The 57,671-nt window shown below is 46.1% G+C and carries 53 protein-coding genes, 2 tRNA genes and 1 pseudogene (1 of these 56 running past the window's edge); 22 read left to right on the top strand and 34 right to left on the bottom strand.

Features of this window, described 5'->3' with window-relative positions:
• From cobJ to QUB70_RS08705, 4 genes are all read left to right on the top strand, one after another.
• Positions 1 to 333, top strand: partial view of a precorrin-3B C(17)-methyltransferase gene (gene cobJ, locus QUB70_RS08720; RefSeq protein WP_332979667.1) — the 3' end only. Its footprint begins 1,464 nt before the window's first position; 333 of the gene's 1,797 nt are visible here — the last part of the coding sequence; the start codon falls outside the window, past its left edge; the stop codon is at positions 331 to 333.
• A gap of 420 nt (positions 334 to 753) precedes the next feature.
• Entirely contained in the window at positions 754 to 960 is a 207-nt protein-coding gene (locus QUB70_RS08715) for a hypothetical protein (protein WP_332979666.1), read from the top strand.
• Positions 961 to 1,172: 212 nt separating this feature from the next.
• Complete coding sequence (locus tag QUB70_RS08710; RefSeq protein WP_332979665.1) at positions 1,173 to 1,958, top strand: hypothetical protein; 786 nt, start codon at positions 1,173 to 1,175, stop codon at positions 1,956 to 1,958.
• Between the two features lie 462 nt (positions 1,959 to 2,420).
• Positions 2,421 to 3,206 (top strand): hypothetical protein, encoded by a 786-nt coding sequence (locus tag QUB70_RS08705; RefSeq protein ID WP_332979664.1) that lies wholly within the window; start codon positions 2,421 to 2,423, stop codon positions 3,204 to 3,206.
• 385 nt (positions 3,207 to 3,591) lie between these two features.
• On the opposite strand, the gene QUB70_RS08700 is transcribed toward QUB70_RS08705, so the two are convergent.
• A complete protein-coding gene (locus QUB70_RS08700; RefSeq protein ID WP_332979663.1) occupies positions 3,592 to 4,353 on the bottom strand; it encodes a nucleotidyltransferase domain-containing protein in 762 nt (253 codons plus the stop codon).
• 118 nt (positions 4,354 to 4,471) lie between these two features.
• Positions 4,472 to 5,413 carry a nucleotidyltransferase domain-containing protein gene (locus QUB70_RS08695; protein ID WP_332979661.1) on the bottom strand — a complete coding sequence of 314 codons (942 nt, stop codon included), beginning with the start codon at positions 5,411 to 5,413 and terminating at the stop codon, positions 4,472 to 4,474.
• A gap of 237 nt (positions 5,414 to 5,650) precedes the next feature.
• Here QUB70_RS08695 and QUB70_RS08690 point away from each other — a divergent pair, with 237 nt between their 5' ends.
• Genes QUB70_RS08690 through QUB70_RS08675 form a run of 4 tightly spaced genes read left to right on the top strand, consistent with a single transcriptional unit; the run spans position 5,651 to position 11,388 of the window.
• Positions 5,651 to 7,108: a class I SAM-dependent DNA methyltransferase gene (locus tag QUB70_RS08690; protein ID WP_332979659.1), complete on the top strand. Its 1,458-nt coding sequence runs from the start codon at positions 5,651 to 5,653 to the stop codon at positions 7,106 to 7,108.
• Positions 7,105 to 8,679 carry a restriction endonuclease subunit S gene (locus QUB70_RS08685; protein ID WP_332979658.1) on the top strand — a complete coding sequence of 525 codons (1,575 nt, stop codon included), beginning with the start codon at positions 7,105 to 7,107 and terminating at the stop codon, positions 8,677 to 8,679. The genes QUB70_RS08690 and QUB70_RS08685 overlap by 4 nt, the downstream gene beginning before the upstream one ends.
• On the top strand, positions 8,676 to 10,304 hold the full coding sequence (locus tag QUB70_RS08680; RefSeq protein WP_332979656.1) for a restriction system-associated AAA family ATPase: 1,629 nt from the start codon (positions 8,676 to 8,678) through the stop codon (positions 10,302 to 10,304). The genes QUB70_RS08685 and QUB70_RS08680 overlap by 4 nt, the downstream gene beginning before the upstream one ends.
• A 1-nt stretch (position 10,305) precedes the next feature.
• On the top strand, positions 10,306 to 11,388 hold the full coding sequence (locus QUB70_RS08675) for a hypothetical protein (RefSeq protein WP_332979655.1): 1,083 nt from the start codon (positions 10,306 to 10,308) through the stop codon (positions 11,386 to 11,388).
• A 124-nt stretch (positions 11,389 to 11,512) separates the two neighbouring features.
• Here the strand turns inward: QUB70_RS08675 and QUB70_RS08670 are convergent.
• The 9 genes from QUB70_RS08670 to QUB70_RS08630 all read right to left on the bottom strand — a co-directional run bounded on the left by QUB70_RS08670 (position 11,513) and on the right by QUB70_RS08630 (position 19,456).
• Positions 11,513 to 11,584, bottom strand: a tRNA-Val gene (locus QUB70_RS08670).
• A gap of 125 nt (positions 11,585 to 11,709) precedes the next feature.
• Complete coding sequence (locus tag QUB70_RS08665; RefSeq protein ID WP_332979654.1) at positions 11,710 to 11,922, bottom strand: DUF2839 domain-containing protein; 213 nt, start codon at positions 11,920 to 11,922, stop codon at positions 11,710 to 11,712.
• A gap of 65 nt (positions 11,923 to 11,987) precedes the next feature.
• Positions 11,988 to 13,529: a helicase C-terminal domain-containing protein gene (locus tag QUB70_RS08660; RefSeq protein WP_442927740.1), complete on the bottom strand. Its 1,542-nt coding sequence runs from the start codon at positions 13,527 to 13,529 to the stop codon at positions 11,988 to 11,990.
• Entirely contained in the window at positions 13,519 to 15,048 is a 1,530-nt protein-coding gene (locus QUB70_RS08655) for a pentapeptide repeat-containing protein (protein WP_332979653.1), read from the bottom strand. Before QUB70_RS08655 ends, QUB70_RS08660 begins: the two co-directional genes overlap by 11 nt.
• A 76-nt stretch (positions 15,049 to 15,124) precedes the next feature.
• On the bottom strand, positions 15,125 to 16,687 hold the full coding sequence (locus QUB70_RS08650) for a pentapeptide repeat-containing protein (RefSeq protein ID WP_332979652.1): 1,563 nt from the start codon (positions 16,685 to 16,687) through the stop codon (positions 15,125 to 15,127).
• Positions 16,688 to 16,833: 146 nt separating this feature from the next.
• Entirely contained in the window at positions 16,834 to 17,160 is a 327-nt protein-coding gene (locus QUB70_RS08645) for a zinc ribbon domain-containing protein (RefSeq protein WP_332979651.1), read from the bottom strand.
• A complete protein-coding gene (locus tag QUB70_RS08640; RefSeq protein WP_332979650.1) occupies positions 17,161 to 17,322 on the bottom strand; it encodes a hypothetical protein in 162 nt (53 codons plus the stop codon).
• On the bottom strand, positions 17,319 to 17,711 hold the full coding sequence (locus tag QUB70_RS08635; RefSeq protein WP_332979647.1) for a helix-turn-helix domain-containing protein: 393 nt from the start codon (positions 17,709 to 17,711) through the stop codon (positions 17,319 to 17,321). The genes QUB70_RS08640 and QUB70_RS08635 overlap by 4 nt, the downstream gene beginning before the upstream one ends.
• A 182-nt stretch (positions 17,712 to 17,893) precedes the next feature.
• Positions 17,894 to 19,456 (bottom strand): pentapeptide repeat-containing protein, encoded by a 1,563-nt coding sequence (locus QUB70_RS08630; protein WP_332979646.1) that lies wholly within the window; start codon positions 19,454 to 19,456, stop codon positions 17,894 to 17,896.
• A gap of 38 nt (positions 19,457 to 19,494) precedes the next feature.
• Between QUB70_RS08630 and QUB70_RS08625 the strand changes: the two genes are divergently transcribed.
• From QUB70_RS08625 to ccmS, 5 genes are all read left to right on the top strand, one after another.
• Positions 19,495 to 20,334, top strand: coding sequence for a prephenate/arogenate dehydrogenase (locus QUB70_RS08625; RefSeq protein ID WP_332979645.1), 840 nt, complete (start codon positions 19,495 to 19,497; stop codon positions 20,332 to 20,334).
• A gap of 67 nt (positions 20,335 to 20,401) precedes the next feature.
• Complete coding sequence (locus tag QUB70_RS08620) at positions 20,402 to 22,237, top strand: APC family permease (protein ID WP_332979644.1); 1,836 nt, start codon at positions 20,402 to 20,404, stop codon at positions 22,235 to 22,237.
• Between the two features lie 353 nt (positions 22,238 to 22,590).
• Positions 22,591 to 24,054: an RtcB family protein gene (locus tag QUB70_RS08615; protein WP_332979642.1), complete on the top strand. Its 1,464-nt coding sequence runs from the start codon at positions 22,591 to 22,593 to the stop codon at positions 24,052 to 24,054.
• Positions 24,055 to 24,085: 31 nt separating this feature from the next.
• Positions 24,086 to 26,170, top strand: coding sequence for an ABC transporter ATP-binding protein (locus QUB70_RS08610; RefSeq protein WP_332979641.1), 2,085 nt, complete (start codon positions 24,086 to 24,088; stop codon positions 26,168 to 26,170).
• 155 nt (positions 26,171 to 26,325) lie between these two features.
• Positions 26,326 to 26,760 (top strand): beta-carboxysome assembly chaperone CcmS, encoded by a 435-nt coding sequence (gene ccmS / locus QUB70_RS08605; protein WP_332979639.1) that lies wholly within the window; start codon positions 26,326 to 26,328, stop codon positions 26,758 to 26,760.
• Between the two features lie 138 nt (positions 26,761 to 26,898).
• Here ccmS and QUB70_RS08600 read toward each other — a convergent pair whose 3' ends face one another.
• The 4 genes from QUB70_RS08600 to QUB70_RS08585 form a co-directional block, all read right to left on the bottom strand.
• Positions 26,899 to 28,068 (bottom strand): class I SAM-dependent methyltransferase, encoded by a 1,170-nt coding sequence (locus tag QUB70_RS08600; RefSeq protein WP_332979637.1) that lies wholly within the window; start codon positions 28,066 to 28,068, stop codon positions 26,899 to 26,901.
• Between the two features lie 282 nt (positions 28,069 to 28,350).
• Positions 28,351 to 28,737: a hypothetical protein gene (locus QUB70_RS08595; protein WP_332979636.1), complete on the bottom strand. Its 387-nt coding sequence runs from the start codon at positions 28,735 to 28,737 to the stop codon at positions 28,351 to 28,353.
• Between the two features lie 65 nt (positions 28,738 to 28,802).
• A complete protein-coding gene (locus tag QUB70_RS08590; RefSeq protein WP_332979635.1) occupies positions 28,803 to 30,383 on the bottom strand; it encodes a serine hydrolase in 1,581 nt (526 codons plus the stop codon).
• A 420-nt stretch (positions 30,384 to 30,803) separates the two neighbouring features.
• The gene (locus tag QUB70_RS08585; protein WP_332979681.1) at positions 30,804 to 31,592 is read right to left on the bottom strand and encodes an RNA methyltransferase; all 789 of its coding nucleotides are present in this window, start codon (positions 31,590 to 31,592) and stop codon (positions 30,804 to 30,806) included.
• A 187-nt stretch (positions 31,593 to 31,779) separates the two neighbouring features.
• Between QUB70_RS08585 and QUB70_RS32655 the strand changes: the two genes are divergently transcribed.
• Entirely contained in the window at positions 31,780 to 32,055 is a 276-nt protein-coding gene (locus QUB70_RS32655) for a hypothetical protein (protein WP_442927739.1), read from the top strand.
• A 58-nt stretch (positions 32,056 to 32,113) separates the two neighbouring features.
• Positions 32,114 to 33,049: an isoaspartyl peptidase/L-asparaginase gene (locus tag QUB70_RS08575; RefSeq protein ID WP_332979632.1), complete on the top strand. Its 936-nt coding sequence runs from the start codon at positions 32,114 to 32,116 to the stop codon at positions 33,047 to 33,049.
• A gap of 174 nt (positions 33,050 to 33,223) precedes the next feature.
• On the opposite strand, the gene QUB70_RS08570 is transcribed toward QUB70_RS08575, so the two are convergent.
• From QUB70_RS08570 to QUB70_RS08540, 7 genes are all read right to left on the bottom strand, one after another.
• A complete protein-coding gene (locus tag QUB70_RS08570) occupies positions 33,224 to 33,397 on the bottom strand; it encodes a hypothetical protein (protein WP_332979631.1) in 174 nt (57 codons plus the stop codon).
• Positions 33,398 to 33,554: 157 nt separating this feature from the next.
• Entirely contained in the window at positions 33,555 to 34,124 is a 570-nt protein-coding gene (locus QUB70_RS08565; RefSeq protein ID WP_332979630.1) for a transposase, read from the bottom strand.
• 27 nt (positions 34,125 to 34,151) lie between these two features.
• On the bottom strand, positions 34,152 to 34,490 hold the full coding sequence (locus QUB70_RS08560) for a helix-turn-helix domain-containing protein (protein WP_332979680.1): 339 nt from the start codon (positions 34,488 to 34,490) through the stop codon (positions 34,152 to 34,154).
• Positions 34,491 to 34,616: 126 nt separating this feature from the next.
• Positions 34,617 to 34,811 carry a helix-turn-helix domain-containing protein gene (locus tag QUB70_RS32650; RefSeq protein WP_442927738.1) on the bottom strand — a complete coding sequence of 65 codons (195 nt, stop codon included), beginning with the start codon at positions 34,809 to 34,811 and terminating at the stop codon, positions 34,617 to 34,619.
• 208 nt (positions 34,812 to 35,019) lie between these two features.
• On the bottom strand, positions 35,020 to 35,664 hold the full coding sequence (locus QUB70_RS08550) for a hypothetical protein (protein ID WP_332979629.1): 645 nt from the start codon (positions 35,662 to 35,664) through the stop codon (positions 35,020 to 35,022).
• A 23-nt stretch (positions 35,665 to 35,687) separates the two neighbouring features.
• Entirely contained in the window at positions 35,688 to 36,635 is a 948-nt protein-coding gene (locus tag QUB70_RS08545) for a PIN domain-containing protein (RefSeq protein ID WP_332979627.1), read from the bottom strand.
• A gap of 237 nt (positions 36,636 to 36,872) precedes the next feature.
• The gene (locus QUB70_RS08540) at positions 36,873 to 38,501 is read right to left on the bottom strand and encodes a site-2 protease family protein (RefSeq protein WP_332979626.1); all 1,629 of its coding nucleotides are present in this window, start codon (positions 38,499 to 38,501) and stop codon (positions 36,873 to 36,875) included.
• A gap of 127 nt (positions 38,502 to 38,628) precedes the next feature.
• On the opposite strand from QUB70_RS08540, the gene QUB70_RS08535 reads away from it, so the two are divergent.
• Positions 38,629 to 38,823, top strand: a complete 195-nt coding sequence (locus QUB70_RS08535) for a hypothetical protein (RefSeq protein WP_332979625.1) — start codon at positions 38,629 to 38,631, stop codon at positions 38,821 to 38,823.
• Between the two features lie 68 nt (positions 38,824 to 38,891).
• On the opposite strand, the gene QUB70_RS08530 is transcribed toward QUB70_RS08535, so the two are convergent.
• Positions 38,892 to 38,965: transfer RNA gene (locus tag QUB70_RS08530), tRNA-Arg, on the bottom strand.
• A 1,344-nt stretch (positions 38,966 to 40,309) separates the two neighbouring features.
• On the opposite strand from QUB70_RS08530, the gene QUB70_RS08525 reads away from it, so the two are divergent.
• The 3 genes from QUB70_RS08525 to QUB70_RS08515 all read left to right on the top strand — a co-directional run bounded on the left by QUB70_RS08525 (position 40,310) and on the right by QUB70_RS08515 (position 43,750).
• Positions 40,310 to 40,984 (top strand): Npun_F0813 family protein, encoded by a 675-nt coding sequence (locus tag QUB70_RS08525; protein WP_332979624.1) that lies wholly within the window; start codon positions 40,310 to 40,312, stop codon positions 40,982 to 40,984.
• A 559-nt stretch (positions 40,985 to 41,543) separates the two neighbouring features.
• Positions 41,544 to 42,608, top strand: coding sequence for a hypothetical protein (locus QUB70_RS08520; RefSeq protein ID WP_332979623.1), 1,065 nt, complete (start codon positions 41,544 to 41,546; stop codon positions 42,606 to 42,608).
• 155 nt (positions 42,609 to 42,763) lie between these two features.
• Positions 42,764 to 43,750: a hypothetical protein gene (locus tag QUB70_RS08515; RefSeq protein WP_332979622.1), complete on the top strand. Its 987-nt coding sequence runs from the start codon at positions 42,764 to 42,766 to the stop codon at positions 43,748 to 43,750.
• A 16-nt stretch (positions 43,751 to 43,766) separates the two neighbouring features.
• On the opposite strand, the gene QUB70_RS08510 is transcribed toward QUB70_RS08515, so the two are convergent.
• Complete coding sequence (locus tag QUB70_RS08510) at positions 43,767 to 44,039, bottom strand: LapA family protein (RefSeq protein ID WP_332979620.1); 273 nt, start codon at positions 44,037 to 44,039, stop codon at positions 43,767 to 43,769.
• Positions 44,040 to 44,371: 332 nt separating this feature from the next.
• Here QUB70_RS08510 and QUB70_RS32645 point away from each other — a divergent pair.
• Positions 44,372 to 44,515, top strand: a pseudogene (locus tag QUB70_RS32645) (IS1/IS1595 family N-terminal zinc-binding domain-containing protein); the annotation flags it as partial.
• A 247-nt stretch (positions 44,516 to 44,762) separates the two neighbouring features.
• On the opposite strand, the gene QUB70_RS08505 reads toward QUB70_RS32645, so the two are convergent.
• From QUB70_RS08505 to glpX, 3 genes are all read right to left on the bottom strand, one after another.
• Entirely contained in the window at positions 44,763 to 47,765 is a 3,003-nt protein-coding gene (locus QUB70_RS08505; RefSeq protein ID WP_332979619.1) for a UPF0182 family protein, read from the bottom strand.
• A gap of 255 nt (positions 47,766 to 48,020) precedes the next feature.
• Positions 48,021 to 49,313: a glutamyl-tRNA reductase gene (locus QUB70_RS08500; protein ID WP_332979618.1), complete on the bottom strand. Its 1,293-nt coding sequence runs from the start codon at positions 49,311 to 49,313 to the stop codon at positions 48,021 to 48,023.
• A gap of 159 nt (positions 49,314 to 49,472) precedes the next feature.
• A complete protein-coding gene (gene glpX / locus QUB70_RS08495; protein WP_332979616.1) occupies positions 49,473 to 50,510 on the bottom strand; it encodes a class II fructose-bisphosphatase in 1,038 nt (345 codons plus the stop codon).
• A 162-nt stretch (positions 50,511 to 50,672) separates the two neighbouring features.
• Here glpX and QUB70_RS08490 point away from each other — a divergent pair, with 162 nt between their 5' ends.
• Both QUB70_RS08490 and QUB70_RS08485 read left to right on the top strand, forming a co-directional pair.
• Positions 50,673 to 50,996: a hypothetical protein gene (locus QUB70_RS08490; RefSeq protein WP_332979614.1), complete on the top strand. Its 324-nt coding sequence runs from the start codon at positions 50,673 to 50,675 to the stop codon at positions 50,994 to 50,996.
• 106 nt (positions 50,997 to 51,102) lie between these two features.
• Complete coding sequence (locus QUB70_RS08485; protein ID WP_332979613.1) at positions 51,103 to 51,720, top strand: CP12 domain-containing protein; 618 nt, start codon at positions 51,103 to 51,105, stop codon at positions 51,718 to 51,720.
• Between the two features lie 234 nt (positions 51,721 to 51,954).
• On the opposite strand, the gene QUB70_RS08480 is transcribed toward QUB70_RS08485, so the two are convergent.
• From QUB70_RS08480 to QUB70_RS08450, 7 genes are all read right to left on the bottom strand, one after another.
• Positions 51,955 to 52,359 carry an MAPEG family protein gene (locus QUB70_RS08480; RefSeq protein ID WP_332979612.1) on the bottom strand — a complete coding sequence of 135 codons (405 nt, stop codon included), beginning with the start codon at positions 52,357 to 52,359 and terminating at the stop codon, positions 51,955 to 51,957.
• 83 nt (positions 52,360 to 52,442) lie between these two features.
• Positions 52,443 to 53,360: an AraC family transcriptional regulator gene (locus QUB70_RS08475; protein ID WP_332979611.1), complete on the bottom strand. Its 918-nt coding sequence runs from the start codon at positions 53,358 to 53,360 to the stop codon at positions 52,443 to 52,445.
• Positions 53,361 to 53,675: 315 nt separating this feature from the next.
• Positions 53,676 to 54,062: a VOC family protein gene (locus tag QUB70_RS08470; protein ID WP_332979609.1), complete on the bottom strand. Its 387-nt coding sequence runs from the start codon at positions 54,060 to 54,062 to the stop codon at positions 53,676 to 53,678.
• A 222-nt stretch (positions 54,063 to 54,284) separates the two neighbouring features.
• Positions 54,285 to 55,148: a class D beta-lactamase gene (blaOXA, locus tag QUB70_RS08465; RefSeq protein WP_332979607.1), complete on the bottom strand. Its 864-nt coding sequence runs from the start codon at positions 55,146 to 55,148 to the stop codon at positions 54,285 to 54,287.
• A 123-nt stretch (positions 55,149 to 55,271) separates the two neighbouring features.
• Positions 55,272 to 56,231: an SOS response-associated peptidase gene (locus tag QUB70_RS08460; RefSeq protein ID WP_332979606.1), complete on the bottom strand. Its 960-nt coding sequence runs from the start codon at positions 56,229 to 56,231 to the stop codon at positions 55,272 to 55,274.
• Positions 56,232 to 56,299: 68 nt separating this feature from the next.
• Positions 56,300 to 57,244 carry a UV DNA damage repair endonuclease UvsE gene (gene uvsE / locus QUB70_RS08455; RefSeq protein WP_332979605.1) on the bottom strand — a complete coding sequence of 315 codons (945 nt, stop codon included), beginning with the start codon at positions 57,242 to 57,244 and terminating at the stop codon, positions 56,300 to 56,302.
• Between the two features lie 144 nt (positions 57,245 to 57,388).
• A partial coding sequence (locus QUB70_RS08450; RefSeq protein ID WP_332979603.1) for a hypothetical protein occupies positions 57,389 to 57,671 on the bottom strand: 283 nt, incomplete at its 5' end.

Here is a 57,671-nt window from a genome sequence, read left to right as displayed (position 1 = left end):
AAGCCTTGGGAGGTCATAGAACAGCGGATTTCTGCGGCTGCGATCGCAGATTTCGCGATCGCATTTTACAATCCAGTATCCACACAGCGGAAGTGGCAATTGGGAAGGGCGATCGAGATTTTGTTGCAAAGTCGCGATGCTAAAACCCCTGTCATATTGGGGCGAAACCTCGGCCGGCCCGGTCAATCTGTGCGGGTTTGCACCCTCGGTGAATTCCAGCCGCAAGACGCCGACATGAGAACTTTAGCGATCGTCGGTTCGAGTCAAACTCGGATTATTCCCCGCAAATATGGTGATGTTTGGGTTTACACGCCGCGCAGGTATGAAAAATAAGTAAAGCAGCAAAAAACTTAGGAAATAAGCAATTGACTGACAGCTAATTGACTTAGACAAGGAGATATTTTGTTCTCTGATTCATTTACGCTGAACACATCTCAACACTGCTGAGCAATGATGAATGTGTAACGATAGCTTTGCCGCAAGCGGTAAAGGAGGAATCCCTCAAAGTTATAGGCAATAGCCTATAACGCTTTAAACACCTATTTTCACGTCTTGGTTTTGACGCTGGTTTGTCTTAATTGAGTGGTCGATATATCACCACTCAAACGAACCAGACACGGTGCAATACCGATCTCTTTGATTTTACCAAAACGTGATAACCAAGCGCGATTATTTCTATTGTGCGGATAATCACCGTAAAATTCAGCAAATCAATCGACAGGACTAAACTCTGGGGGGAGTCTAGGTTAACAAATGGCGGCAAATCACTCGATCGCGATCGATCTGTTATTTCATCTCATAGTTTTCACTCTCCATCGGCGATCGCCTTTCATTGCAGAAATCCTCGCTACTGAGGGATCTCGGCTTCCTGAAGCCGAGTTTTTCTTGCAGATATCGATCGAATTTAGAGATCGACTCAACCGTACTAAGGATTTCAGCTTCATTTTTGGAGATATCTAATTTACATCTCAGAAAACAAACTAATTTTATATAGCAAGAGTAAAGTCAAGGGCGATCGATGTCGGCTAAATTCCTTAATCTTTCAGTAATCCTACGGTTAAAAAAAGAGCGCCTTCACCAGGATGAGTCTTCTCTATCTATAGATATACCGAAAAAAGATTTTTTTTGATAGCATACCTTTAAATCAAGGTTAAGAGAAGGGTTAAGAGAAGATGAAATTCCAAATTCCTCTAACTCCAGGAGCTGTAACCCAGTTTCTGCTTCGAGTGGTGACCTGTCTAGCTGTACTCTCTTTTTTAAGTCAGATGAGTCTGTACTTCTTGCCGGAATACCCGTCTAGAGACTACTTTGTAAAGGCATTCAACGTTGATGCCGAGCGGAACATTCCAACCTTATACTCATTTTTGGCATTGCTGTTTAGTTCTCTCTTGCTCGGTGCGATCGCTTATGCGAAAAATTTGGATAGTTGTCGCTACAAGCAGCACTGGAAAATTTTATCATTCATATTTTTATATCTATCTATAGACGAAGCTGGTCAATTGCACGAAAAATTGATTGACCCGACGCGAAGCCTGCTAAATGCCACAGGATTTCTTTACTTTACTTGGATTGTGCCGTTCGGTTTTCTAGTAGCGATATTTCTATTATCCTACACTAAGTTTCTGTTGCACCTTCCTGTTTCTACAAGAAAATTGTTTGTTGCAGCAAGCGCTCTTTATATTGGAGGAGCAATCGGGATGGAAATTCCAGGGGGATACCTCGCTTCTACAACGGGGAAGGAGAGTGTACCCTACTTGATAGTAGCGACCATTGAAGAGTCATTAGAAATGCTGGGCATCGTTGTATTTATCCATGCCTTGATCTCATATATCAAGACATATTTAGGCGGGGTAAGTTTGAATATTTACATACCAGGAAAAAACACACAAGTTACCGACAGTCAAAATACCGACCTACCTGCCCTTAGCGAACCAGCCAACACAAATCTATTAAGGTAAATCAGTTAAAACCGGGTTTGATGGACGATAAAAATACTGCACTTAGGTCTTTAATCGCAATAAACAACCCGGTTTAAGCTGTCCATTTAAATTGTATATTCAGGGCGGGCGGGACGCCCAACCCCTACTCCCCACAAGAGTTTGAGGGATCTCGGCTTCCTGAAGCCGAGTTTTTCTTGCAGATATCGATCGAATTTAGAGATCGATTCAACCGTACTAAGGGTTTCAGCTTCATTTTTGGAGATATCTAATTTACATCTCAGAAAACAAACTAATTTTATATAGCCAGAGTAAAATTAAGGCGATCGATGTCGGCTAAATTCCTTAATCTTTCAGTAATCCTACGGTTAAAAAAAGAGCGCCTTCACCAGGATGAGTCTTCTCTATCTGTAGATATACCGATAAAAGATTTTTTTTGATAACATACCTTTAAATCAAGGTTAAGAGAAGGGTCAAGAAAACATGAAATTCCAAATTCCTCTAACTCCAGGATCTGTAACCCAGTTGCTGCTGCGAGTAGTGGCCTGTCTGGTTGTACTATCTTTCTTAAGTCAGATGACTATGTACTTCTTGCCGGATTACCCGTCTAGAGACTACTTAGCAAAGGCATTCAACATTGATTACGAGCGGAACATTCCAACCTTCTACTCATTTTTGGCATTGCTGTTTAGTTCTCTCTTGCTCGGTGTCATCGCCTATGCGAAAAATTTGGATAGCGGTCGCTACAAACATCGCTGGAAAATTTTATCATTCATTTTTTTATATCTATCTTTAGACGAAATTGGTCAATTGCACGAAAAATTGATTGACCCGATGCGAAACCTGCTAAATGCCACAGGATTTCTTTACTTCACTTGGATTGTGCCGATGGGTTTTCTAGTAGCGATATTTCTTGTGTCCTACAGTAAGTTTCTGTTGCACCTTCCTGTTTCAACGAGAAACTTGTTTGTTGCAGCCACCGCTCTTTATATTGGAGGAGCAATCGGACTGGAAATGCTAGGGGGATACATAGTTTATACAATAGGCCCGGGGAATCTATCCTACGTGATAATAACGACGATTGAAGAGTCATTAGAAATGCTGGGCATCGTTGTATTTATCCATGCCTTGATCTCATATATCAAGACATATTTAGGCGGGGTAAGTTGGAATATTTACATACCAGGAAAAAACACACAAGTTACCGAGCATCAAAATACCGGCCTACCTGCCCTTAGCGAACCAGCCAACACAAATCTATTAAGGTAAATCAGTTAAAACCGGGTTTGATGGACGAAAATACTGCATTCGGGCTTTTGATTGCGATAAAAAACCCGGTTTATTTGGTTCTGCGCTCTTCGGCGCACCAAATAACTAATAGACCTCTTGCAAAAATAATTAGGACGGGCAAGATGCCCATCCCACAAGAGTTATTTTTTCTTGTGGGATGGGCATCTTGCCCGTCCCATCAATTGATGAAAAGGATTTTTGCAAGAGGTCTAATATAGCAATCCTCGCATCATTTGTGAATTTCTTACTCCCTCCCCGCGGCTTCGGGGAGGGTTGGGGTGGGGTAAAAAATTTACGACTCCTGCAAGGATTGCTATATGTAGGCTGCTTGCTGCACCAAACGACTAATTAGGCGTGGAACAGCTTAGTTCACAGATGACATTCTCACCTTTACCAGAAAATCGCTAAGAGTAACCTTTGCATTAGGATTTGACGGCAAATGACTTGTAAAACTTGCATCTTCTAATATATTAATTAGCCGATCGCGCTCTTGCTGATAAAATTCAATATCTGTATCTTCCAGCACAGATTTTTCCTCCCCGCCCAGCTTGCGATCTATCAAATCAGGAATATACGCCAACTGGAACTTCTCGTTAAGTTTGACCAAATTCGCCTCGACTTCCCCCGTTTGCATCAAGTGAATTCCAGCCAGCAACACCCGGTAAACATACAGCAGCGGTTTAACGCGACGCGGGCGTTCTTTCTCAAACAATTTCCATTGAGTTTGAGCAAAACCGAGATAGTGGTGGCTGTGGTGCTTGGTGATGCAGTTCGAGGCGATCGCCTTTAATTCCTCATGTTCCTTTGTAGTGTAAACTATGAGCGGCGAATACAGTTGTTCTAGCACGTAGCCGTTGCGCTTCAACAGCAACTCCAGAAACTTTTTAATATCGTGAGTGACTAAATCCAGTTCCAATTCCTCCCGAACTTCCGAAACTTCGATTGTTTCGTCTCCCGAAATCAGTCCAATTACTTTCGGTAGCGGTAAGATATGTACTCCCCGCAAGTCAAAGTCAGAATTTGCGGAAGGAAACCCGTATAAGTGCGAACCGCTGACAGTCGCAAACAGCAGCGGATAAGGTTGAACGGAGATAATTTGGGCGAGATTGGAGATGTATTCTGTCATTTTTTCAACATTTTATCAATGCTAATTTCAATTCCGGTTAAACAATCGCAAATACCTGTAGGGGCGGGTTTTACCAACCATATATGTCACAAATTAACAATCTCGTAAACCCGCCCTTTTAGCCGATCGCACCTCTACGCGCTTCAATCAAAAACAGGTTCGCTTTCTCGTAATTAGGACGTTCGGGTAAGGAAGTTGCAGCAAAAGCGCGATCGAACTCACCGTGCAAGCTCAACCGCCAGCGATTCACCTCATCCCAGGATATTTCTTGGTTGCGGATAGATAAAAGTTGCGATCGATAATCCTGCACCCGAACCGGCACAAACCCCTCCTTGAGGACAGTAATTCCTGACAGCAGCAAGCGAATTAAGTGCATCGCGTGCTTCCAACGAATTTCCCCGGTATTGCGGAGGTCTTGCTCCATCTTTTTAAATTGAGACAAAACGTAGCTATTGTAAGTTTGATAAACCAATTGAGAAAGAAAGATTTCCCGAATTTCGAGCAATTCTTGTGCTACAGGAGAAAGTGTTTCTACTAAAGGCGTGTACAAACATTCTAGCACATTTGGATTAGCTTTTAGTGCCAAAACTAAAAACTTTTGCAGTTCCCAATAGCATTCCTGATTTTCCTTGTTTTCCAATTGTTCTGGAATGCCGTAAAGCGACCAATGAAGTATTGCCGGCGGCTGGTAAATCCCGCGTCTGTCTGTATCAGATTGCTCGTTATCGAGACCGTAAGCTCTCGAACCAACAATGCAGCGGTAAATTACAGAATCATAGAGGTTGTATTCTGCCAGAAAATCTCCTCCTGACTGCAATCCTTCGCTCTGAAACTGCTTGCGGATGCTGAGTTCGTGCCGCCGCAGACTAACTTCTGTTGCGTCTGGGAGTTTGACTAAATATGCGTGGGAATTGTCCGTAGGCGATTGAATGATGACGCCTACTAATCCCGGTTTCCAAGATTGGTCGCAGGCGGGGTTTTTGACCTCGATTTTGGTGACAATTTGGGTTCCTGCGGGGATGATTAAGTTGAAATTTTGGGAAATATTGGCATTTGCCATGAGGGAACCTCCTGCGGGGGCACACGCTACGATGTTATTGTAGCATATGTGTAGTATAAAGTGGACTAAGTAACTAAAATTGAGAAGCACCAGAGTTTTCGCGCCTTTGCTTTTGTAAGTAATGGGGATATGACGTTATTTCTGGGATGTCGGAAACGAATGGACGAGTTTTAATTTCCCTAAACTGGGGCAAAAACCTGTTGCCTGAGCAGAGCAAGAGGTACAATAACTTTGCTTATGAATAACATCACCCACGACATCGTTGCCAAACTCTGGAATCTCTGTAACGTCCTCAAGGACGACGGAGTGACCTATCACCAGTACGTAATCGAACTCACGTACCTGCTGTTCCTCAAGATGGCCAAGGAGACCAGCACGGAGAACCAACTTCCAGATGGTTATCGCTGGGATGACCTAGAAGGTAAAGCCGCTCTTGAGCGCCTGGAGTTCTACAAGCTGCTGTTGATCCACCTTGGTAGTCGCGGTTCTACACTCGTTAAAGAAATTTTTGCTAATGCTACTTCCTCCATCAAAAAGCCCACCACATTTTCTACGCTGGTCACTGAGATCAATAAGCTTGACTGGTACAGCGCGAAGCAGGAAGGTCTGGGCGATGTGTATGAAGGGCTGCTAGAGAAGAATGCTAATGAAAAAAAGTCCGGTGCTGGTCAATACTTCACACCCCGTCCGCTGATCGACAGCATTGTCCATATCATGCGCCCTACGCTAGAAGACATTATTCAAGACCCGGCAGCAGGTACGGGTGGCTTTTTGATCGCGGCTAATCGCTACATACATGAAAACAGCGACCCAGATAGCTGGACAGAAAAACAGCAACGCAAATACCGCCGCAATACTTTCTACGGCATGGAACACGTACAAGACACGCACCATTTAGCGTTAATGAACTTGATGTTGCATGGAATTGAATTTGACCCACAAGGGGCTGGTATCCACTATGGCGATACGCTCTCGTTCGAGGGAGAAGCCTTGCCAAAAGCAACGCTAATTCTCTCGAATCCACCCTTTGGTTCCAAGAAAGGGGGTGGCTTACCTACTCGCAAGGATTTTACTTTTCCTACCAGCAATAAACAGTTCTGCTTCCTGCAACACATATACCAAGGTCTCAAGCCGGGTGGTCGCGCTGCGGTGGTGTTGCCTGATAATGTACTGTTTGAGGGCAACATAGGCAAACAGATTCGATCGGACCTGATGGACAAGTGCAACCTACATACTATTCTGCGTCTACCGACTGGAATATTTTACGCACAGGGAGTTAAGACTAACATCTTGTTTTTTACTCGTGGCAAGAAGGCAAAAGGTAACACCCAAGAAGTCTGGGTATACGACCTGCGTACCAATATGTCGCAGTTTGGTAAGCGCACCCAACTCACGCGCCAGCATTTTGCCGAGTTTGAAGTTGCCTTTGGCGATGACCCTCTCGGCAGCCCTGTGAGTCTTGCCAAGCGTGTAGATACTGGTGAGCAAGGGCGTTTCAGAAAATTTACCCGCGACTCGATAGCAGAACTTGGTGACAGTCTGGACATTTCTTGGCTCAATGATGAAAGCGAAGGCGGAACTGATGAACTGCCTGAACCAGCAGCACTCGCACAAGAAGCGATGGGTGAACTGGAAGCGGTGATGGAACAACTGCGCGGAATTCTGGAGGAGTTGGGTGAGGAGGTAGAAGTGTGAGCAAACAACCTCCAGGATGGGTAACAGCAACGCTCGCCGATGTCACCGAATACATATCTCGTGGCAAGTCGCCGAAATATACCCATCACAGCATTCTTCCGGTGGTAAATCAAAGAGCGATCCGATGGTTCGGTATTCAACAGGAACATCTTAAATACGTTGATCCCGCTCAGTTCGATCTTTGGACACCGGAGCGGTTCATCCGCATTGGGGATGTACTTTGGAACAGCACGGGTACAGGAACAATTGGACGAGCATGTTTAGTCACGCAACACGACGTAGAACCACCAAAGGTCGTAGACAGCCACGTTACTATTGTCAGACCCAACCAGGCAGTAATAGAGCCTCGTTTCTTGTTTTCCTGGATTCAAAGCCCTGAAATCCAAGAAAACATTTCGAGTCTTGCTACTGGTACAACGAATCAAATAGAACTTAGTCGGCTAGCCATCGCTTCTATACAGATTCCGATCGCTCCCCTAAACGAACAAAAACGCATTGCTGATAAGCTCAATGCTCTGCTTGCGCGGGTAGATGCTTGTCGAGAGAGGCTCGATCGCATTCCCAGCATCCTCAAACGCTTCCGCCAAGCCGTACTTGCAGCAGCAACATCAGGACAACTCACCGAGGATTGGCGGGACATACACAGCACTAACAAGATGGCACGTTGGGTTTCTCTTGAAGATGTTGCATCAGAATTTAGCTATGGATCGTCCGCTAAGTCATCACCATCAGGTTCTGTTCCCGTATTGCGTATGGGAAACCTTCAAGAGGGCAAGCTAGATTGGCAGGATCTGGTCTTCACGTCTGATACAAAGGAAATTGAGAAATATCGATTACTTACTGGAGACGTACTATTTAATCGAACCAATAGTCCTGAATTAGTGGGCAAGACAGCAGTCTATAAAGGCGAACGACCCGCTATCTATGCAGGCTACCTTATTCGCGTTCGCTGTCGTGCCGATCTACTTTCTGACTATCTTAACTACTGCCTCAACAGTCCAGCAGGGCGTGATTACTGCTGGCGCGTTAAATCTGATGCCATCAGTCAGTCAAATATAAATGCGAGGAAGCTGGCAGCATTTGAGTTTGAACTGCCACCTGTAGAAGAACAAGCAGAGATTGTTCGTCGCTGCGAAGCCTTATTTGCTTTTGCTGATCGCCTAGAAGCCCGCTACAAAAAGGCTCGTGCTCAAGTCGAGCGTCTGACACCCGTGCTCTTGGCTAAAGCCTTTCGTGGCGAATTGGTACCCCAAGACCCCAACGATGAACCAGCATCAGTGCTGTTGGATCGGATTCGCGCTGAACGAGCAGCACAACCCCCCAAACCGAAGAGACCCCAGGCTTCGAGAAAACAAACAATGACCAAGATGACCGAAGAATCTGTTAAGGAAGCAATTCGCCAATTACCCAAGGACGAGTTTTCATTTGATGAACTACGTGACAACCTCCCTGGTGATTACGACTCACTGAAGGACATTCTGTTTGCACTCCTCAGTGAAGCCGAGCCGAGTCTTACGCAAGTCTTCGATCGAGAGGAGCGAGCGATTTGTTTCGTTCGGGCAGGCAAATGAAACTTTTAAGAGTTCACATCATTGCAGCTAAAACCTGCGGCGGACTACTTGATGGGCTTGACTTACCGTTACGAAGTCCATTAAGTGACTATTTCGCCTTCGATCCTCTATGTCTAATTGGGCCGAATGGTGCAGGTAAATCTCAGTTTTTGCAGGTACTAGCAGAGATTTTTCAGTCTATATTCCACAGGTGCATTGGCGAGGAGGAACGTGTTGAAGGAAATCCTGACCTACAATTCGAGATTGAGTACCTCATTCGCCCAGAGAATCACGAGTTACCTGTCCGCGTCCGCATTTCACGGCGGCAAACCAGTGGTAAAAATCGTCCGACTCTGATCGTTGAGCAGAGAGATGAAGAGGAATACGAATGGATAAACTGCGATCTGAAGGCTCCTGAGACTCGTGCATTATTGCCTCAAAAAGTTGTTGGCTATACGTCAGGCGACAACGAAACGTTCAGCCTACCATTCTTAATCAGTCGCAGCGGTTATGCGAAGGATGTCAGAGAAAGTGCATTAAACGAGTCAAAACTCGTTCCAGATACTCGGCTGATGCTGATTGACTATGGAACGAATCTTGAGGTTCTTGTCGCTAATCTCCTATTGGGTAATGATTCTCAGTGGAAGTTCTTGCTAGAGGATGCAAAATTAGAAAACTTGCATTCATTTCGTTGCATAGTCCAACTTGCACACAGAACTTCCAAGGCTCCAAGCAGAAGCAGCTCACAAAGCACACGCAAAGGGATACAACTAACCGATGAGCTGGAAACTTATCTCAAGCAGCTCAAACGCTGCGCTACCTGCTACACCTATGACGAAAAAACAGAAACATACATCTTTGACTATTGGATCAATGATGAGACGAAAACCGCCTTTCAATCCTTTTGGAACAACACGCTCGATCTGTACTCGTCATTCCACAAGCTTGCAATGTTAAACGATTTGGTGCTTCCGAAGAAGACGCGGGATAGATTTCAGAAAGATACTAAATCGAGAAGGTTTGCTTCACGTCTACCAGAGCCTCAAGATGAGGATAAGGTTTTCCGATTTGAACGGGTTATGTTTACTGCACAAAGAACTGGCAAAGAGGTGGACTACGTATCACTCTCAGATGGCGAGCATCAGCTTGGGCAGATTCTTGGGATGTTTTGTATGTTGTCATCTCCTAATGTGCTGTTCCTGCTTGATGAGCCTGAGTCGCATTTCAATCCGCTATGGCGGGTGAAATTCATTTCCCGAATACTCGATCTGCCTACGCAAGATGGCGATCGCAGAGAATCTGCCAAAGCTACTGAACAAGAGTGTTTGCTGACAACACACTCGCCCTTCGTTCCGTCGGATATGCACAGAGAGAAAGTTTTTATTTTCAGCAAAGATGAAGAAGAAAAGATTCAAGTCGAAAATCCCAATATTGAAACATTTGGCACTACATTCGATACGATAATTGAGGAGTGCTTTAACGTCCGTCCGCCTATGTCACAAGTTCCTCTCGACGAGATCAAAGAGCTGATGCAGAGTGACAATCCCGAAGATATCAGGGAAGGGATGCAGGGTCTAGGTGATTCTGTCGAGAAAGCATTTCTTGCCGATCGATTGTGGCAACTAACAAATAGGGATGGGGTGTAGGATGCTTTTTGGATATCCCATTAAAGCAACAGCAGAAAATTGGCTCCACGAATGCTTGTGCGAGATTCTGCATTCAATCCATGCCAGTCTAAATCCAGCAACAACGCTGCCAGACTGGCCTGAAATTATTCCAGAACTTTACCGCAAAAGACTGCACAGGCGTACAGGACTGAAAGACAGATTAAATACCTACCGGACGGCTCTAGAAAACCTTACCCTTGGACAACAGGAACAAATCCTTCAAGCGCTTCATGACCAAAATGAGATCGCTCTCCTCTTGTCTTGCCAGCATAACTGTGAGGCTATCACTGACCTGCCACAAACTATTCGTGAGCCAGTGAAAGAACTTTTTAAATTTGCGTTTGAACTTCTCACCGATCTGGACATTCGCGATCCGCATTACAAAGTGATTTATGATGCAGTTCCCTCTCACACATGTCCTTTCTGCGGATGTGAGAACTTTGATGCACCCAGAATACCTCGTGAGGCATTGGATCATTACTTGGCAGAAAGTAAATACCCATTCGCAGCTTCAAATTTGCGTAACCTTGTTCCAATGGGAAATAAATGCAATTCTCGCTACAAACTCGCTAAGGACATTCTTATTAGGGATGACGGTACTCGTCGCAAGTCGTTTGATCCATATAACTCTACAGGAACCAAACTTTCTCTCGAAAACAGTCAGCCTTTTGCTGGCACACTTACAACAATTGGTCAAGCACCAAGATGGCAAATAGAATTTGAATCGAACACTGAAGAGGTACTTACTTGGGATGAGGTGTTCCACATCCGAGAACGATATGAAAAAGACGTGCTAGATCCCAAATTCAAGAGCTGGCTCGATGATTTTAAGCATTGGTGTAAATCTGCAAACATTGTGCCTAATTCTGACCAAGAATTGGTGGATGGGATCGATCGTTATGCAACTTTATATGAGGAAATGGGAATTAGCGATCGAGCGTTCTTAAAAGCGGCTGTATTCCGAATGTTGCACACACATTGCCAGAAGGGCGATCGAAGACTCATCTCCTTTATGAGGACTGTGCTGATACCGCCAACTAAGAAATCATTGCCTCTTTCATAACTTTAGGCAACGCCCAATAGGATACAGAAAAACTTCAACCTCTTGTCATAACGACATCTAATTTGTCTTGACGACATCCATGTATCAACAAGGAAATTTAATTTGTCAGTATACAAAAAAAGTATGGGCAATACAGGATTTGAACCTGTGACCCCTTCCGTGTGAAGGAAGTGCGCTACCACTGTGCTAATTGCCCGCAGATAATTAAGATACCATACTAACTCCAACTTTGCAACTAAAATTTTCCTAAAAATTCAGCCACTTGTTTCCGAGTTAAACTCGACACAATGCCAAGAATACAGGCATTTGTCGAGTCTGCCATCAATCAACCACCCACCAACCAGCCGCTGGGCCGACAAACCGCACTACAATCCACCAAGCCACCAACAGGCTAATCCCAATCCAGCTTCCGCGACTTGTCCACTTCACAAAATCTTCGCTTTGGGTTTTCGTGATTGGCAGCCAGGGAAGGATGCGTTCTTCTTTACCGTATTCGTCGCCGATCGACTCTTTGCGACGCTTAGCTTCACCCATAATCTTTGTCTGCTAAATTAGATTTCAACTCAATACCTAACCAAATTATACGCCAACAGGTCATCTCAAGCCTGCGTCAGCCAAGTCGTATCCAAATAATCAATCCTCGCAAAAGGACTCAAAGCCGCTAAAATCTGCTGTCCGTAACTGCGGTGAATCACCCTGCTGTCGAAAATCGCCACCACTCCTTGACGTTCTCGCACCGGCGCGATCGCCCGCTGCAACTCATTCAGCGCCGCCGGCAGCAAATACAACCGAAACCAATCCCTGCGCTGCTCCTTATAATAAGCCACACGCGCCGTCACCAAAGGATTTTCCAAAGAAGGCAATGGCAAAGTTGCGATCGCCAGCAAGTGAGGCGCCCTCAATTCCCCCTGATGTTCCCGCCAAAACTCCCACCCCGTCACCAAAATCGCATTCTCGCCCACATCAGTCTTTTCAACCTGCACCCGAGAACCGAACTCAGAAGCCAAAATCGCCGCCAGCCTAGCCTTGAGCGGTACATCACCAACAATCAGCACCGTTAAACCCGCCACCGACGCGCTCATCAACAGCAAAGTCCGAATTTCTTCAATTAAAACACCCTGAAATTCCGGCGTATTCGGCAGCGGCAGCCAGTTGGGAATGTACAGTTGAATTAATTCGCTTTGTCGATCGGGCGAAAACTTAACGCTCGTCAACTCTGGCAATCCCATCATTTGCCGGAAGAGCGGAGCCTTCGGTTCCACATCCACCGCCCCCCCAATCAAAACCACAGGCACAGAAGACCAAATTTTGCTCAAAACCTCAGCCACCTGAACCGGCGCGCAGAACAGAGAAAATGACCCTGCCGATCGATTAATTTGAGCCCACCGCAGTCTTCCGTTTGTTTCCCACCGCTGCCAAAAATTGCTCCAAGCAGCCGGAATCAGCGAGTTTGGCTCGATCCTTTCAAACAGCCCCTTCAAAATATTTTGCTCTGCGGTTTCCAGCAAATAGCACTCGTCAGGTTTCGCCGGATGCTGAAAGAAAGCCCGCGTTAGCAACACTCGCGCTTCTCTGATTTCATCCGCCAGCATTGGCCCAGATTGCATTAAATCATTCCAGTCAGCCGGTTGCAAACCCGCAGTCAATTGCTGGCGCGTCCAAACTTCCAAGTCATCCACACCGTCAATAATTGTCGGAATATTGCTGTGAAGTTCCGAATTCGCCGCCAAGCGAGCCGCCAGCCAAGACTCGGGATCTGCTAGCATCAATCCTCGTCCAGTGGCATTATCCGAATAACTCTCGATCGGCCGCTCAGTTTGCAGCCACTCTTGCAAGCGCGGAATTTCCACCGCCTGCAAATGTTCCAGCAGCGGTGCCGGCGCCACCAAAATCACAGGCTGCGGCCACATCAAAATCGGCATCAAATAGCTGACTCGATACCGCTGTCGGTAAGCTCCAGCCGGAAGCCCCGTTTGGATCAGAGCGCTGCGCCCCAAGCGCAAAGCCCGCGCCACGAGCCGCGCCATCGTTAAATTGTGGGGCCAGTGCGGCTCGGAGTTCGATCGCAGGAAACGGAGCAGCGAATTGTGGACTTCTACCTCAATCAATCGATTGTACTGTTGACATTCCTCAATCAACATAATCAAAACTGGCGATAAAATCAACTACTTTTTGACCTACAGGCAAACTGAATTTACTCTCCTGATGATTTCCACCTCGCTTACCAAACTTCGGGTGAGACTGCACGGTCAAAATCTCCTGCCCCGAACTAATTAAAATAGTTTGGGTAGGTGACTGAAAAAACTGTGTTTGCCGATCGGCATTTAGTGCTGTTTGCAGCTTTATTTTCACCTCATTTAAATTATCCATCGCTGCATTCAATGCTTTATACAACTGCACTATCCGTTTTTTTTCCAAATCTTGACTTTCGATAATTTTGCTGACCGTCACAATATTTTTCTGAGTTTCTAAGGCGTCATTAAAAGGAAGAATCCCTAAAAAAGCTGCTGGCAATAAATGCTCGTCGCTATCAAATCTAAAAGTGATAGTTGTTCGGCGGTAGCCGACTTCAATATTGGGAGGACAGCTCATTGCCCCGTAATGCCGAGCTATTTCGCTGTAAGCTGTTGCTAAAGTGCTGTTTGCTGAGTAATCTAAAAGTGCGTCAACCACAATTCGCACCAACCCGGGCGTGTGATTTAAAAATTTTCTCGCTTCTGAAGGCGAATTAAATTGTTGAATCTGAGTGCCATCGCCTGCGCGGCTGATGTCAACCCACTGGCAAGTAATATCATCGGCGAGGATGCCAAACCGGGGAACCAAATACAGTTTTGCCCCTGTTAAAGTTGCCCCCTTCAAATCAGCTCCCACCCAATCTGCGTTAATCAAATTGGTTTCTGTCAAATCAGCGTGAACCAAACTAGCATTTGCTAAATTAGTATTTCTTAAATCTGCTCCGTTGAGGTTAGCTCCGGTGAATTTAGCATCGCTCAGATCGGCGCCGTTGAGGTTAGCTCCGCTCAAATCGGCCCATTTGAAGTTAGCTCCGCTCAAATCGGCACTGCACAGATTTACTTGCTGCAAAGAAGCTTGTCTCAGATCCGCATTGCTCAAATTGACGCCGTTAAGTTCTGCTTTTGTCAAATCCGCGCCGTGCAAGTTAGCTGCTTGAAAGTTAGCTGATGAAGCGGAAGCACCTCTGAGATTAGCACCGGAAAGATTAGCACCGCACAAGTTAGCTTCCGTCATTTTTACCTCTCTTAAATCTGCTTCAGTCAGGTTAGCGCCGCTGAAGTTAGTTTTACTGAGTTCGCAGCGCACTAATTCGCTTCTAATCAGGGATGCTCCGATTAATTGAGCTGCACTTAAATCGGCTCTCACTAAGTTTGCTACGTTGAGATTAGCCCCGTTTAAGATTGCCCCCGAAAGATTGGTGCTGCTGAGTCTAGCCACATTCAGGTTAGCTTCGCTGAGGTCAGCTTCGCTCAAGTTAGCGCCGCTGAGGTTGGTGATAAATAAGCTAGCCCGCCTTAAAATTGATTGGCTGAGGTTGATGCGGCTGAGATTAGCTTCATTCAGGTTGATTCCTGTGAAATTTCTGTCGCCTTCTGTGTATCTTTTGACGATGGCAAATCGTTTTAGAAGTTCTTCAGCTTCCATGGTTTTTACCTGAATGAGAGGGCTCGCGGCTAACTTTTCTGTGACATAGAAATTATCTCAAATTAATTTATAGTATTTACTCACCGAGCTGATAAAAGCTTTTGACAAACTCAACTACCGTATTTAGCGGCGGGGTTGTGAATCTTTGGGCTTTAATTGCCGGCCCGATCGAGGTTTTGTTGATTCCCGGCAAATTTGTCAAGTTTCTGCCAAAGTCGGGGTGATAGTGAACCATCAAACTTTCGGCGCTGGAGTTAGCCAGTACAGTTTGGGTAGGCGATTGGAAAAAACTCGATACCAGTTCGCGATCGAGGCGAACCGGCTGAATTTTCATTTCCCCTATTTTTCTAATTGTTTTGGTCAGGGTCACGTTCAATTGCACTACCAGATTTGAGACTCGGACGCCCAGGTTATTGCCGCTTTGGGGTTGAATCATCTTGATCAGAGTAATGAGATTTTTCTGAGTAAATGCCGCGTCGCTAAAGGGAATAATGGCAACGAAAGCTGTGAGAAATAGTTGATCGTCCTGGTCTATTCTAAATGAGATGATTGTGCGCCGCGAATTAACTTCTATGCTGGGAGGATTGCTCAAACCCGAGTATTGACGGGCAATTTGGCGGTAGGTAGCCGCGAGGACAAAGTTAGCGTCGGGGTCTAGGGGTCGATCGACAATAATTTGAACTGTCGGCGGTGTAGCATTAAAAAACCGTTGAGATTCTTCAGGCGTAAAGCGCTGAATGTGGCTGCGATCGCCGTTGGGACTCAGGTCAACCCAATCGCAGGTAATATCATCTGCTTTCAGACCGAACCTGGACACCGCGTAAATTTTTGCCCCCGTCAGGGCCGCCCCCGTCAAATCTGCGCCTACCCAATCAGCATGAATCAAATTCGCTTGAGTCAAATCCGCGTGTACCAGAGTAGCGTTCAACAAATTGACATTGCTCAAATTTGCCCCGTACAAGTTGGCCCCGCTCAATCTCGCTTCATCGAGGTCAGCACCGGTCAGGTTCGCCCCGCTGAGGTCAGCCCACCGGAGATTAGCGCCTCGCAAGTCAGCGCCGCTGAGGTTGGCCTGAGACAGATTAGCTTGTCTGAGTTCGGCATTGCAGAGGTTGACTCCTCGCAAGTCTGCCCTGCTGAGGTCGGCTCTGTGCAAGTTGGCCCGTTCCAAGTTGGCCGCTGTCAGGGTAGCGCCTCTGAGGTGAGCGCCGCTGAGGTCGGCTTGCTCTAGATTGGCTTCTCTGAGGGTTGCTTCTCTCAAATCTGCTTCGCTGAGGTTTGCACCGCTCAAGTTTGCAACGCTGAGGTCGGCTCGGATCAGTTCGGATCTGATCAGTGTGGCTTCGACGAGTTGCGCTTCGCTGAGGTCGGCTCGAATCAAGTTAGCCACGTTGAGGATAGCGCCGCTGAGGTTGGCTTTGTTGAGATTGGCACCGCTGAGTCTAGCAACATTGAGTTTGGCTTTTCTCATGTTGGCGTTTGACAGATTGGTGCCGCTCATGTTGGTGAGGCTCAAGATTGCCTCGCTGAAATTAGCCCCGCTCAGATCGATCCTGCTGAGATTTGCCTCGCAAAGGAGAATGGCAGTAAAGTCTCTTTCTCCTGCTGCGTATTTGGCGATGAGTTCTTCGGCATCCATGCTTTTCAATTTCCCTGATGTGCTAGCTAGAACAAAGCTTTGTTGTGCCAACCTTTAAACTAGAATAAGTATTTTTTTTGAAAGTCTCAGGTTTAAAGACACTGAGATTCTTAAGAAATTGCTTCCTTAACATCCCAAAGAGACAACTAAATACCTCTGGGGGAATAGCCCGCACGCCGTTTGCCTTTTGAGGGCAGCGTGTTTTCTGACAAGCGTTCGCGCGATTTAATCTCAAAAAGATTTAATTGCACTGGTTCCGATCGGCCCACCCGTACCTTTTTCGATCTAACTTTCTTTGCAATAGTTAACCCATAAGTTTCTATTGCCTTGGTTTTTACATTCCTTGCGGCTTGCAAATTGGCATCTTCGATATGTCCGCAATTAATACAAATAAACTTTTCACCGTTGCGGTTCTCTTTGTCAACGTGCCTGCACTTACTACAAGTTTGGGTGGTGTGCCGTGGGTTAACCATCTATAATTTATTGCCTGACTTCGCAGCCACATACTCAATTTTTTGGGTTAACGCATACCAACTCGCCTCGGAAATAGAACGATTTAAACCGCGTTTAGCTGATTGACCGTTAGGAAAAAATCTTCCTGTTTCAGACTTAACGGGATTGCACCGCTTCATCATGTTTTTGACTTGCAAATCTTCAACGGCAACAGCATCAGATTTGCTAACAATGGTCGGCTAACCTTTAAATTTATCAGATTTGCGTCTTGCATCAATGACGCAGAACGCTTGCGCGACCGTTTTTTTTCGCCTTTTTTTTTTGCTTTCCCAAATCTTGTTTTCCAGGGGTTTGCAAGTTGAGTGCCTTTTACTAAACTACAGGTTAAAGGCGTAATTTCTACCGTTGCTCTTAAGTCACAATAATCCCCCATCAAGAACTGTTGACGCCATCCATCAATTCTGTCTGGCAAGCACCAATTATAGGTAGCTCTTAGCATATCTAACCAGCCTGATAACTTATCGGATTGTTGATTGCTATGGCGTAATTTGTACTGGCAACTTAAAAACATTTTTGTCTCACCTCCTTTATTTATATTACATTATATTTGACACTCACTTTGTTAAAAAATATTAAAATCAAGGAAAAATTGAAGGCAGTTGAAACCGTCCGTGCCTCTTACATCTCAGGTCTAAAGACGCTGAGCTTTCCGCTTTACGTTTATTTTTTTGTTTGCAACTTGATGCAATATGCCTAGACATCTATATTGTGGAAGCCTTTTATAAAATCCAAAATGGTAGTGATATTAGCTTGGCCCAATTTTGTGCTTTCGACTAACTTGCCGGAGGTTGAGTTGTTCGGGTCGTATTTTTTAATCAGCCGCTTGCCGAAGGCTGGATGGTGATATACACTGAGTCTTTGATCGCGGGAATTAATTAAGATCATCTGTGTAGGAATTTGAAAGAAATTGATGCTTTCGCCGATTTTTGGAAAAGAACTTGAAATTTTGATTTGGTCTACTTTGCTAATAGCTTGGTTGAGAGCTTTGCTGCATAACTGGACGTGTTTGGATTCTTTGACGTTAAGTTTGCCTGCATCGTGAGATTGAATCATTTTCATCAAAGCAATCAGGTTTTTTTGAGTTGTGGCGGCGTCGTTAAAAGGAATGATGGCAACGTAAGCGGTGGCAAATAATTTATCGTCGCTGTCCATTTTAAAGGCGAGTACGGTGCGCCTGGAGCTGACTTCGATCGTGGGCGGCTGACTTAAACTCGGGTATTGTTGGGCAATTTGGTAATAAGTTGCAGCTAGGGCAAAATGAGCGCCTTGGTCTAAGGGCGAGTCAATCACAATCCTAACTGTGGGCAAGGACGAGTGAAAAAATTCTTGGGTTCCTCCAGAGTTTAACCAGTAAATTTGGCTGTGGTCGCCGTTGGGGCTGAGGTCAACCCACTTGCAGGTCATGCCTTCGGTTTTGATTCCGAGCCGCGAAACTGCGTGGAGTTTTGCTCCGGTTAAGGTGGCTCCGGTTAAGTCGGCTCCAATCCAGTCGGCGCGAATGAGATAGGCATTTGACAGGTCGGCGTGAACTAAACTGGCATTGAGTAAGTTGGCGTGACAGAGGTCGGCTCGGCTGAGGTCGGCGCCGCTCAATTTGGCTTCGCTGAGGTCTGCCCAGCGCAGGTTGCAGCCGCTGAGGATGGCCCAGCGCAAATTGACGCCGCTGAGGTCGGCTCCGCTGAGTATGGCTTGAGTGAGGTTGGCTTGTCGCAGTTCTGTGCCTCGCAAGTCTGCGCCGCTGAGGTCGGCTCGGCTGAGGTCGGCACCTTGCAGGTTGGCTTGTTCGAGGTTGGCTTCTGTCAAGGACGCGCCGCTGAGGTGAGCGCCTCGAAGGTTGGCTTGAGCGAGGTTGGCTCCTCGGAGGGTGGCTTCGGTGAGGGTGGCTCCGGTGAGGTTTGCTCCGCTGAGGTTCGCACCGCTGAGTTCGGCTCTAATTAGCTCGGCTCTGATCAGTTTTGCTCCTGTGAGTGTGGCTTTTTTGAGGTCAACTCGCACTAGGTAGGCGACGTTGAGGTCGGCGTCGGTGAGGTTTGCGCCGCCGAGATGGGCGCCGCTGAGTCTGGCGATGTTGAGTTTGGCACCGGTCAGGTTTGCTCCGCTGAGGTTTGCTCCGCTGAGGTTTGCTACACTCAGATTCGCACCCTTGAGGTTGGCTCCGCTCAAGTTGACGCCGCTGAGGTTGGCCTCAGTCAGGTTGATTCCGGCAAAGTTTCTTTCTCCGGCGGCATATTTTTTCAGGAGTTCCTCGACTGTCATGGGGGCGGCACCGTATCATTTATCCCCATTTTATTGCTATGAATATCGGTATTGTAGGACTTGGTTTAATTGGCGGCTCGATCGGGCTGGATTTGCGATCGCGCGGGTTTGATGTTTTTGGGGTTTCGAGTCGGCAGCAGACTTGCGATCGGGCGCAAGCTCGCGGTGTTGTCGCCGAAGCCAGCATACACCTGTCTGACATGGCAGCAGCCGATCTGGTTTTTATTTGCACGCCTCTGGGGTCGATCGAGCCGATCGTCCGAGAGTTGGTGCCGTATCTTTCCCCTGATACTATTGTAACGGATGTCGGTTCTGTAAAAACACCTATAGTGCAGGCTGTGTCTTCTCTGTGGCCGAATTTTGTGGGGGGACACCCGATGGCGGGGACTGCTGAAAGCGGGATTGAGGCGGCGGTAAGGGATTTGTTTGTGGGCCGGCCTTATGTGGTGACGCCGCAGGCTCAAACGCCGGCGGCTGCGGTGGATAAAGTTGAGGAGATTGCGCGGTTACTGGGTGCTAAAGTTTACCGATGCGAGCCGGAAGAGCACGATCGAGCTGTGGCTTGGATTTCTCATTTGCCGCTCGTGGCGAGCGCGACGCTGGTTGCTGCGGTCGCTCTTGAGGGCGATCGGGATATTGTTAATTTAGCCCAACATTTGGCGAGTTCGGGTTTTCGGGACACGAGCCGCGTTGGGGGCGGCAATCCCGAGCTGGGAGTGATGGTGGCAAAGTACAATCGAGAGGAATTGTTGCGATCGCTCTTTATTTACCGCGACTGTCTCGACGAGTTCATCAGCGATATCGAAGCCGAAAATTGGCAAGCTCTCGAACACAAGCTGAAGCTGACTCAACAAGCGAGACAGAATTACAACTTGTGAGCCAAAAATTGCTTAAAACTGTCCCCGTCTCGATTATGATTTGTGGACGCCTATATATTGAGTTTCAATGTACACTTATTCTCGACTCAAGCGAGTTTTACTGGGTGAATCTCTCCCCACTAGCGCATCTATTCACGAACGGCTGAGCAACGCTACAGGACTAGCTGTTCTTGCTTCCGATGCGCTTTCGTCTGTTGCGTACGCTACTCAAGAAACTCTGCTGGTACTGTTACTAGCGGGGAGTAGCAGTTTGAGTTTATCGCTGCCTATTTCTGGAATTATTATTTTACTTTTGGCGATCGTTGCGCTGTCTTACCGACAGACAATTAAAGCGTACCCCAACGGCGGCGGCGCTTACATTGTGGCGCGAGAAAACTTGGGTATTTATCCCGGTTTGATCGCAGCAGCTTCGCTGATGATTGATTACATTTTAACTGTAACTGTCAGTATTTCGGCTGGGGTGGCGGCTTTGACTTCAGCAGTTCCCTCGCTGCACCCCTACACAATTGAACTGTGCTTAGTTTTTATTGTCCTAATCATGTTTGCCAATCTCAGGGGATTGCGGGAATCTGGCAATATATTTATGGTTCCCACCTATGCGTTTATCGCTGGCATTTTTATCTTGATTGGCTGCGGTTTATTCCAACAGGCAACAGGTCAGGTTATGCCGACATTACAAAATATTCCAGCTAAGGAACCTTTGGGATTATTTCTGCTGGCGCGGGCCTTTGCGGCGGGCTGTACAGCCCTGACTGGAGTTGAAGCCATATCAGACGGGGTGTTGGCTTTTAAGCCTCCTGAATGGAAAAATGCGCGCCTGACTTTGACCTATATGGGGGGAATTCTGGGAGCGATGTTTTTGGGGATTAGTTACTTGGCTCATATTTATCAGGTGATTCCTACAGAACATGAAACGCTCCTTTCTGTATTGGGAAAACAGATTTTTGGTGTGGGTATATTTTATTACTATTTGCAGGCAGCAACTCTGTTAATTTTGCTGTTGGCTGCGAATACGAGTTATGCGGATTTTCCGCGACTTTGTTATTTTTTGTCGCGGGACGGGTTCTTGCCGAGGCAGTTGTCGCTGTTGGGCGATCGCCTGGTTTATTCTAATGGCATTAATCTGCTAAGCTTCTGCGCTGCTCTTTTAATTATCATCTTTCGAGGCAATACAAGTGCGGTGCTTCCCCTGTATGCGGTTGGAGTTTTCACTTCTTTTACTCTCTCCCAATCGGGAATGGTAATTCACTGGTTTAAGGAACGAGGTAAAGGTTGGCAAGTTAGTGCTGTAATGAACGGTATTGGTGCAGTGGCAACAACGGGAGTTTTGGGTGTAATTATTGCTACAAAATTCCTTTTGGGAGCTTGGGTTGTCGTAGTAACTATTCCGATCGCAGTCAGTCTATTTTTAGCTATTAACCGGCACTATCGGTATGTAGCGGCTCGCTTGAGCATTCAGGGAATAGAACCGAGGTCTTATCTTCCCAGACCTAGAGTTAAGGCGGTGACACATCCGGCAGTGGTGTTAGTGGGGCAGTTGCACCGAGGAACTTTCGAGGCCCTCGATTACGCTCGTTTAATTGCTGATGAAGTTGTGGCAGTTCACGTGGATATTGGTTTGACCGATCGAGCAAAATTGCAAGTAGCTTGGCAAAATTTGCAGTCTGACATTCCTTTGGAAATTCTGGAATCGCCTTACCGTTCTGTTGGTGAGGCTTTGACGCACTTTTTGACTTTGTTTGAAGAGCAGCGACCGGGAGTATATTTAACGCTGATAATTCCGGCTTTTGTGACCAGAAATTGGTGGGAGGGACTGCTGCACAACCAAACTGCTTTTTTCTTGAAAGCGGCTTTGCGGGCTAAAAAAAGTCGGGTGGTGACGACAGTTAGGTATTTTCTTTAAGTGGGGATTGGCAACTAGGGGGGATTGCCTGTACTTCCTGGCAATGAATGCTGGAATCGTGGATGACGCGCTGGCAAAATAAACCCGGTTTGTTCGCAAAATCTTTGGTTGGGATGCGATTTTTCTAGGTAAAAACCGGGTTTCTGACACCGCTTTGTAAAGCATATATATTTATTAAAAATTCAAGGAAAGGGTTGACATATCAAAAATGATATGTTATAAATTGAGTCATTAGAAAAGTTGCCTTTCAACTTATCTTAAAAAAGATTGCGGCTGCTGAACCCAAGTCTTTTGTTTACTAAAAAATCTCTTCAACTTTTGGGGGTTGCACTGCAACCCGCAACAGACTATTTATGCAGCAGCCAAAAAACTTGAACAGGCTTTTGCGAGCTTTGTCTCGGCAAGGTCTTGATGTTAGTTACGACAATAAAGTCTACTCGATTTGTCTCAAGAGTTCTCTGAAAGAACAGTGGCAAGATGCCGATGCTCAAACAGCAGAAGTTTTACTCCCAGAGGATTTTCCTGTGGAAGCAAAGGCACTGAAACAGTTAGCAAATTTGGCGAATGTTCGACACCCTCAAGGCGGCTGCGTTTGCCGCGCTTGCGCTACTCCAGATTTCCATCCGGGGGATGCGGGGGTAGCGATCGGCTCTATTGTAGAAACAGCAGGAATGGTGATTCCGGCAGCTACAGGTTCCGATATTAACTGCGGGATGCGGTTACACGTTGCGGATTTGTCGATCGAACAATTCCTCAGTCAGCGCGATCGATTTGTAGAATTGCTCAAAGGCGATTATTTTTTCGGTACTCGCGATGTCAGCATGACTGCAAAAACTGCTCGCGCGATGTTCCAACACGGGATTCCCGGATGGCTGGATGCTATGCTAGACGAGGCAACCGGCAGCGCGGCTAATTCGGATTTCGATCAGTTGGCCGCAGAGTGCGATCGCATTTTCCTCGGCGGTTCCATGAATGGCGATGTCAAATGGGCCCCCGCAGAATTAGTCCCAAACGACGGGTTAGTCAGGGATGGCGGCTTAGGTACTATCGGCGGCGGCAATCACTTTGTCGAAATTCAAGTGGTTGAGGAAGTTATCGATCGAGCTACGGCTTATACTTGGGGAGTTCGATCGGGACAAATCGCTTTCATGGTTCACTCGGGTTCGCGGAATGTCGGCAAATACATCGGCGGAATGTGGCGCGATCGAGCCCGCGAAGCCTGGCCGAAAACCCTGAAACATCCTGAATCCGGGCTTTTTCCGCTGTCTGTCGCAGCAAATCCCGAACTTGTAAGCAGCTACCTGCAAGCGGAAGCAACAGCCGCTAACTACGGTTTTATCAACCGTTTGCTGCTAGCAGAATTTCTGCGGTTGCGTTTGCGGCAAGTTTTCGGCGATGTCGAAGCTCCCTTGGTATACGATGTGCCTCACAATATTACCTTAGCTGAAGGTGCCGGCTGGGTGACTCGCAAAGGCGCTTGTCCCGCACATTCCGGTCAGCCTGTAATTGTACCCGGTTCGATGGGCGCACCGTCTTATTTGCTGGTTGGTTCGGGGAACGATCGATTTTTGCGATCGGCTTCTCACGGTGCAGGAAGGGCGCGATCGCGCTTCGATATGAGTCGCAAAGGTGTTGACAAAAGTGACAGTGCTTTGGGATTAACGGGCGTAGATTGCATTACCTTGCGCGAAGAACGCAGAATCGAAGAAGCACCGGCTGCTTACAAGCCAATTCAACCAGTAATTGACGTTCAGGTTGAGGCGCAAATGGTGGGGATAGTCGCTAAAATGAAGCCAGTGTTAACGTTTAAAGCCTAGGCTGATTTGTCTGTTCTCAAAAACTGGTTTTATGAACAGGCTAGAAGCCCGTTCCACAAGACAATTTCACAGGTTGTGGAACGGGCAAGAAGCCCGTTCCCAAAGACAATTTCACAGGTTGTGGAACGGGCATCTTGCCCGTTCCAAAGACAATTTCACAAGTTGTGGAACGGGCATCTTGCCCGTTCCAAAGACAATTTCACAGGTTGTGGAACGGGCATCTTGCCCGTTCCAAAGACAATTTCACAGGTTGTGGAACGGGCATCTTGCCCGTTCCAAAATCCATGAAAGTAAGTGCAAAATCTCAAACTTGTCCAATTATCCCCATCCTCAATTGTCACCAAATCCACCAAAACCTGTCCATCCCCTAAAGCGGCTGCTGAAGTACGGACGCCGCTACCGCCTGAAAGCTTGGCTGGCAAGTATCTGTTCGCTGCTGAATAAATTCTTTGATTTAGCGCCGCCAGCATTAATCGGTATTGCCGTTGATGTGGTGGTGAAACAGCAAGATTCTATACTCGCTCAGTGGGGAATAAAAGATGTCTTTTGGCAACTGGCAATTATTACTTTTGTTAGTTTGATTGTTTGGGCTTTGGAATCTATTTTTGAATATGCCTATGATTATTTGTGGCGCAATTTGGCTCAGGATATCGAACACGATTTGCGTCTGGAAGCTTACAGCCATTTGCAGGAATTAGAATTAGCTTATTTTGAAGAACGCAGCACGGGCGGTTTAATTTCTATTCTCAATGATGATATCAATCAACTCGAACGTTTTTTGGACGACGGCGCTAATGAGGTAATTCAGGTAATTACAACGGTTGTTGTGATTGGCGCGGCTTTTTTTGCTGCATCTCCTGGTGTTGCTGGGCTGTCAATGCTGCCGATACCTTTTATTATTTGGGGTTCGATCGCCTTTCAAAACCGCCTCGCTCCTCTCTATGCTGATGTGCGGGAAAAGGTGAGTTTTCTGAACGGGCAACTGTCGAATAATTTGATGGGAATTACTACTATTAAAAGTTTTACTTCCGAAGATTATGAAATTCAGCGGATTGAAGCACAAAGCCAAGCTTACCGCCAAAGCAACCGACGGGCGATCGTACTTTCGGCTGCGTTTATTCCCCTGATTCGGGTTGTGATTTTCTTGGGGTTTATTGCAACGCTATTTCTGGGCGGTTTGGAGGTGGTGGCGGGCAGGTTGTCGGTGGGAACTTACAGCGTTTTGGTGTTTTTGACCCAGCGGTTGCTGTGGCCGCTGACTCGCCTGGGAGATACTCTGGATCAATACCAGCGTGCAATGGCTTCTACTAATCGGGTGATGAATTTGTTGGATACTCCGATCGCAATTCGCACGGGTGATATTCGGCGGCCGGTTAGTTCGATTAAGGGTGAGTTGGAATTTAAAAATGTTACCTTTTCTTACAATCAAAGAAAACCGATTTTGCAGTATTTTTCTCTGACTCTGCCGGCGGGGAAAACTACTGCGATTGTTGGCGCTACTGGTTCGGGAAAAAGTACCTTGGTGAAGCTAATCTTGAGGCTGTACGAGGTACAGTACGGCAATATTTACCTCGACGGTATAGAATTAAATAACCTGAATTTAAAAGATTTACGGAGAGCGATCGGATTGGTGAGTCAAGATGTGTTTTTGTTTCACGGTACGGTGGCAGAAAATATTGCTTACGGCAGTTTTGAGGCTAGCAATCGAGAGATAGTAAATGCTGCGAAAATTGCCGAAGCGCACGAGTTTATCGCCCAATTGCCGGACGGTTACAACACTATTGTAGGGGAACGCGGTCAAAAATTGTCGGGGGGACAGCGGCAGCGAATTGCAATTGCGCGGGCTGTTTTGAAGAATCCGCCGATTTTGATTCTGGATGAGGCTACTTCAGCGGTGGATAACGAGACTGAGGCGGCAATTCAGCGATCGCTCGAACGAATTACCAAGAATCGCACTACAATTGCGATCGCCCACCGTCTTTCTACTGTCCGCAATGCCGATTGCATTTGTGTGATGGATGAGGGGATAGTGGTAGAATCGGGGCAGCACGAACAACTTCTCGAACAGGACGGAATTTATGCGTCGCTCTGGCGCGTGCAATCTGGTATAAAATAGAAACGCAGCGGTTTTGGGTAATTGCTAATTGGTAATTGGGAATTGGGCATGGGTAACTAATGACAGCAGTCAACTGCCAACTGCCAACTGCCAACTGACAACTGACAACTGACAACTGACTGTAAAATATTAGTCTATACAAACAAGAAGAAAAAATGTTTCTATTTGATAGCCCTGAGTCCAAACGCAACGAAAATAGCTGGAGTCGCAAGTTAGATAAATTTGTGAAAGCTAATCAACATGAATTGGCTGCTTTGGCTTGGGGACTATTTCTAGAAAGGGGAGAAGAAAGCGAGGAAATTTTGGCAATTGATATTGCAGAAACAGCGCGTTTTGTGTATTGTAAGAAAGAGGCGGTTGAAGAGTTGAACCGTCAAGTAAAAAGCCATATTCAAGAAGTTGTAGGTGTGTTGAACGCTCACAAACCTGAGAAAGAAGTGGCGATTTTGGCGATCGGCGAAGGTCAAATCAAGTTGATTCTTTTTGAACCTAAGCCTGAACCTCCTGTTTGTTTTGAGGAAGCTGCGACGGATGTTGATACATTGCTGGCTAGGCTGGAACAGCAGATGGCCGAATACATGAAAGGATAAGTCTCTGGGCGGGTGGGCTTACGAGATAGTTAGTTTTCAACAATTATGGTTGGGAACACCCGCTCCGCAGAGCGCAAATTATACAATAATTAATCAAAGCGAACAAATTATCTGCTAGGTCGTTTTCAACAATTTCCCCTAAACTTTCCGGCGACACAAAATCAATTTGTAATAACTACAAGAACCTGTTAGAGGCTCCAAAATAAACCCCATTAACAGACCAGCAACCGAGTTTCTGACTAAATATTTTGGCAGTAAAAAAGCGATGACCTTAGCTCGCCAATAGGACTTTAGGAATTTGAGAGATATTTTTTTTAACCTCCCAAGGGTTGGTAGAATAGCAAAAGATAAATCTTCGCTTTTTTCTACATGAAAACCTGCGGAATTTGCGAGAGCGAGCCAATTCTCGATTTCAGCAAAGCCATGCTGCACTGCCATGCTAGCTTCTGTTAAACAGGTAGCCATTTGCAAGTCTCTATCAAATGTTGCGAGTGGGGCTTTGCGATAACCATCAAACACAATCAGTTGACCGCCCGGACGCAAGATTCGGAAAATTTCTGCTAGAGGTTTTTGGGGTTGTTTGGCATGGCACAAGCACTCGAAAGCAAACACAATATCAAATGATTCATCGGGAAAATCAAGTTGGTTAAAATCCCCAATTTTAAAGGATAAATTATTGATTTTAGTGGTTTTTTGCGTGGCAAGTTTAATATGCAATGGGGTCAAATCTACTCCAGTAAATTTAACGTTTGGATATCGTTCTGCCAAAAATTGACTGTTAAATCCTTTACCGCAGCCAATTTCTAAAACATCTTTAGCAAAAAGCCGATCGATTTGTGCGCCGACTATTTGAGGTTGGACGTAGTAACCATCTGCTTTAAATACACCATCAAAGTTTAAAGCCATGTGTATGGCGTCTCGCTCGGAATGATAGAAACGATAGCCCAACTCGCTTTGAGTGTAGTAAGGTACTGTAATATTGGTGTCGAATTCTTTCAGGATGCGCTCGCAACCAAATAATCTGTCAATTTGAGCTAGCGCTTCTGATAAAGTTAATTGATAATTCAGGGTAGAATTATCTTGGTTAAAGCCTCTTTTCAAGAGTTTAATAATAGTCTGTTGCAAATAATGCCTCCAATCGTTAATGATTTGCAAATTTACATTATCGCACTTTTGTTTACAGTCTTGCGCTCCAGGATAATACAGCATATTCCATGTATATGTAGTACACACAATCTTGATATCGCCCGTGTAAGGTGCGTCGCCATCTGTCTGGCGAGCAAGTTTTATCCAATAGACCTCTTGCAAAAATCCTTTTAATTAAATTCTGGAACGGGCTCTCCGGCCCATTCCACAAGAAAAAAAATTTTGTGGGATGGGCATCTTGCCCGTCCTAGTTATTTTTGCAAGAGGTCTAATATCTCGCAGCGACGCACCCGGAGGATTAACACCACACAATATAGCTGCTGCTGTACTTAATGAACCTGGAATATTTTGTATAAACAGTCCTGGATGCAGTCCGAACCCTAGAAACCGGGTTTTTTACCGAATCTACTTAGCTCTTTGCACAGTTGTTCAAAATTGAGATAACTAGCGAATTGGCCCATTGTAATCAACTATCACCCTTCCATCTTGAGAAACCGTAACAACCGTTTCTACAGTATAGACAGACGTACCGGGTTTGTACCCTTGAAAAGTAAAAGTCCAAGTCCCATTGCCATTGTCAACAAACGGCGATTCCTTAGAAGTACCGTGCATAGAAGCTTCAGCTCGATAGTTGCCTAAACCCCCATTAGCCCTTTCTGCTGCTTGACGGGCTAAGTTTTTTGCCCGATTCAGTTCGATATTATTGTTAATCACTGTCACGCCGTCGGTTTCATATTGAGGCGCAGGATTAGCATTAGTCAAGGTGGGGGAGACTCCAACAGCTAAAGTTGAGAGGGCTATTAGACAAGTGAGTCGGATGTTGAGTTTCATAAAACAAACAGATTTATAGTTTCATAACGTCTACGAGACTTGCCAGAAAAAACCCGGTTGAATTTTCAATTTTTAATTTTCAATTTTGAATCCGCTGGCGTTTCCCCGTCGTTCAAATAGCGGTAACTCATCCGAGAAATATCCCGAATCAATGTTTGAGCTGGTTTCTCGGTTTCCGGCGGATGCTTCACCATCACCGCCACTAGATAACGCTTGCCGTTCGGCAAATCTACCATCCCCGCATCCGCTAGCATTGTATCAATGTTGCCGGTTTTGTGAGCAATAACTGAACCTTCGCCCAAACCTTTCGGCAGCAAAGAAGCGTTTTGAGTTTGGCGCATAATTTGCAAAATACGATCGCGCGACTTGACCGAAACCAAATTTCCGCGATCGATCTGGGCTATGATATTAATCAAATCCTTCGGACTGGTAGTATTAGTTCCCTCCAAATCCGGCAACTTATTGCGAAGAACCGTGGTACTCAAACCCCAAGTTGCAAAATGCTGATTCAAAACCTCAGCACCTCCCAACAACTCAATCATCATATTTGTCGCCGTATTGTCGCTGACAACAATCATCTTTTTAGCAACTTCCAAAGCCGAATACTTCTTGCCGGGAGCGTCGTCTTGCATCTCCCCAGAACCGCCCACAATGTGTTCGGGCTTTAGCGTCAGCGTCTGATCTAACTGCACTTTGCCTTCATCTACTGCTTGGAAAAAAGCTACTAAAATTGGCAGTTTAATCGTGCTAGCTGAAGCAAAAGCAGCATCGCCGTTAAAATTTAGGTAGCTTCCTGTATCTAAATCAACTAGAAATATTCCGGCCGTCAAAGTAGGATTTTCTGTGGCTAAAATCTGAACTTGAGTTTTTAAAGCTCCTAATTCTTGATTCAGTTGCAGCGCTTCTGGGGCCGCGGGTGCAGCAGATGCGCTATCGGCTGGGTTTGGCTGCCCTGGGGTGGTTTGTTCTTCTGCCGCTACAGTCGATCGACTCACAGCATTCACCACAGACAGCAGCGTCCCGCAAATCACCGCAATCCCAACTCCCAAAATCAGCAAGCGAGTAGCGTACACCAATGGCGGCACGCTCCGAGGCGCAGAGCGTTTGCCAGGTTTCTGGCTCGCTTGCGGGCGCGGTTTAGGCAGGGGGGCTTTTTTGGCATTTGGGGGCATTCCCGTGTCTGGAATGCGCGCTGGAGGCGAACTGGGGCGACTTCCACGGGTTGGAGTGGGAGTGGCAGTTGGGAGCTGGCTGGTGGGATTGCTGGCGATCGAACTGACTTTTTCCAGATTCGGGTCGGGAAAATCGAACATATCGACAGCAGCGAGACCCTTTTTGCGGGGTTGGCGACTCTTGGACTGGGGAGTTTTGCTGGTGGTTCGGGGTTTTCTGGGGTTAATTGCCGATCGGGGATCGGATAAAAAGTCTTGTGCAGTCAATTCTTCCGAAGGTGCGGGAGAATTGGCTTTAATTCTGCTGCTGCGGCTTGGTTGCGGTGGCAAAGTCGAAGGTTCTGGCGATCGAATTTCTGGATTGCCGTTTTGCGGTTGGGGAGGGCGGCGGCGGCCCGAGTTGCCAGACTGACTTGCTTTGCCGGACTTAGGCTGCTTTGAGCCGGAGTTGGGAGAGGATATCGAGGATATCACCGATAATATCGATCCTTTGGGAAACCGCTCTGCCACGTCTTACTCCTTCATCACTACTGTAAAGTTCAAGTTTAAGATTTTTCAGCTTGCCAGCCAATCAATTTTAGATTTTAGATTTTAGATTTTAGATTTACCCCAGACGCTGCATGGTATCAGCAACCGGGTTTATTGCTCGCAAATTATCGCAAAGCTTAGGTTTTTAGTCAACAAACCCTGTTATGAAGGTGACAAGTGGGTGCAGAGTGTTCTCTAGGCCTCTTGCAAAAGTCCTTTTAATCAAATTTTGGAACGGGCAAGATGCCCATTCCACAAGAAAAAACTTTTTGTGGGATGGGCATCTTGCCCGTCCCAGCTATTTTTGCAAGAGGTCTTCTGTGAAAAAAATCCTCAACCTCAAATCCCAAATTATCGGCATTTCCCCTAGTTATCCGTTGGATTTTCCGGCAACGCCCCATCTAGAGTATCAGAAAATGTCTCTCGCGGGTAACTTTTTATTGCCCATTCTGTTTGGCGCAGCACCCCCCGAAGCATCGCGACTTCATCTACTGTCGGATATGCCCTGTTGTACAAACGCCGAAATTTTTCCATCCGGCTTGCTGCTGTGTGCTGCTGCAAATATCCAATTTTTAGTAACAGCGTTTCTAGTTGCTGGTAATATCCCTCTAAATTTTCCAAGGGAGCCGATTCTTCCTGGCTGCTGACAACTGACAACTGACAACTGACAACTGACTTGTATAGTTCGTAACAGCAGATAGCGACTGCTTGGGCGAGATTTAGGGAAGTGTAGGCGTCGCTGGAGGGAATGCGGATCAGGCGTTGAGCGCGGTTTAATTCGGCATTGGTCAAGCCGCAGTCTTCTCGACCGAAAATTAGGGCGCTGGGGGCTTCTAGGAGCCAAGGCAAGGCGTCTGCGGGTTCTTCTAGTCGTGTTGGTAACGATCGACAATCATCCCCTGTAGTTGCGATCGATCTGACACACCCAACCAAAGCAGCGGGCAAACTCTCGACTACTTTGGCAGTTTCCAATATGTCGGCGGCGCGAACAGCCATCAGTCGGGCCTCTTCCCCTAAATAATCGCACTGGGGATTTACCAAAATTAATTGGTGCAAACCCATATTTTTCATGACGCGGGCAACAGAACCGACATTCAATGGGCCTGCGGGTTCGACTAAGACTATTCGGATGTTGGCGTCGGCCGTTTCGAGCATTTTTATTTGGGGAGATGTTTGGCAGAAATTGGGTTGTTTCCTTAGCAACAGGCAAGATGCCTGTTGCACAATCAAATTCAACTCTTGTGGAACAGGCCGGAAAGCCTGTTCATACTCGCCAGATGCCTGTTCCACAATCAAATTCAACTCTTGTGGAACAAGCATCTTGCCTGTTCATAATCGCCAGATGTCTGTTCCACAATCAAATTCAACTCTTGTGGAACAGGCCGGAAAGCCTGTTCATAAAAATGGTACAAAATGTGAATTAGTTAATCTATTGTCAAAATTAGCATGGCCAAGCAGCGAGCGAAATCCGATTTACCGACAAAAATGTGCCCGGTGTGCGATCGACCTTTTACTTGGCGCAAAAAATGGGCGGACTGCTGGGATGAGGTCAAATACTGCTCCGAACGTTGTTGTCGCCGCCGCCGTTTGGCCGCTCAAGATTAAGAATTTAGGGTAATTTGCTCGATCGAGGCTAAGATTGCAAAGGAAAAATTTTAGGTTATTAGGTTATAAGTATGGCATCGCAACAAGTGCAACCAAAGCTAGTTATTCACGGCGGTGCCGGCAGTTCTCTACACAGTAAAGGCGGAATTGAGGCGGTGCGGAAATCGCTTTACGATGTTTTGGAGGAAGTTTATCCGCTGCTGAAAGACGGTGCAAGTGCCGTAGATGCAGTGGTGCGGGGCTGCCAATTGTTGGAAGATGACCCGCGATTCAATGCCGGTACTGGTTCTGTGGTGCAGTCGGACGGTCAAATTCGGATGAGTGCTTCGCTGATGGACGGTTTGATGCAGCGTTTCAGCGGGGCGATTAATGTTTCTCGCGTTCAACATCCGATCGAACTTGCTCAATTTTTGCAGCATTCGGACGATCGGGTTCTCTCTGATTTTGGTTCGGCGGAATTGCTGCGAGAACTTCAATTGCCGATTTACGATCCGATGACGGATTTGCGCTTGCACGAGTGGATGCAGGAACGCCAAGGTAATTTTAGCAAAGCAATGGCTGACGTGGTTGCCGAACCGGCGGGTATGGGTACGATCGGAGTCGTAGCTTTGGATGTTCACGGACGCTTGGCTGCTGGAACTTCGACTGGCGGCAAGGGTTTTGAGCGCATCGGGCGGGTTAGCGACTCAGCGATGCCGGCGGGAAATTACGCGACTGGAAGTGCGGCGGTAAGCTGTACGGGGATTGGCGAGCACATTATGGACGAGTGTTTGGCGGCGCGAATTGTGATTCGGGTGACAGATGGTTTCAGTTTGAAAGCTGCTTTTGAGCGTTCTTTTGCTGAAGCTGACGATCGTCAACGGGATTTTGGCGCAATTGGAATTGATGCTAGCGGGGCGATCGCTTTCGGCAAAACTAGCGAGGTGATTTTGGGTGCTTTTCACAACGGTATGGAAATGGGCGATACTTTGGAAATGAGCAAGGGAACGCTGGTTTTTATTGCTTAAAAAGGGTTCTCGATCGGTGTTAGTTTTATATCAAATCGGGTGGCATCAGAATTGATATTACCCACACTCAGGATACGGCGCCGTGCCGTTTCTCTACAATTAATCGGGCGATGCTTGCAGAAAAAGCGAGGAAGATTGATTATTTTGGGGTAGGGAAACGGCATTGCCGTGTCTTCATTCCTGAGACTTAGAAATTGAGCAAATTTTTTCCTGCAATCTGGTAAAAATTAATTCACCATCAGTCACTTTTCCTTGAACAATTTGCTGAGTACCGATAGCAATTTTTTGTCTCAGTTCTGCCAGACGATTCTGTTTCAATGCACGATTTCTTTCTTCTGGCAGTTGCATTGTCTGGGCCCCTCTAAAAAACCTTAAATCATATCGTTTCCGGTTGCATCGGAATGATATAGCAATCCTAAATGATTTTCTAGACCTAGAGCAATCATAATTAATTTTCTGCGTGCAATTATATTTATGTATTTTGGGGAAATCAAATTTATGTTCGTTAGTAAAAAAATCTCTCCAAAAATTTAACAATCTTAAAAGACCTACATAAATACCAATACTTGCTTAAAAATTTTTTAACTTGTAACCAAATATCTTCAACGGGATTCTGTTGGGGAGTATTTGGAGCAAATAAAATACAAGTAATTGACCACTCATCAGGCTCTTTGTCACCATTTACTTCTAATAAACAATCTCTAAATTCGCCATATTTATGATAACTGGCTCCATCCCAAATCAAGATAATCTTCCGATTTTTATATTTATCTTGTAAGTATTTTATGGATTTAACTGTTGATTTTCCATGACCAGATGGATGGCTCTGAACATGGAATTCTTTGCTTTGATAATTGAGTGCGCCAAAATAAGTTTGTCTATCTTTTTCATTGGTAATTGGGACTTCAATTCTGATTTTTGATTGACCCCAAACATAACCATTTAGGTCGCCATGAAGTAGATGACATTCATCTAAAAACAATACTATTGTTTCCCCAGATTCTATACCAGCCTTGTTTTGTAAAAAAATGTTGTTAATTTCTTCCGTCTTTTTTTTAACCAGTTCGACATCCAATTTATGATTGATTTTTTGAGTTTTTTTTCAACTAATCTTTGGCAGATCGAAAAGTTCATAGTAACTCTGTTTAGATTTATATATCGCACCAAACTCTCGATCTAAATAAGTAACAAGCTCATCTAAATTCCAATATTCTTTATTCTTTAGCCACTCAATTACTTCAGTCTTTTGTAGAGCTGTTAAATACCCGGGCGACCCTTTATGCCCTAGCTTGATTCCTTCGATGCCTTTGGTTTGAAATTGTTTTTTCCAATGACCAACAAAAAATTCACTTACACCGAGAATTTTGCTAATCTCATGGTAGAACTTGCCTTCGACAGCCATCCTTACAGCTATTGCTCGTTTAAGTTCTCTTGCATCGATATCACTTTTAATGAAAGATTCTAATTGAATTATTTACTTTTCCATATCTTTGAGGGGCAGTTTTAAGTTATTCATCTTTTTATTGTCACAATCAAGTATTGTATATAATTGTAAGCTGTTCTGCATTTAAACTACACAGTCACAATTTGATAAAGTTCTTGTGGGGTGGGCGTCTCGCCCGCACAAAAAATGCAATTTAGATGTAGAACAGCTTAGTGCTAGTGAATCATTCCATACAACCCGACAGCAACCAAACAATTTAGCAAGGCTACGAGCTTGCTGAATGTTTGGATATATGCGGTATTGGTATCGTTGTTTCATAAAACTATTATACCAGTAAAACAATCACTAAAAAATGTATATACGTTAAGACTTTAACTAACTTAAAAAAGAAGGCGGTTGAAACCGCTGCCGACTTTTCTCCGTGTCTAAAGCCAGGGGCTTGCGTCTCGCTTTCCGGTCAGTGCGGGTTTATTGAAATTACTTGACCGAATTCGGGGATCGAAATGAACAATTCTGAGGATTTCCGTTAGTTCGCAGCCTTAACATCCTGCCACCAAACCTGGACATAAGGCCAGAATGTTTTATCATCATCTAGCTTGACTGTCACTTCATAGCGATCGATCTGAGTGAGTTCGCCCGTTTTACCATTCAACTGCAATTGTTTGGGATCGTCGGTGCTAATTTCTACCCTTTGATTCAACAACGGCAGCATCTGGGTAGAAGAACCCTGAAACGGATTTTTGCCTCTAAGCACATAGCCGCCAATTAAAAATAAGTACATTGAGGCTAGGAAAAATACTGTACATAAACCCACAATTAACAGCGTTTTTTGTTGTGAAAAACTGGTATAAACGCTCGTACATCCTACGATCGTAGTTCCAAAAAACAACAAATTTGGCAGGTACAGCCCATCTTCCAGAAACACGCTACCAAAAAACATGAGGGCTACCTGACAACCAAATAATGCAGCCACCCAACCCCACCCAGTTAGCAACGATGCAGACAGCAGCCAATTCATTGCAACAGTAAGGGCGATCGCCATTGCTATTGCCCCAAGTGGTGCTGCATAATCGTACTGTCTGAAGGGAAGAAGAACAAAAAAGACTAAAGCATAAGCAAAACCTGCAAAAGCCAGTGCTAATCCACTAATTATTTCGTTCCAGTTCAGCATTGTCAAAAGAGTTGCATTGTCGATCACTTAGGGTCGATCGACTTGACAAACTCTCGCACAGGCTGCGGTAGAGCCGGCACAAAAGTCTTTCTAAAACCCCTAACATCGAACACTCGCCACAAAATACCTACCGCTACCGTCAAGAAAAATAACGCTCCCAAAAAATTGAACGCAGCAGACAGAAAACCGCTGTCCCTTTTTTTCGGGGGTGTAATATGTTTCATGCGATATACAGCCGGCTCGTAATCTCTCGTCTCCTCCAGACTGCGCGGCGTTTTGGGGCGCGAACTCGCACTGCGGCTCCCAGTCAAACCCGTTTTATTAGTTTTAGTAGAACTGCTGGGCGACTTCAACTCAGAAGTGCCGCGCGTCTCCGTTAACTTGCTAGCAGAAGTCCCGGTTTTGCCAACAGCAGCATCCTGAATTCTACTGTTAGAGCGCTGAGTCAATTTGCGTTCGGCGAGGGTGCGCATCAAACTTTGCAATTGCTGAGTCGCCGCCGGCGGGCGTTCCCCTTTCCTCGCCCAATTTAACAGCATCGCCCCGGTAATCCCGGAGAGATTCGCAGCCCCCACAGAAGCCAACCGCTTTAGCAGAGGCTGGCTGTTGGACACAAAAATCACCAATTCGTCTGGGTGTTCCTGAGCCAAACCGTAAACGCACTGAGCCGTCGCCACCACCAGCATTGCTTGCTTGCTTTGATTTTTAATAGAAGGTTCCAGAGCTCGGTGCGTCTCTTGAGCGTCAGTTGCAATCCAGCCGCTGTCGGCAAAAAATCGCATAAATTCTCTAGCTACTTGCTCTTGAGCTTTTTCCACCGCTTGCCCTGTCAGACGATCTATTTCGTCGTACACTACTTCCGGGATGTAACAAGTTCCCACCTGGGCATATTCTTGCCACACTTGGGTTCTGCCAGCCATCAAAACATCTGCATCAAAAGTTACCAATACAGGAGGAAGTTGATTAGCCATGACTTTATCCTAGATGCTCAGATAGATGATTTTTACTTTATCGATCGAGTTTAAACAAATTTTGGTTTGTACAGAAATCAACTTTGGTAATAGATAAATAACCAGGGGCTCTTAAGTGGCAATTAGTAGTTACGAACCCGATCGCCCTTCCGTTCCCCAGTTCGATCGCCCAATTCCTAGATTTCACTAATCTACCGCAACCCAAGAGCCGATTACATGAAAGTCCTGCGGCTGCTGTTAGTTCCCGATTAATAGACGGCCCGCCAAAGCCGGAGTCAACGGCAACAGCGCAGCAACCATCAAGAACAAAGCTAGCAAACCCAAAGCCGCGCGAGCGTCGTCCGGCTCAGTCAGCTCGTTGAGGCTCGGCCGCTCCAGATTCCGCTGTAAAATCAGAATCACGATCGCCCAATACAGAGCCAAAGGATTAACTAAAGAAGCGATCGCCAGCACCACAAACGTCGCCAAAGTCGCGCGACTGGCTATTTTCCGGCCGTAGATTGCTTGTACGATTCTACCCCCATCCAACTGTCCCGCCGGCATCAAATTAATCGCCGTGATTACCAAGCCCAACCAACCGATAACTACCAGCGGGTGAACATCAACAATCGGCTGTTGCAAGGCCGAACCCAAAACCACTTTTGCCAAAATTCCCACCAAAACCGAGCCCTTGAAATATTCTGCGGGAATTTGAAACAAACTGCCGGGGTGAGACAGCAGCAAACCCGTTACCAGCATTGCCAGAGCAACTGTTCCCCCAGCCGCGGCCCCAGCAAAAGCGATGTCAAACAAAACTTTACGGTTGGGTAGCAGCGACTCAAAACGGTCGATCGCCCCAAAAGAACCTATCTGGAAAGTTGGTATAAAAAACGGCCAACTCAAGCGAATCTTGTACCTATTTGCGACCACTCGGCGTGCAATTTCGCCTGAGCCTAAAACCGCCCAAATTCCCGCTGCCATTGGCAAAACTTCTAGATATCGATGCGGCGAGTTAAAGAAATCGAAACCCAGCAGCAAACCGCCTGTTTCCAAGCTGGTAGCAATTGTTGCCAGCAACAGCACGACTGCTAGGATTTTTTGAGATACGGTAGCTGGCTGCGGGTCGTTTGTGCTGGGCAAGATAATAACTACCGGCTTGTCGTCCTGATTTTCTACTAAAAATAGGCGGTAGCGATCGTTTAATCTTTCTTGCAAACTTGCCGTCAAACGCGAGTGTACTTGTTCTGGATCTCCCCGGAGATTGCCTTTCAAGATTACCCCATCTTGATAGGGAATCGTTTCTGTGGCAAAGTAAGTATCGATGCCAAAGATGCCTTTAATTGCCTTGAGGTCTTCAACTGGAACGGGAATTATTTCTAATTCATTAGTCGCAGGTGGCGATGTGACGATCTTAATCATTTCTTTGGCTGGTGCCGGCCCAGAGTCAGGGGCCGAGAAACCGTCGCTTTGGGACTTTAACTCAGCAGGATCGCGCGAGTTCCGCACTGCATCGGAGGCAGCCTTACGCAATTGCCGGCCCAGATAAATGTACAATCCCGTGGATGCGACGAGCAGCAACAATACCGCAACTAGACTCAGGTAAATGCCGGCGGCGAACAAACCAAAGAACAGCAGCCAGGGACTCATCAGCGCCACTGACTGCAACCAAGCCAAAATTCCCAGTTTGCCAAAAGGTCTGGCGCGATAAAACCCCCAACCCAGAATTAAGAGAGCAACCAATATGAGTGCAATTGTTGCCGTATTTTCCGATGCAATTATCGGCATTCCGGTTGCTTGCGCCAATAGGGGCTTTAATCGGTCGATCGCGCTGCGGTCGAGTAATAGCATTAAATTTTGGGGAATATGAAATATAGTTGCTGGGAACATATCCAAACCTGTCGGAAACTAGCCTGACTACTAAGGATAACGCCTGAAGGCTACTCGGCTCACAACCGGCTGCTGCTGCCGCTGTTTTAGCATCGCAGGCGATTGCTATTGACACAATAGACTTTTTATGATACTACCTCGGCTGTGGCAAACATCTACTCAGAGGGGTAGCAGCGATCGCCATCGGGAAGCGGGAAGATTCGCCCCGTATCAACCGGAAATAGGGCTGCTGGATGTCGCGCGTTCAAGACAAGCAATGTTTCGGATACCGAAATCCGAAACAAATGCGAAACAAAATGCGAAACAAACGCACAACAAATAAGGTTTGAGCCGCTCTCTCCTTTGCGGTAAAGAACGGCTCAAACCCTTGATATCATTAGGTTTGGTTGACGGGTACGGCAGGACTTGAACCTGCGGCTCGCTGCTTAGAAGGCAGCTACTCTATCCAACTGAGTTACGCACCCAACTCAAAAATTGCTAACAACATTATTGTATCGGTGCAGTGTGCGATCGAGCAAGTAAATATTAGACCTCTTGCAAAAATCCTTTCATCAATTGATGGGACGGGCTCTGGGGCCCGTCCCACAAGAGTTATTTTTTATTGTGGGATGGGCCCCAGAGCCCGTCCTAATTATTTTTGCAAGAGGTCTATTTGATGACTTACGCATAAACCGGTTTGATGTACGAAAATACGTCAAGCATCAAAAGCAATAGTTTTGAAACACTCACCGACTTTGACACTCTCAGGGCTGAAGCCGCTGAGATTCTGCTGACAGAGTAGTTTTAGGTAAAACCCAAGTCTAACTCTCGCTACGGCCGCCAAACGCCGTCTACTTAGTCGCCTAAGTCAAGCTTAGGTTTCTAGCTACTTTTGTTTTCAATGCTTTCAGAATCCATCACTCAGCCAAGACGCGGTACGCTCCACAACCTGCCTTTATTTGCTCTTTCCTGTCATACTGCACTAGGACTAAAACCTAACCGTTGTTTCATAGGAGCCGGGATTTCTCCGATACTAGGATGCTTCAATACGTAGATGTTTTTGTTCTTACTCCCGGTCTGATTGTAGCACAAAGACACGGGGACTGAAGTCCCCCGCGTCGCTTTCCTCTCAGGGCTGAAGCCACGCTCGTTTCCCGCTTCCCGTATTGTTTTTATGAGGTGCGGTGATTCTTGACACTGGCGAGATCCATCCGCTCCGCAAGCATAGTCTTACGTTTTCGACCAGGCTATTTAGAGTCGTGGCAGTTCCCTATCCCGACGCGAGCGCGATTGTAACACAAAGCCGTGCTTTAAGGACGGGGTTTAAAACCCAATTTTTTGATAAATTTAGCCAAGTTTTGTATAGCAGTTGAGCCACAGTGACTAATTTGCCGATCTTTAGCTATGTGTGCGAACCTTCCGATCGAGTTGATATTTGAGAAAAATGTGGTAGAACTAGGATTGAAAGACTAAGGTGAAAATCCCTGATGGTACGGAGCCTCTATATATAAGCGGACTCTATGGCATCAAAGCAAAATAGTCAATCGCCCGATCGGCACGATCGCGAAAATCAAGCGTTGCCAGTACAGCAGTCGTAAGTTGTGCGCGGGGGATTTTCCTTCGTGCATTAGTTTATATGCCAAGGTTGAGAAACAATCTCAGCTTAGATATTTGTTAGCATTTGTTAGCAAAAAAGTATCAAAACGCTTGAGGAGGGCAATCCTGCTAATTTAAGTGGACTCGTTCAATCAAGAATCCCCTCGCCTTTAGGCTTGGAGAGTGTCAAAAGCACAGCACCTCGGCCATGACAGGAGTCAAATCGCAGTGTCATGTTTATTCTGAAACGGCAGGATGTTGAAATAACCAATTTTCAACACCCAAAACGGGATCAACAAATTCCCATTCTCAATTATCAGGGGCAGACTTTTCGCCTAATCAGCGCCTTCAACGGCAAGCAAGCAGAAGACGCCAGAGCCTTGTGGCGGGACTTAACCGACAACCGAGGCAAAGCCTGTGTTCTGCTAGAAGAGCCGGATCGATATAGCGTCTGGGGAAAAGTCCGTTTAGATCAGCTTGCCGGCGAAGAACCGGCAGGTACTGAATCCGCCAAAGCACCGCTGTTCGCGCAGGCTTGCCTGCTGCTGCTCCAAGCTGTTTACTTCGATGTAGAAGACCTCTTAGGCGCAAGGCAAGCCGCATCGTTTCAGAAAGATATCGCCAAGGTATTTCAGCAGGGAAACTTCCCCCAGGCAGACTCCCCTGATGCAATCAAAAATTGGCTAACCGTTAGTCCCTTGCAAAATCACAAGGTACCCCCTTGGCAAGAGCAACATCTCAAGACCTTATTGCAAGAACTCCACCGTTTGGGCAAATCATATTTTGGCGATACGGGCTTCGCTGAGGGAGTTAGCGATGTGCTGCAAGATATGCCAGCACCGGATCGGACTCAGTTTCTAGATTGGCTGAAACAATCAGCCCTCAACAAGTTGTGGCTCGCAGCATAGAAAATCTTTGACAATTGCTCAGACAATTGGACGCAGATAATTGAGCCGAGATAATTGCACTGTAGGGAGTACGCGATATACAGGTTGGATTGCTAACTTGTATTGACCAACCAAATTGTTGAGTCGGTTTGGAGGCAACCTACAGTCTGGCAATTTAGCTAAATTTCGATCGCACTCTCCACCCACAATCATTGATATGAGTGGGGGAGTGCGAAAGCAAAAAAAACAGAGACAGCAACATTTGAGGGTATAATTTAAGAGAGAGATTTGGTAGTGTAAAAGCCTTAATGGTGGAGACATAAACCGTCTTTCTATCATCTATTTCCGGGCAAAAGATAGACTAACGACTAATTCCTTGAATTAGTAAATAGATATGATTCTTGCTTAGTCTTTCTCTTAGTGTACGAGGGCAAAAATCCCGACGACACGCACGCTTGACGCCAGTTTTTCCCGGAGCGTCAGATCAATGTTATTGCGCGAAATAATCCTCATCTACAATCAAAAATAAAAGATTGAGATGGGGTGCGTTCAACCGCTAGTTAGGTCTCGTGAAATCCCTATGAGTAGCACTTCAGAAAAGTCATCTACATCTCCATCTTTACTGTCAGCTCAGACCCTAGTGATTGCGGGCATTGTCTGGGCTGTCATGGCGCTGCTGTTCTTTTTGCTGTTCAGCGTCCCCCTCTCACAAGAAGAGGGTTTACCGCTTTGGTACTCGATCGGCACTTATATTTTTGAATGCGGGGCATACCTGGGAGCTGCTTTAGTCTGTTTTAGAAACTGGAGAAGCCCCCACATGGCCAGCGGGCGCAACGTATGGCTGGGCATTGGACTCGGGATGCTCTTCTATTTTATCGCCGGCGTGCTATTTGGCATTTGGGAACTCTATTTCCAGGTGAGCCCGGATGTATCTCCAGCAGATGCGTTTTATCTGGGCAGCTATGTGGTACTGATCGGGGGCATGGTGATAGCTGTGAGTTCCAAGCGGCTGAATCTAGAAATTTGGCAGTGGGGTTTGTTAGCGGGAATTGCCGCCTTTGGTATTGCTGTAGCTATCTGGGTTGCTGCACCTGACTCTTGGAGGGTACAGCTAGGAATGGCTCCGGCAGCCACCGAGGAAGTAGTGGCAGGATCTGCACCAGCAACGGCTGCCAACGGAAAAGCGCCTGCTTTGGACAATTCGTCCCAGCCAAAGGAAAAAGAAGCCGCCGCGACTGCTGCTAAATCCGCACCTGCGGAAGAAGAAGCAGCAGAACCAACTAAAGCTCCCGCATGGGTGATGGCACTTGACAAGCAACTGTCGCCTTACACCTATGCAATCAATTTGTTTTACATCGTTGGGGACGTTTTTCTGCTGATTATTGCTACTGCACTGCTGCTGGCGTTTTGGGGAGGACGTTTTTCCCAATCTTGGAGGATGATTGCGGCTGCAACTTTTTCGCTTTACATTGCAGATATGTACTTTAAATGGCGGGATACTCAGGCTGAGGGTAGTTATCAAAGCGGCAGTTTGCTGGAAGTCTTTTTTGTTTTCAGCGCCATCCTGTTCGGAATTGGAGCTATCTTGGAACATGACATCTCAACCCGTTCTCGCCAGAGCAGGCGGACTCGTCGCGCCGCGTAGCGATTGGAGATTTGGGTTGCTTCGGCAAGCGATTGGAACGCCCCAGCTTTTTTGTCCTTGCCGGCATCTCTCAACTTCAAATCGAAAATGAAAAATCACAGTTCGCCGATCGCACTTCCTGCGTCTTTTCACGTCTTTTTGCTGGAAAACTTGGCATGACGCCTACAAAACTCTCCGATTCAGACAAACGGGAAATCCTCAGACTGTACCGACAGTCGGACGAGAATACTATCACTCTGGCCAAGCGCTACGGAGTGAGCAGTTCGACTGTGAGGCGCATCCTTCAGGGCGCTTTGTCGGAGCCAGAATACGAATTGCTGGTCCAGCAAAAACAAAAGCGTTTGTCCGATCGCACCAGTGTTTCTGAACCGACAGAGGCGACTGCTGAATCGTCGGCGGCCGATCGCGAAACCGATCCTGTAGGTGTCCCCCTGTCTGAGTCAGTCCCAGTCCCGCAGTCACTCCAAAATTCGAGGCCTACGATCCGAAAGCGTTCTTTATCAGGCGTCCAAGCAGTTGCGGAGATCGAAATTCGAGGAAATTTACAGTCGGATTTGGATGTTTCTGATTTGCCAGATGGCGAAGCAACCTATGTTGCTCCTCGCAGCGAGATCGCTGTTGTGACTGGGGAACTACAGGCAATGCTGCCCGACGCAGGATTGCTCGCAGGTGAAGATTTTAGCGATTTCGACGAGGATGAGGATGAGGATGAGGATGAGGATGAGGATGAGGACGACTTCGACGAAGATTTAGAGGATGAAGACTCTCTGTTTGAAGGCAGTCTGCTGGGTTCTATATCCTCCGGCGAGTCGATTGAGCTTCGGGCTACAGGGCTGATTCAAGTTTTGCCTTTAAGCGAAGTATCTCTGCCCAAAATTTGCTACTTGGTAGTCGATCGGGCCTCCGAGTTAATCACTAGACCTCTGAAAGCTTTTGGCGAACTGGGTCAAATTCCGGTGGCGGAAATTCGCGAGAAAACTCTGCCTGTTTTTGACAATCACCGAGTAGCCCGCCGATTTGCTACTCGCAATCAAAGGGTTTTCAAGATTCCTGATGGCAGGCTGCTGCAAAAAGCTGCGCCTTATTTGCTAGCTAAGGGAATTACTCGGCTGCTGATTGACGGTCAGGTCTACTCGTTGTAAGGATTCAGCAATTAACTTAATATTCTGCGGTGTCGGATTCTTCTGGATTTGCCTGAAATTTGGGCCGCGAACCTTGGGAATCGGAAAGGTTCCACAGCGGTTGCAGCAGCGCACCGCCGATCAGTCCTGCACTAATACTCATTGCCAATACTACTCCTACGGGCATTTGTATCGATTTAAAAAAGATAAAGTTTAACGATACTGGGGCGGCGTTCTGCACTGATATAATACCGATCGCGCTTGCTAAAATTGCTACTAAAAAACTAATGACCAGAGGAATTGTTTTCATAAAAGGGTTGACAGACTAATAATTTAATTGATAAGATGTTCTGCATTTAAACTACACAGTCAAAATTTGATAAAGCAAAATTTGATAAAGTTCTTATAAAAAGTAGGGGTTGGGCGTCTCGCCGCACAAAAAATGCAATTTAGATGTAAAACAGCTTATACTTCTTTCACTATCTCAATCTCTCTCAAAATATTATTTTTAAACCATCCCATCATTTATTAATATACAATAAGATTAGGGGAAAAGTCAAGTAGAGGCGGAAAAAATTTAGGACTTTTTTTAGGCGTTGCTGGATTGAGGTATGATAGAGAGCGATCGAGAGTAGCAAAAAAATCAAACGAGAATTTAAATCAACGGAATGTCCTGAATGTAAGTCAACTCATATTCACAAGAATGGACACAAAAAAGGCAAACAGAATTATCTTTGTTTTAACTGTGGCAGGCAATTTATAGACTGTTATGAAGCTCAGAAAGGATAAGTAGGGCTTGCTGAATAAAAGTAGAAAGCCTACCAGATAAGGGGTTCAAGCTTTTGAAGCTCGAACGAGTGCAAGTTATAGGATTATAGATGCTCAAAACCCTTGCACTTTCGTTGTTCATCTCTGGCTAAATTTGGAAATTTAGCAATAAACCTACGATTTTTCAAGCTGTGTAGCCTCGTTTTTCCACTCTGTACACTTTTTCAGCAAGCCCTAATTAGTGGTTTAAATGCGTAACAGCTTATCAATTCAAAGCCGGGGCTGTTCCTTCTACAGGTCGCACAATCGCAGGTTTATTGGTAGCTTTAGGCTGAAAAAGTGCCTTGAGTGCCTTGTCAAGATTTTCTGCCATGACGATGCGGTTTTCGTAGGCAGCAATAACTCTGACTAAAGTTGGTAAACTATTGCGATCTGCCTCTAAATAAAGAGGTTCCACGTACAGCAAAGATTGTTCAATGGGAATTACTAATAAATTGCCTTGAAGCGCTTTTGAACCCTGGCGATTCCAGAGAGATATTTGTTCGGAAATAACCGGATCTTGGTTGATTAAAGCTTCTATTTGTTCCGGGCCATAAACTAATCGCTGTTTGGGAAATTGGTACAACAGCAATTTTCCGTAATCTTCCTCGTCCGATCGCCCTGCAATCCAAGCAATTAAGTTGTTGCGACTTACTGGTGTAAATGGCAGCAGCAAAATAAATTCTTCTGCTGTTTCCGTTGGCAGTTTCGTAATCAAATAATACGGTTCTACGGGCTGCTGTTCGCTGCCGTAAATTTCATTGGGAACTCGCCACAAATCCTCCCGATTGTAGAATACCTGCGGGTCTTCCATGTGATAAGTTAGCAAGCGTTCGGATTGAATGCTCAACAAATCTACTGGATATCTGATATGTTTGCGGAGGGCCGGAGGCATTTTCTCAAGGGGTTTGAAGAGTCCGGGAAAGATAGCAATCCAACTGTTAATAATCGGATCGGAGGGATTGGCAACGTAGAAGTCAATAGACCCGTTGTAGGCATCAATCACTACTTTAATGGAGTTGCGGATGTAGTTAAATTCATGATTTCCGGGGTCAGAATACGGATAGCGATCGCTCGCTGTATAGGCATCAATAATCCAGTAAAGATAGTTGGGAGATTTATCTGTCGCCGAGGGTGAAGGTTTAATTTCGTTGCTATTGTCATCTTTTTCTTTTTCTATATCATCTTGGCTAAGATTGGTGTTTGCTACTACTAAATACGGGTCGGAATCGTAGTGCAAAAAAGGGGCGATCGCCCGGACTCTTTTGTTAATATTTCGGCGGTAGAGCAATTTAGTTTCTGGCGTAAAATTGCGGGTTAGCGCCATTTGCCAATTTTTTAGATAATTAGCAAACAGCAAGCGCCGCCACATCGATCCGAGATCGATTCCGCCCCTACCGCTGTAAGTATTGTAAACATTGTCTTCGCCGCTGGGATAGTCGAATTCTTTGACTTTTGTGGGTGTCATCGCGTGGGTATCGGTGACTTCGCCGTAGTAAATTCGCGGGTAGCCGATCGGGATACTGGCCCGAATTCGATCGCTAGTTACTTCCAAAGCCGTCTCTCCTGTCTGGGCTGCAACTCCAATATCTTTGACAAAATAATCGGGTAAACCGCCGACACCGACTCTGTTTACGGGAGAAAGAGTAAAGCCGTAACCGTGAGTGTAAACTAGGTGTTCGTTCACCCAAGTTTGAGCTTCTGGCGCAACTGCTGTGTAATCTAATTCCCGCGCTGCCAGAAACACCTGTTGTCTTTCCGAATCTCCCTTTTGTGCTTTTTCATTTTTGATTGTGTAGCGATCGATATCGGCATCAGGAAATGTATAATAGGGTCTGATTTGCTGTAACTGTCGGTTTGTTTGCAGCAGCGGTCGCTTGTCCCACAGGCGGATGTTGCTAATAGTCAGTTGATTTTTTTCTAAGTCGGCATAAGTAAGTTTTCCGGCGGGATCGAATGTTTTTATTTCGATTTTGTTGAGGTCAAAGGCTTCTTTAGTAAAGGCAATGCTGCGCTGAATGTACGGCTGTTCTCGTGCTAGTTCGTTGGGTTTGACTATGAGTTGCTGCACAATTTTGGGCAGCAGTAAATTTCCCAAACAAAATAAAGCTAGCCACGCTAAAATAATCTTTTTTATGAGTTCATTTTTAATTTTGAATTGGCAAACCTGATACAGCATCAAAAGTGCGATCGCCCCCGCCAAGATACTCAAAAATCCATAGCAGGGCAGCCGCACTGTCACGTCAGCATAATTCGCCCCGTAGGTAACGTCTCCGCGCGAGTACAGCAATGCGTAGCGCCCCAGCCAGCACAGGAGTGCGGTGGCTAGCATTAAAGCTGCACCCAAGCCGTACAAGTGCCTCTGTTGCGATCGCGAAAATCCCAAAAATATCCCTTTACTCAGGCTATTTCCAGACAGCAAATATGTTAAAGCACAAGATACTAAACCGTACAAAAATACAACTGTTAGCCAGAATCCTAGCAATTCTAAGATGGGTAAAATAAATACATAAAAGCTAATATCTCGACCAAAAATAGGGTCGGTTGTGTTAAAATTAGTAGGGTGGAAATATTGCAAAACATTTGTCCAGCGACTGGCGGCAATAAGCCCGATCGCCAAACTGAGCAAAAGGGCGATCGTCCGCAGCCAAAAATCCGGCTTAATTACCACAGCTAACATTGTCCCCAGCAGCAATCCCAACTGCCACCAATGAGAAAATAGCTGCACTGCTATTTGTGGGATTGCCTCAACTCCAAATTGTACGGGCGGTGCAGGCAAATTGCCAGCTATACCGAGATAGGTGAGACTGTTTGCAGCTAACAGCCCGCAGTGAATTACTGTCAAAGTTGCGATCGAACTCAATCCAAATACCGCCAACAGCAGCCAGGAAAAGGTAATTTGAGATTTAGCAACAGGTAATTCGTAATTCTTCCCCGTTTTGTTCGCCCTCGGTGAAGCCAATAGCACCCCCGCAACCGCTGATTTTACGTTTTCTGCCGGATGTTGCAGGCGGCGCGCTAAGGCTAAATTTCCCATCAAAAAAACAACTGAAATGGCAGTTGGAATTACCCCCAGTAACCCTTGACTTTTCAGCCTTAACAGGAAAACCTGAAGATATCCAACTTCCTGAAACCAGAGAATTTCTGCCGCAACGCGGGAGGCTAACTCAAAAACTAACCACAGCCCTAAAATCAGCAAAATTAATTGAGAAATTCGCTTAATAGTCATTAGTCATTAGTCATTAGTTGTTAGTCATTAGTGCTGTCCCCGATCGCGAACGTCATTAGTCATTAGTCATTAGTTGTTAGTCATTTAAACTGGTTCTCAAGCTCTTCGCCTGGTAACAAGTAAAACCCTAAATTTTAGTTAAGAAACCCCATTGCTTAGTGAGCAAATGAGTAAGTCCTAATTACATTAAAAGCTGATGCAAAACATGACTAATGACCAATGACTAATGACCAATGACTAATGACCAATGACAAACTAGCTGTACTGCTGATTGACATCCACATCCAAATTAAACAGCGTTTGCAAAGTGTGCATCGCTTGCCTGCGCGCCTCAATATCCTGCTGAGCGCGCAACTGTACCATCGGATCGTGCAAAATCTTATTCACAATCCCCCTTGTTAAAGATTCAATCACATCTTGATGTTTCTCTGAAAATTCAGAGCCCAGACGCGATAAAGCTTTTTCTAACTCTTGTTCCCGAATCAATTCGATCTTATCCCGCAAACAGCTAATAGTAGGAACAGTTTCCAGACTGCGCCACCAGACATCAAAAGCCTCTACTTCCTGTTCCAGCAGACCCTGAGCTTCCATTGCCATTTTGCGGCGGCTTTCGTGATTTTGAGCTACCACTGCTTTCAAGTCGTCCACATTAAACGACTTCACATTAGCGAGTTCCTTCGCATCCGAGTCAACGTTGCGCGGCACAGAAATATCCACCAACATCAGAGAGCGATCGGGTTCTAAAACAGCTTCTAATTTAGCTTTATTTAACAGCGGCTCTGTAGCGGCTGTGCTGGTAAAAACCAAGTCAGAGCCGGCAATTACCTGCATCATTTCCGAGAGCTGATACAGGTGCAATTGAGCATCTTTAAACTGACCGGCCAACTCCAAGGCGCCCCGCACAGAGCGGTTGACGATCGAAATATGGCTAGCTCCTTTTGAGAGCAAATGCTGCACCAAAAGCCGCGACATTTTGCCAGCACCGATTATGGCAATTTTGCTGCTGGCTAAATGCTGACCCTTCATTTGAGCCAATTCTGCCGCCGCCGAAGAAATAGAAACCGCACCGGTACCGATGCTAGTTTCCGTGCGAACTCGCTTCCCTGCTGTGAGAGCTTGCTTGAACAAGCGCTCTAAAATTCTGCCGACACCTTTGTACTGCTGGGCGAGTTTGTGAGTTTGTTTCACCTGAGCCAAAATTTGTCCTTCTCCCAGCACCAAGCTGTCGAGGCCAGAGGCCACTCGCATCAAGTGCATCACCGCATCTTCGTGCAGCAAAATGAACAGGTGAGGGCGCAAAGACTGCACGTAAACTTTACTGCATTCGGAAAGGAACTGAATAACCTCTCGCACACCAGGCTCCGACTCGCTGGTAACAATATAAATTTCTAAGCGGTTGCAAGTGCTGAGAATGGCAACTTCTTGAATGTGGGGGTAGCCGCGCAGTTGGGCGATCGCCGCTTCAATTTTCTGTTCTGGAATGCTCAGTTTTTCGCGAACTTCAACCGGTGCTGTTTTGTGGCTGAGACCTACGACTGCAATATTCATATCTGTGATTTGTCACTATTTATTTCTTAGTTATCAACAGTCACCTGTGATTAATTCTTAGTCTATCGCTAATTTATAATCACCGGTGACTGTCAACGGTTAGCGGTGAAAAATTAACATTTCAAAATTAACTGTTAACTCTTAACCTTTAACTAATGACTACTTCAATTGCAGAGATTTCGGCTGGTCAAACATATGGATTGTATCCACAAACCGAGCAGTTTTCGACTGAGAAGAAATTACCAAACTTTCAGTGCGAGCGCCGCCGCCAAAGAAGCGAACTCCATCCATCAGCGTTCCGGGAGTAATCCCGCAAGCTGCAAACAGAACTGTGTCTCCAGATGCCAACTCTTCAGCATTGTAAATCTTGTCCGGGTCTGTGATGCCCATCTCTGTCAGGCGGGCGATATTGCTCTCTTTGCTTTCACCGATCAAACCAGTTTTTACAACAGCCGGATCGTAAATTAACTGCCCTTGGAAGTGACCGCCCAAGCAGCGCATTGCCGCTGCGGAAATCACGCCTTCCGGCGCTGCGCCAATACCCATAAGCGCGTGGATGTTGGAACCAGAAAACGCGCAAGAAATCGCTGCCGAAACGTCGCCGTCGCTGATCAGCCGAACTCTTGCACCCGCTTGCCGAATTTCATTAATTAAATCTTTGTGCCGGGGGCGATCCATCACCACCACCACCAAATCTTCAATACTGCGACCGAGACAATCAGAGATAATTTTGAGGTTTTGGGTTGGCGTTTTGCGAATATCTACATGATTCTTAGCAGCCGCAGGAGCAGCCAATTTGTTCATGTAGAAATCCGGTGCAGCAAACAAACCTCCTTTTTCAGAGATTGCCAAAACTGCCATCGAACCGTTTTGACCGTAAGCAACTAGGTTAGTACCTTCGCAGGGGTCAACAGCGATGTCAATTTCGATCAATTCATCTAGGTTGCAGACATCTTTGGCATCTTCGCGGGTACAAATACCCACTTGTTCCCCGATGTAAAGCATGGGTGCGTCATCGCGCTCGCCTTCACCGATGACGATGCGGCCGCGCATATGAATTTTGTTCATCCGCTCCCGCATGGCTTCTACAGCCACTCTGTCGGCTTCATCTTTTTCGCCTTTGCCCATCAAGCGAGCGGAGGCGATGGCTGCCTGCTCAACTACTTCGATAATCTCTAAACCGATTACATTGTCCACGAACTATATACTCCCAATTGCTGATGCGTGCCTTGTGCTTTTTGCACTCCCAGCCATCAAGTTTATCAGAGCCGGGGATCTGTGCGAACGTAAGCAGTTGCTTAGTTTGTGTTAACTTTTGCTTCTTTGAGACTGGGAGTCTGAGAGTGGGGGAGTGGGGGAGTGGGGGAGTGGGAGATGGGGAGAGTGGGAGATGGGGAGATGGGGAGATGGGGAGATGGGGAGAGGGGGAGATGGGGAGAGGGGGAGATGGGGAGATGGGGAGATGGGGAGATGGGGAGAGTGGGGAGATGGGGAGATGGGGAGATGGGGAGATGGGGAGAGTGGGGAGATGGGGAGATGGGGAGATGGGAGATGGGGAGAGTGGGGACAATTTTCCTTCTTTCCTCAAGCCTCAACATCATCATTTCCTTAAACATTCATCCGTTACATCCGTTACACAATCCGTTGCCGAACTTCCTTCCCCCGATCGATCGCCCTCCTTGATTTATCGTAACAGTTGCCTCAGTCCTGAAGTGTCAAGATGATGGGAAATCAAATTTTCTGCCCAAATCGGGACGGACTAGACTTTATCAACGGGGAGCAATAAAAAATGATGATGAAAGCCCAAGATATTATGACAACAGAAGTTGTTACCATTCGCGGTTCGGCAACTGTAGCTGAAGCGGTGGCGATGATGAACGAACTGTGTTTGCGCGCGTTAATTGTGGAACGCCGCCACGAACAAGACGCCTACGGCATTGTCACGGAAACGGATATTGTTTACAAAGTAACAGCCTACGGAGTAGACCCGCACAAAGTCCGCGTCTTCGAGATTATGACCAAACCGTGCATCACGGTGAATCCCGACTTGGGCGTGGAATACGTGGCGAGGTTGTTCGCGAATACCCGCATCCGCCGGGCTCCGGTGATTAAGGACAAACTGCTTGGCATTATTTCGGTAACGGATATCTTGACAAAAAGCGATTTTGTCGAGAAGCCGAAAAGTGTTTTATTTGATGATGAAATCGAAAAGGCGATCGCGGATGCCAGAACTATCTGTGCCCAGAAAGGCGCTACTTCTAGAGAGTGCGCGGTAGCCTGGGATATTGTAGAGGAAATGCAGGCTGAGGCTTCTCACCAGCGATCGATCAAGCTTGACAAAACGGCTTTTGAGGAGTATTGCGAGGAGAATCCCGACGCGGCTGAAGCCCGGATGTACGAGAGTTAAGTTAGTCATTAGTCATTAGTCATCAGTCATTAGTCAGTTGGCAGTTGGCCGTGGCAGTTGGCAGCATCTGAGATCGGGCACCATTCGTGTGGAAGCTGTAGGGGCGGGTTCACCAACAGTCTTAAAAGCTGCAAACAGGTTAAATAAACCCGCCCCCACCCACAAAAAAGACCCTTATCGATCGTGGTGCAACATCTCAGAATAATCAAAAATTCTGTCTTCTACCTTCTGCCTTCAGAAGAATGTCATCACAGTTAAGGCGACCAAGCAACCTAACTGAATCACTAAGCACAAAAGGCGAAATATTGGATTAATCCCAGCGATGTGAATGACTGAGTGTACTAGCCGAAACACGATGTACGCAACAGTCAGCAAATCTACCGCTGTTCCAGATACGCCCCTCCAGGTCAGCAGGAAAACAACTCCCAGATATAAGGGCAGGTTTTCTACTAAATTGGACTGTACCCGAAATAGCCGCCACAGCAAACTTTCATCGTTTGGTGTGCCAAAATCTTTGACAGATCCACCCGCAGATAGATGCCGAATCCTGACTGTCAGTAGAAGGATAACGACAGCAATTACCCACAGAATGAAAATTGCTAAACCCCAGAGGGGAAAGGTCATGTTAATAGAGTTCACAAACAAACCTCGTAAAACTTACTAATAGTTTAGGAAGCTAGCTATTCGGAACTATAGAAAAAAGTTGCGGGATTTTTGGTAGATTATTGCGATCGACTTTGCAGGAATTGTTTCGGTGTCATCCCCAGCAGGCGCTTGAAACATCTAGTCAAGTGACTTTGATCGCAAAATCCGACTCGGAAAGCAATATCTGCGATGGTAAGTTCGCTCTTTTGCAATAGGTACTTGGCTTTCTGGATGCGGCGTTGCAAGATATACTGGTGGGGCGTTAAGCCCCTGCTTTGCTTGAACAGACGTAAAAAGTGATAAGGACTGATTTGGGCGATCGCAGCAAGTTCAATTAGCTTTATGTCTTCATGGAGATGTTCGTTGATGTATTCCGTTACCTGTTGCAGTTTGGATTTAGATAATCCATCCGCATAGCTGGAAAGCTGAGGTGGCGCGGTGCAATAATTTCGCAACAGGTGAATGGCTAATGCGGTTTTGAGACTATCAACCAGCAAATAACCGCCGATTTTGCCAAATTCTAATTCTTGTCTCAAGACGCCGAATATCCCTTGAATCAGGATATCTTGCTCTGTCATGTAATGAGGGATGAGTTCAATGCGATCGGGATTTACCAAATCTTGAGCGACTTGTTCCAAGAGTGCAGGGGCGATCGCCAAAATGGTAAACTGAGCTAAGGTCTTCCAATTACAGCGCTGGGAAATACCCGCCGGAATCACCGCAATGTCTCCCTGATTCCGCGCTTCTGTTTTCAGCTTACCATCCAACCATCGTTCTCCCGATCGCTCTGCCGACACCTCAAAAGCAGGACAATGGGCGATAACGTGCCATGTACCTTGATGTTCTGGGGTGTCAAACTGCGGCTGTTGATGGTGTTCAAAATAGATATTATCCCATCCTGAACTTGTCAGGACAGCGGGCTGAGGCAGCAAAAAATCTGTTGCTTTCTCTTGGCTGAAATCAATCAGTTTTACCTCTGGATTTGATGTTCTCATCTTTCGCTTAAATAGATTAATAATTCTTTAATTTTAGTTCTAAAAATAGCTAGGACTGGTAGTCAAAAACCGGGTTTTTACGAGAATACTTGATGAGAGTTTATAAACCCGAAAAAACCCGATTTCTTTGGTCGAAGTGGATAAGTTCTGTTTTTCGGAACCTCATCAAACAGTATTGTAGGGTGCCACGGCTCCTTTCTCGTTTCCCTTGTAAGCGTAAGTGTTCTAGCTGACGCACCCTACAGGCCTCGTTAGTGGTTTAAATGCGTAACAGCTTAAGTTTTGTTTTTCGGAACCTCATCAAACAGAAAAATCTTAAGTGCTTGGTTTATTCATATAAAACACGTTCAGCTTATTTCCATCTAGATCCCGAAAATATCCCACATAAAACCCCGGTAACGTGCCTCTTTGCCCCACTGCTCCTTCATCCTTAGCGCCAAGTTCGATCGCCTTTTTATAAACTAAGTTGACTTTTTCTGGACTGTCAACTTGAAGTGCGATCATTACGCCATTACCAACAGTTGCTTCGTTGCCATCAAAGGGTTTTGCAACAGCAAGTCCTGGCATATCGGGAGAAACGCTCCATGCGATAAATCGGTCAAGTTCCATGAATCGTTTAGCGCCAATTTCAGCAAGCAAAGTATCGTAAAACTTGGCTGCACGTTCAAGATTGTTGGTGCCGACTGTAACGTATCCAATCATATTTTTTGTCCTTTCCCTGATGTGAAGATGAAGAAAAGTATTTGAGCATATGAGTGAGTCAAATTTTGGCTGATACAACCAAAGCTGTAACTCACAAATCCTTTTACATCATAACTCATGCTATCTCGATTTTGTCAAATCCCATGATTTGCTATCCCTGTGAACCATTTTGTCTTGCGGATGATAGGGAAGAATATTTAAGCAGAATATGGGATTGCTTATTTATAGCAATCCCATATCCTTAAAACAACGACGTGTTAACTCTATTCTAGCCGAGGCGTCTTTCGGGTTCTGAATATCGATGTTGGTGGCAAAAAAGTAAGTATTATCACCCTTTTCCAAATAACCGACGTACCACCCAATTTGTGGTTTTACGTTGCCATCAAAAGCTACTAAACCTGTCTTTGCCCTAATGGTGTAGTCTGGAGTTTTTTCGACAATCAAAATATCTTTGACAATCGAGAGCGATCGCTCAGAAAATGGTAACTCATTTTTGTGCAGACGGCGCAGGAACTGAATTTGCGCTTGAGGGGTAATTCGCAGTTCTCCTTGTAACCAAAATTTATCGATATCCTCTTTGCCGCCGATTTTCTGGTTGCCATATCCTGCTTGAGCAACCAATTTCTGCATCCGATCGTACCCCACTCGGCGGGCGAGAACTTGGTAAAACCAAACAGCAGAAACCTTGATTGCTTCCCTCATATTCAAGTCTCGATTCCATGCGGGAATTTGCCTTTGAATACCGTCCCAAGTTAGAATCTGAATTTCATCTGAAATCACCCCTGTTTCTAGGGAAATCAAGGAATTGAGAATCTTAAACGTCGATGCAGGTAAGAAAGCGGTGGCGTTGCGCTGGGGATTGTATTGGTAAGTGAGATCGTGCTTTAAATCCTCGATGAGAATTGAGCCTGTAACTCCCAACTCTTGAAAATGTCGCCCAAAGTCGATCGACTGGGGAATTTCTGTAGGATTTTGAATTGTTCGAGTTGGCTGAGTGAAAGCGAACTGTGTAGGGTGAAATAGGGGAAAAGTTAGGCAAGCTAACGCTAGTAAGGCAACAATTATCCAACGAGAAACTTTGTTCATCAGCCTGTCTTAGTTTGTGAAGTATCGGCAGCCTAAAACTACACCCACAGATTTTGTAATTTCGCAAGTATCAAGCGAGTTTTTTTTACCGGGTTTCACAGCACGCGGCGCTTAATTCTAGGTTTATTCTATTGGTTGAATGCACTCGGGGCCTTCTTTAGCGGGACTGTTGACGATCGTACTTACCGCCTTTGCTTTCATAGCTTCGGAAGCATAGGGCTTTAACAGCGGCAAAACTTGTTGAGCAGTGTTAACAGAAGGATCGAGCCACTGTTCCCAATTGCTGTCGGGGAGAATCACCGGCATTCGATCGTGCACTGGCTGCACGGTTTCGTTAGCAGCAGTAGTAATTATACTGCAAGATACAATGTTTTCTGCTTCGGGAGATTCCCAATTTTCCCACAAACCCGCAAATGCAAACGGTTCGCGGTTTGCCATTGTAAAATAGTAAGGCTGTTTTTTCTTGCCCTGCGGCTGCCATTCGTAGAAGCCGTCAGCGATTATCAAACACCGCCTGTGCTTGATGGCGCTGCGAAAAGCTGGTTTTTCTGCTACTGTTTCCGATCGGGCATTAATCATTTTGCTGCCTATTTTCATGTCTTTCGCCCAACTGGGAATCAAACCCCAGCGCATAAATTGAAACTGTCGCTCAATATTTTTGGAATCGACTGTGACGGTAGCAATTGATTGAGTTGGGGCGATATTGTATCGCGCTTTGATGTCTGGAACTTCGGAGAGTTTGAAGAATTCAGCGATGATTTGAGCTGAAGTATTTAGAGTGAATCTTCCGCACATAATTTTTGGCAATAATCGCGATTTGGGCGGGCTAGAAGCCCACCCCACAACAACATTTAACTCTTGTGGAACAGGCCGGAAAGCCTGTTGTGGAACAGGCATCTTGTCTGTTGTGGAACAGGCATCTTGCCTGTTGTGGAACAGGCATCTTGCCTGTTGCGATTTGGGCGGGCTAGAAGCCCACCCCACAACAACATTTAAATCTTGTGGAACAGGCATCTTGTCTGTTGTGGAACAGGCATCTTGTCTGTTGTGGAACAGGCATCTTGCCTGTTGTGGAACAGGCATCTTGCCTGTTGTGGAACAGGCATCTTGCCTGTTGTGGAACAGGCATCTTGCCTGTTGCTGACTCGCCCCTACGAGACATTGCTAAATTCCCGAACATTCGCAGACAACCATTCTGTCCGCAACTTGTCAATAGCTAATTCTTTGAATTTAGCTTCTACTTCAATCCAAGGAGCATCATAATAGCAATTGGGCATATCTGCAATCAAGTCGCTGTGGCGCGGATCGGCAAAAAATTCTCGGCCGTTTGATATGTGTACTAATTGCCATTCAGGAACCGACCAACTTGTGCGGGCTGCTGCTAGCATTTGGGCCACACTCGGATCGTCATAACTTTCTAAATGTTCGTGAATGACGTGGTGGTGGGCGTCAAAAACCATCGGTACTGCGGTATCGAGACAAACTTCTAAGAGTTCTGAGGAACTGTAAGCGTATTCGTCATTTTCAAAGGTTAAGCGCGATCGAATAGATTCGGGTAAATCGCGGATGACGGATTTGAGTTGGGAAGTGCGATCGCCCTTACCGCCGTGAATGTTCATCAGTGCCCAGGGCGATCGGGGCTGTCCCAACTTGTCCATAATTAAAGCATGAGCCGCCAGAATTTTTATGCTGTTCTTAACGACATCAGGCTTGTCGGAACTGAGGACAACAAATTGATCCGGGTGGAGCACCAAACGGATGTTGAGGGAAATTGCGCGATCGCCCACTCTGTGCAATTCTTCACTCATGGAAGTTAACACTGTTTCCCCCAAATCTGTATCTGCAAAAGGAAAGAGTGCAGAAGTCATTCGATACAATTTAATCGCATTGGCACAGCAGAAGTCGATCGCCTTGTCAAGTCGTTTTAAGTTATCTGCATACAACTCGCGCAATACTTTTTCTTGTTCAATTTCTGTTAGCTGCAACAGCCGCTTCCGGGTGACTGTGCGAAAGCGAACTGCATCGGATGTTGTAATGCAGACTAATCCCAATTCTGGCAATTTTTTCTGTTCCACTACTTGGTTAATCCCGCTCATTTAGCCATAATCCCTAACTTTAATTTTATCTTAAATAGGTTCTAAGTAGGGTGGGCAATGTGCACCCTACTTAGCTGCTGCGGGCGATCGCCTATATTAAGTCAGAGATGTTGCTTAACTACATCGCACAGCAGAAAGTTTGTATTACTCTGCCATAGATTCGAGCAGACGACCAACTACAGGGTCAATCTGCCAGTAATCCTTACCGTCTTGCTTCTGATTTCCTAAATGCGAGACAAGACTGAGGAGCTCCGCCCATTTGAGAGTCTGCTTGACAAATTCAGGCGATACATCATCAAGAAACTCAATTAATTCCTCAACCGCTGCGGCTTGTCCCCATTCTGCCAAAGGGGTGCATCTCACTTTGGCAAATATATCAAATTGAAAGTTGACCGTTGAGGTAAGCACAGCGAAGAGAAAGGATAGA

Source organism: Microcoleus sp. A003_D6 (assembly GCF_036702825.1).
Classification (GTDB): Bacteria; Cyanobacteriota; Cyanobacteriia; order Cyanobacteriales; family Microcoleaceae; genus Microcoleus.
Note: the sequence above shows the minus strand (reverse complement) of the source record. Positions and strands in the feature narration are given on the sequence as shown.

Excerpts from the sequence above, each read along its gene's own strand:
- QUB70_RS08715 (WP_332979666.1), top strand. The coding sequence starts at position 754 with ATGGCGGCAAATCACTCGATCGCGATCGATCTGTTATTTCATCTCATA.
- QUB70_RS08710 (WP_332979665.1), top strand. The coding sequence starts at position 1,173 with ATGAAATTCCAAATTCCTCTAACTCCAGGAGCTGTAACCCAGTTTCTG.
- QUB70_RS08705 (WP_332979664.1), top strand. The coding sequence starts at position 2,421 with ATGAAATTCCAAATTCCTCTAACTCCAGGATCTGTAACCCAGTTGCTG.
- QUB70_RS08700 (WP_332979663.1), bottom strand. The coding sequence starts at position 4,353 with ATGACAGAATACATCTCCAATCTCGCCCAAATTATCTCCGTTCAACCT.
- QUB70_RS08695 (WP_332979661.1), bottom strand. The coding sequence starts at position 5,413 with ATGGCAAATGCCAATATTTCCCAAAATTTCAACTTAATCATCCCCGCA.
- QUB70_RS08690 (WP_332979659.1), top strand. The coding sequence starts at position 5,651 with ATGAATAACATCACCCACGACATCGTTGCCAAACTCTGGAATCTCTGT.
- QUB70_RS08680 (WP_332979656.1), top strand. The coding sequence starts at position 8,676 with ATGAAACTTTTAAGAGTTCACATCATTGCAGCTAAAACCTGCGGCGGA.
- QUB70_RS08675 (WP_332979655.1), top strand. The coding sequence starts at position 10,306 with ATGCTTTTTGGATATCCCATTAAAGCAACAGCAGAAAATTGGCTCCAC.
- QUB70_RS08665 (WP_332979654.1), bottom strand. The coding sequence starts at position 11,922 with ATGGGTGAAGCTAAGCGTCGCAAAGAGTCGATCGGCGACGAATACGGT.
- QUB70_RS08660 (WP_442927740.1), bottom strand. The coding sequence starts at position 13,529 with ATGTTGATTGAGGAATGTCAACAGTACAATCGATTGATTGAGGTAGAA.
- QUB70_RS08655 (WP_332979653.1), bottom strand. The coding sequence starts at position 15,048 with ATGGAAGCTGAAGAACTTCTAAAACGATTTGCCATCGTCAAAAGATAC.
- QUB70_RS08650 (WP_332979652.1), bottom strand. The coding sequence starts at position 16,687 with ATGGATGCCGAAGAACTCATCGCCAAATACGCAGCAGGAGAAAGAGAC.
- QUB70_RS08645 (WP_332979651.1), bottom strand. The coding sequence starts at position 17,160 with ATGGTTAACCCACGGCACACCACCCAAACTTGTAGTAAGTGCAGGCAC.
- QUB70_RS08640 (WP_332979650.1), bottom strand. The coding sequence starts at position 17,322 with ATGATGAAGCGGTGCAATCCCGTTAAGTCTGAAACAGGAAGATTTTTT.
- QUB70_RS08635 (WP_332979647.1), bottom strand. The coding sequence starts at position 17,711 with ATGTTTTTAAGTTGCCAGTACAAATTACGCCATAGCAATCAACAATCC.
- QUB70_RS08630 (WP_332979646.1), bottom strand. The coding sequence starts at position 19,456 with ATGACAGTCGAGGAACTCCTGAAAAAATATGCCGCCGGAGAAAGAAAC.
- QUB70_RS08625 (WP_332979645.1), top strand. The coding sequence starts at position 19,495 with ATGAATATCGGTATTGTAGGACTTGGTTTAATTGGCGGCTCGATCGGG.
- QUB70_RS08620 (WP_332979644.1), top strand. The coding sequence starts at position 20,402 with ATGTACACTTATTCTCGACTCAAGCGAGTTTTACTGGGTGAATCTCTC.
- QUB70_RS08615 (WP_332979642.1), top strand. The coding sequence starts at position 22,591 with ATGCAGCAGCCAAAAAACTTGAACAGGCTTTTGCGAGCTTTGTCTCGG.
- QUB70_RS08610 (WP_332979641.1), top strand. The coding sequence starts at position 24,086 with ATGAACAGGCTAGAAGCCCGTTCCACAAGACAATTTCACAGGTTGTGG.
- ccmS (WP_332979639.1), top strand. The coding sequence starts at position 26,326 with ATGTTTCTATTTGATAGCCCTGAGTCCAAACGCAACGAAAATAGCTGG.
- QUB70_RS08595 (WP_332979636.1), bottom strand. The coding sequence starts at position 28,737 with ATGAAACTCAACATCCGACTCACTTGTCTAATAGCCCTCTCAACTTTA.
- QUB70_RS08585 (WP_332979681.1), bottom strand. The coding sequence starts at position 31,592 with ATGCTCGAAACGGCCGACGCCAACATCCGAATAGTCTTAGTCGAACCC.
- QUB70_RS32655 (WP_442927739.1), top strand. The coding sequence starts at position 31,780 with ATGTCTGTTCCACAATCAAATTCAACTCTTGTGGAACAGGCCGGAAAG.
- QUB70_RS08575 (WP_332979632.1), top strand. The coding sequence starts at position 32,114 with ATGGCATCGCAACAAGTGCAACCAAAGCTAGTTATTCACGGCGGTGCC.
- QUB70_RS08570 (WP_332979631.1), bottom strand. The coding sequence starts at position 33,397 with ATGCAACTGCCAGAAGAAAGAAATCGTGCATTGAAACAGAATCGTCTG.
- QUB70_RS32650 (WP_442927738.1), bottom strand. The coding sequence starts at position 34,811 with ATGAAACAACGATACCAATACCGCATATATCCAAACATTCAGCAAGCT.
- QUB70_RS08550 (WP_332979629.1), bottom strand. The coding sequence starts at position 35,664 with ATGCTGAACTGGAACGAAATAATTAGTGGATTAGCACTGGCTTTTGCA.
- QUB70_RS08545 (WP_332979627.1), bottom strand. The coding sequence starts at position 36,635 with ATGGCTAATCAACTTCCTCCTGTATTGGTAACTTTTGATGCAGATGTT.
- QUB70_RS08540 (WP_332979626.1), bottom strand. The coding sequence starts at position 38,501 with ATGTTCCCAGCAACTATATTTCATATTCCCCAAAATTTAATGCTATTA.
- QUB70_RS08535 (WP_332979625.1), top strand. The coding sequence starts at position 38,629 with ATGATACTACCTCGGCTGTGGCAAACATCTACTCAGAGGGGTAGCAGC.
- QUB70_RS08525 (WP_332979624.1), top strand. The coding sequence starts at position 40,310 with ATGTTTATTCTGAAACGGCAGGATGTTGAAATAACCAATTTTCAACAC.
- QUB70_RS08520 (WP_332979623.1), top strand. The coding sequence starts at position 41,544 with ATGAGTAGCACTTCAGAAAAGTCATCTACATCTCCATCTTTACTGTCA.
- QUB70_RS08515 (WP_332979622.1), top strand. The coding sequence starts at position 42,764 with ATGACGCCTACAAAACTCTCCGATTCAGACAAACGGGAAATCCTCAGA.
- QUB70_RS08510 (WP_332979620.1), bottom strand. The coding sequence starts at position 44,039 with ATGAAAACAATTCCTCTGGTCATTAGTTTTTTAGTAGCAATTTTAGCA.
- QUB70_RS08505 (WP_332979619.1), bottom strand. The coding sequence starts at position 47,765 with ATGACTATTAAGCGAATTTCTCAATTAATTTTGCTGATTTTAGGGCTG.
- QUB70_RS08500 (WP_332979618.1), bottom strand. The coding sequence starts at position 49,313 with ATGAATATTGCAGTCGTAGGTCTCAGCCACAAAACAGCACCGGTTGAA.
- QUB70_RS08485 (WP_332979613.1), top strand. The coding sequence starts at position 51,103 with ATGATGATGAAAGCCCAAGATATTATGACAACAGAAGTTGTTACCATT.
- QUB70_RS08475 (WP_332979611.1), bottom strand. The coding sequence starts at position 53,360 with ATGAGAACATCAAATCCAGAGGTAAAACTGATTGATTTCAGCCAAGAG.
- QUB70_RS08470 (WP_332979609.1), bottom strand. The coding sequence starts at position 54,062 with ATGATTGGATACGTTACAGTCGGCACCAACAATCTTGAACGTGCAGCC.
- blaOXA (WP_332979607.1), bottom strand. The coding sequence starts at position 55,148 with ATGAACAAAGTTTCTCGTTGGATAATTGTTGCCTTACTAGCGTTAGCT.
- QUB70_RS08460 (WP_332979606.1), bottom strand. The coding sequence starts at position 56,231 with ATGCCTGTTCCACAACAGGCAAGATGCCTGTTCCACAACAGACAAGAT.
- uvsE (WP_332979605.1), bottom strand. The coding sequence starts at position 57,244 with ATGAGCGGGATTAACCAAGTAGTGGAACAGAAAAAATTGCCAGAATTG.